General features: G+C 55.4%; 52 protein-coding genes and 2 tRNA genes (2 of these 54 running past the window's edge). 38 read left to right on the top strand and 16 right to left on the bottom strand.

The genetic code is table 11. The features are described 5' to 3' along the window. Window positions 1-798, top strand: partial view of a DUF2339 domain-containing protein gene (locus ARCH_RS08810; protein ID WP_013170922.1) — the 3' end only. The gene continues 1,509 nt to the left of window position 1, outside the view; the window shows 798 of its 2,307 coding nt (coding positions 1,510-2,307); its start codon lies off the left edge, out of view; its stop codon occupies window positions 796-798. Here the strand turns inward: ARCH_RS08810 and ARCH_RS09805 are convergent. After that, window positions 688-1,632, bottom strand: a complete 945-nt coding sequence (locus ARCH_RS09805) for an HAD family hydrolase (protein ID WP_013170921.1) — start codon at window positions 1,630-1,632, stop codon at window positions 688-690. The two genes, ARCH_RS08810 and ARCH_RS09805, sit on opposite strands and share 111 nt — an antisense overlap. Beyond that, window positions 1,629-2,906 (bottom strand): serine--tRNA ligase, encoded by a 1,278-nt coding sequence (gene serS / locus ARCH_RS08800; RefSeq protein WP_013170920.1) that lies wholly within the window; start codon window positions 2,904-2,906, stop codon window positions 1,629-1,631. The genes ARCH_RS09805 and serS overlap by 4 nt, the downstream gene beginning before the upstream one ends. 105 nt (window positions 2,907-3,011) lie before the next feature. On the opposite strand from serS, the gene ARCH_RS08795 reads away from it, so the two are divergent. Together ARCH_RS08795 and ARCH_RS08790 are read left to right on the top strand one after the other, a co-directional pair. Further along, on the top strand, window positions 3,012-4,172 hold the full coding sequence (locus tag ARCH_RS08795; RefSeq protein WP_013170919.1) for a diacylglycerol/lipid kinase family protein: 1,161 nt from the start codon (window positions 3,012-3,014) through the stop codon (window positions 4,170-4,172). 8 nt (window positions 4,173-4,180) lie between these two features. Next, on the top strand, window positions 4,181-6,412 hold the full coding sequence (locus ARCH_RS08790; protein ID WP_148214504.1) for a hypothetical protein: 2,232 nt from the start codon (window positions 4,181-4,183) through the stop codon (window positions 6,410-6,412). A gap of 141 nt (window positions 6,413-6,553) precedes the next feature. Here ARCH_RS08790 and ARCH_RS08785 read toward each other — a convergent pair whose 3' ends face one another. The 5 genes from ARCH_RS08785 to upp form a co-directional block, all read right to left on the bottom strand. Then, a complete protein-coding gene (locus ARCH_RS08785; RefSeq protein ID WP_041640474.1) occupies window positions 6,554-7,516 on the bottom strand; it encodes a helix-turn-helix domain-containing protein in 963 nt (320 codons plus the stop codon). Window positions 7,517-7,620: 104 nt separating this feature from the next. Further along, window positions 7,621-8,394, bottom strand: a complete 774-nt coding sequence (locus ARCH_RS08780; protein WP_013170916.1) for a glycosyltransferase — start codon at window positions 8,392-8,394, stop codon at window positions 7,621-7,623. A 273-nt stretch (window positions 8,395-8,667) separates the two neighbouring features. Further along, a complete protein-coding gene (locus tag ARCH_RS08775; protein ID WP_013170915.1) occupies window positions 8,668-9,525 on the bottom strand; it encodes a DUF5926 family protein in 858 nt (285 codons plus the stop codon). A gap of 85 nt (window positions 9,526-9,610) precedes the next feature. Beyond that, complete coding sequence (locus ARCH_RS08770; protein ID WP_013170914.1) at window positions 9,611-10,609, bottom strand: alpha/beta hydrolase; 999 nt, start codon at window positions 10,607-10,609, stop codon at window positions 9,611-9,613. 2 nt (window positions 10,610-10,611) lie between these two features. Further along, the gene (gene upp / locus ARCH_RS08765) at window positions 10,612-11,250 is read right to left on the bottom strand and encodes a uracil phosphoribosyltransferase (RefSeq protein WP_013170913.1); all 639 of its coding nucleotides are present in this window, start codon (window positions 11,248-11,250) and stop codon (window positions 10,612-10,614) included. A 50-nt stretch (window positions 11,251-11,300) separates the two neighbouring features. Here upp and tadA point away from each other — a divergent pair, with 50 nt between their 5' ends. The 3 genes from tadA to ARCH_RS08750 all read left to right on the top strand — a co-directional run bounded on the left by tadA (window position 11,301) and on the right by ARCH_RS08750 (window position 13,213). Then, the gene (gene tadA, locus ARCH_RS08760; protein ID WP_049765867.1) at window positions 11,301-11,756 is read left to right on the top strand and encodes a tRNA adenosine(34) deaminase TadA; all 456 of its coding nucleotides are present in this window, start codon (window positions 11,301-11,303) and stop codon (window positions 11,754-11,756) included. 221 nt (window positions 11,757-11,977) lie between these two features. Further along, window positions 11,978-12,068: transfer RNA gene (locus ARCH_RS08755), tRNA-Ser, on the top strand. A gap of 494 nt (window positions 12,069-12,562) precedes the next feature. Continuing rightward, complete coding sequence (locus ARCH_RS08750) at window positions 12,563-13,213, top strand: DUF3800 domain-containing protein (RefSeq protein ID WP_041640472.1); 651 nt, start codon at window positions 12,563-12,565, stop codon at window positions 13,211-13,213. A gap of 233 nt (window positions 13,214-13,446) precedes the next feature. Here ARCH_RS08750 and ARCH_RS08745 read toward each other — a convergent pair whose 3' ends face one another. Together ARCH_RS08745 and ARCH_RS08740 are read right to left on the bottom strand one after the other, a co-directional pair. Further along, the gene (locus ARCH_RS08745) at window positions 13,447-14,556 is read right to left on the bottom strand and encodes an acyltransferase family protein (RefSeq protein ID WP_013170910.1); all 1,110 of its coding nucleotides are present in this window, start codon (window positions 14,554-14,556) and stop codon (window positions 13,447-13,449) included. Between the two features lie 114 nt (window positions 14,557-14,670). Continuing rightward, the gene (locus ARCH_RS08740; protein WP_138975366.1) at window positions 14,671-14,940 is read right to left on the bottom strand and encodes a hypothetical protein; all 270 of its coding nucleotides are present in this window, start codon (window positions 14,938-14,940) and stop codon (window positions 14,671-14,673) included. A gap of 47 nt (window positions 14,941-14,987) precedes the next feature. Between ARCH_RS08740 and def the strand changes: the two genes are divergently transcribed. The 12 genes from def (at window position 14,988) to rbsK (ending at window position 30,685) form a co-directional block, all read left to right on the top strand. Next, the gene (gene def / locus ARCH_RS08735) at window positions 14,988-15,662 is read left to right on the top strand and encodes a peptide deformylase (protein WP_013170908.1); all 675 of its coding nucleotides are present in this window, start codon (window positions 14,988-14,990) and stop codon (window positions 15,660-15,662) included. A gap of 224 nt (window positions 15,663-15,886) precedes the next feature. Then, a complete protein-coding gene (locus ARCH_RS08730) occupies window positions 15,887-17,380 on the top strand; it encodes a DUF1846 domain-containing protein (protein ID WP_013170907.1) in 1,494 nt (497 codons plus the stop codon). 25 nt (window positions 17,381-17,405) lie between these two features. Next, complete coding sequence (locus ARCH_RS08725; RefSeq protein ID WP_013170906.1) at window positions 17,406-19,766, top strand: HAD-IC family P-type ATPase; 2,361 nt, start codon at window positions 17,406-17,408, stop codon at window positions 19,764-19,766. 454 nt (window positions 19,767-20,220) lie between these two features. Continuing rightward, window positions 20,221-20,475 (top strand): GlsB/YeaQ/YmgE family stress response membrane protein, encoded by a 255-nt coding sequence (locus tag ARCH_RS08720; protein ID WP_013170905.1) that lies wholly within the window; start codon window positions 20,221-20,223, stop codon window positions 20,473-20,475. 71 nt (window positions 20,476-20,546) lie between these two features. Continuing rightward, the gene (locus ARCH_RS08715; protein WP_013170904.1) at window positions 20,547-21,272 is read left to right on the top strand and encodes an SdrD B-like domain-containing protein; all 726 of its coding nucleotides are present in this window, start codon (window positions 20,547-20,549) and stop codon (window positions 21,270-21,272) included. A gap of 385 nt (window positions 21,273-21,657) precedes the next feature. Continuing rightward, window positions 21,658-23,403 carry an integrin alpha gene (locus ARCH_RS09495; protein ID WP_049765865.1) on the top strand — a complete coding sequence of 582 codons (1,746 nt, stop codon included), beginning with the start codon at window positions 21,658-21,660 and terminating at the stop codon, window positions 23,401-23,403. A gap of 80 nt (window positions 23,404-23,483) precedes the next feature. Next, window positions 23,484-25,241, top strand: coding sequence for a collagen-like triple helix repeat-containing protein (locus ARCH_RS09490; RefSeq protein WP_013170902.1), 1,758 nt, complete (start codon window positions 23,484-23,486; stop codon window positions 25,239-25,241). A gap of 177 nt (window positions 25,242-25,418) precedes the next feature. Beyond that, window positions 25,419-26,360, top strand: a complete 942-nt coding sequence (locus ARCH_RS08705) for a sugar-binding transcriptional regulator (protein ID WP_013170901.1) — start codon at window positions 25,419-25,421, stop codon at window positions 26,358-26,360. A 75-nt stretch (window positions 26,361-26,435) separates the two neighbouring features. Next, entirely contained in the window at window positions 26,436-26,909 is a 474-nt protein-coding gene (locus tag ARCH_RS08700; RefSeq protein WP_170121725.1) for an Abi family protein, read from the top strand. Window positions 26,910-27,374: 465 nt separating this feature from the next. Further along, window positions 27,375-28,751, top strand: a complete 1,377-nt coding sequence (fucP, locus tag ARCH_RS08695; RefSeq protein ID WP_041640468.1) for an L-fucose:H+ symporter permease — start codon at window positions 27,375-27,377, stop codon at window positions 28,749-28,751. A gap of 9 nt (window positions 28,752-28,760) precedes the next feature. Then, window positions 28,761-29,780 (top strand): aldose 1-epimerase family protein, encoded by a 1,020-nt coding sequence (locus tag ARCH_RS08690; RefSeq protein WP_013170898.1) that lies wholly within the window; start codon window positions 28,761-28,763, stop codon window positions 29,778-29,780. Between the two features lie 2 nt (window positions 29,781-29,782). Continuing rightward, window positions 29,783-30,685, top strand: coding sequence for a ribokinase (gene rbsK, locus ARCH_RS08685; RefSeq protein ID WP_013170897.1), 903 nt, complete (start codon window positions 29,783-29,785; stop codon window positions 30,683-30,685). An 810-nt stretch (window positions 30,686-31,495) separates the two neighbouring features. Here rbsK and ARCH_RS08680 read toward each other — a convergent pair. The 3 genes from ARCH_RS08680 to ARCH_RS08670 form a co-directional block, all read right to left on the bottom strand. Then, window positions 31,496-31,569: transfer RNA gene (locus ARCH_RS08680), tRNA-Pro, on the bottom strand. A gap of 201 nt (window positions 31,570-31,770) precedes the next feature. Then, window positions 31,771-33,066 carry a metallophosphoesterase gene (locus ARCH_RS08675; RefSeq protein ID WP_013170896.1) on the bottom strand — a complete coding sequence of 432 codons (1,296 nt, stop codon included), beginning with the start codon at window positions 33,064-33,066 and terminating at the stop codon, window positions 31,771-31,773. Next, window positions 33,063-35,465: a penicillin-binding protein gene (locus ARCH_RS08670; protein ID WP_013170895.1), complete on the bottom strand. Its 2,403-nt coding sequence runs from the start codon at window positions 35,463-35,465 to the stop codon at window positions 33,063-33,065. The genes ARCH_RS08675 and ARCH_RS08670 overlap by 4 nt, the downstream gene beginning before the upstream one ends. A 156-nt stretch (window positions 35,466-35,621) precedes the next feature. Between ARCH_RS08670 and ARCH_RS08665 the strand changes: the two genes are divergently transcribed. The 5 genes from ARCH_RS08665 to ARCH_RS08655 all read left to right on the top strand — a co-directional run bounded on the left by ARCH_RS08665 (window position 35,622) and on the right by ARCH_RS08655 (window position 37,292). Beyond that, the gene (locus ARCH_RS08665; protein WP_013170894.1) at window positions 35,622-35,942 is read left to right on the top strand and encodes a WhiB family transcriptional regulator; all 321 of its coding nucleotides are present in this window, start codon (window positions 35,622-35,624) and stop codon (window positions 35,940-35,942) included. 45 nt (window positions 35,943-35,987) lie between these two features. Next, complete coding sequence (locus ARCH_RS10155) at window positions 35,988-36,146, top strand: hypothetical protein (protein WP_013170893.1); 159 nt, start codon at window positions 35,988-35,990, stop codon at window positions 36,144-36,146. After that, window positions 36,143-36,610, top strand: a complete 468-nt coding sequence (locus tag ARCH_RS08660) for a RidA family protein (protein ID WP_013170892.1) — start codon at window positions 36,143-36,145, stop codon at window positions 36,608-36,610. The genes ARCH_RS10155 and ARCH_RS08660 overlap by 4 nt, the downstream gene beginning before the upstream one ends. 103 nt (window positions 36,611-36,713) lie before the next feature. Next, window positions 36,714-36,902, top strand: coding sequence for a hypothetical protein (locus ARCH_RS10015; protein WP_138975361.1), 189 nt, complete (start codon window positions 36,714-36,716; stop codon window positions 36,900-36,902). An 84-nt stretch (window positions 36,903-36,986) separates the two neighbouring features. Further along, the gene (locus tag ARCH_RS08655) at window positions 36,987-37,292 is read left to right on the top strand and encodes a hypothetical protein (protein ID WP_041640465.1); all 306 of its coding nucleotides are present in this window, start codon (window positions 36,987-36,989) and stop codon (window positions 37,290-37,292) included. 302 nt (window positions 37,293-37,594) lie between these two features. Here ARCH_RS08655 and ARCH_RS08650 read toward each other — a convergent pair whose 3' ends face one another. Then, window positions 37,595-38,272 (bottom strand): Crp/Fnr family transcriptional regulator, encoded by a 678-nt coding sequence (locus ARCH_RS08650; RefSeq protein WP_013170890.1) that lies wholly within the window; start codon window positions 38,270-38,272, stop codon window positions 37,595-37,597. Between the two features lie 214 nt (window positions 38,273-38,486). Between ARCH_RS08650 and nth the strand changes: the two genes are divergently transcribed. After that, on the top strand, window positions 38,487-39,167 hold the full coding sequence (gene nth / locus ARCH_RS08645; RefSeq protein ID WP_013170889.1) for an endonuclease III: 681 nt from the start codon (window positions 38,487-38,489) through the stop codon (window positions 39,165-39,167). 570 nt (window positions 39,168-39,737) lie between these two features. Beyond that, on the top strand, window positions 39,738-40,298 hold the full coding sequence (locus tag ARCH_RS08640; RefSeq protein ID WP_049765862.1) for an endonuclease domain-containing protein: 561 nt from the start codon (window positions 39,738-39,740) through the stop codon (window positions 40,296-40,298). 152 nt (window positions 40,299-40,450) lie between these two features. Here ARCH_RS08640 and ARCH_RS08635 read toward each other — a convergent pair whose 3' ends face one another. Then, window positions 40,451-41,347: an alpha/beta fold hydrolase gene (locus ARCH_RS08635; RefSeq protein WP_013170887.1), complete on the bottom strand. Its 897-nt coding sequence runs from the start codon at window positions 41,345-41,347 to the stop codon at window positions 40,451-40,453. 101 nt (window positions 41,348-41,448) lie between these two features. Beyond that, window positions 41,449-42,486 carry a hypothetical protein gene (locus tag ARCH_RS08630; protein ID WP_013170886.1) on the bottom strand — a complete coding sequence of 346 codons (1,038 nt, stop codon included), beginning with the start codon at window positions 42,484-42,486 and terminating at the stop codon, window positions 41,449-41,451. Between the two features lie 182 nt (window positions 42,487-42,668). On the opposite strand from ARCH_RS08630, the gene ARCH_RS08625 reads away from it, so the two are divergent. The 9 genes from ARCH_RS08625 (at window position 42,669) to ARCH_RS09800 (ending at window position 49,019) form a co-directional block, all read left to right on the top strand. Beyond that, window positions 42,669-43,685: a P-loop NTPase family protein gene (locus tag ARCH_RS08625; RefSeq protein WP_013170885.1), complete on the top strand. Its 1,017-nt coding sequence runs from the start codon at window positions 42,669-42,671 to the stop codon at window positions 43,683-43,685. After that, complete coding sequence (locus ARCH_RS08620) at window positions 43,685-44,845, top strand: TadA family conjugal transfer-associated ATPase (protein WP_013170884.1); 1,161 nt, start codon at window positions 43,685-43,687, stop codon at window positions 44,843-44,845. The genes ARCH_RS08625 and ARCH_RS08620 overlap by 1 nt, the downstream gene beginning before the upstream one ends. A 53-nt stretch (window positions 44,846-44,898) precedes the next feature. Beyond that, window positions 44,899-45,501 carry a type II secretion system F family protein gene (locus ARCH_RS08615; RefSeq protein WP_138975358.1) on the top strand — a complete coding sequence of 201 codons (603 nt, stop codon included), beginning with the start codon at window positions 44,899-44,901 and terminating at the stop codon, window positions 45,499-45,501. A gap of 65 nt (window positions 45,502-45,566) precedes the next feature. Beyond that, the gene (locus tag ARCH_RS08610) at window positions 45,567-46,025 is read left to right on the top strand and encodes a hypothetical protein (RefSeq protein WP_138975357.1); all 459 of its coding nucleotides are present in this window, start codon (window positions 45,567-45,569) and stop codon (window positions 46,023-46,025) included. 931 nt (window positions 46,026-46,956) lie between these two features. Then, window positions 46,957-47,118, top strand: coding sequence for a type IV toxin-antitoxin system AbiEi family antitoxin (locus tag ARCH_RS10565; RefSeq protein WP_389400827.1), 162 nt, complete (start codon window positions 46,957-46,959; stop codon window positions 47,116-47,118). A gap of 258 nt (window positions 47,119-47,376) precedes the next feature. Continuing rightward, on the top strand, window positions 47,377-47,559 hold the full coding sequence (locus ARCH_RS08600; protein WP_013170880.1) for a hypothetical protein: 183 nt from the start codon (window positions 47,377-47,379) through the stop codon (window positions 47,557-47,559). Window positions 47,560-47,835: 276 nt separating this feature from the next. Continuing rightward, window positions 47,836-48,030 carry a DUF4244 domain-containing protein gene (locus ARCH_RS08595; RefSeq protein ID WP_013170879.1) on the top strand — a complete coding sequence of 65 codons (195 nt, stop codon included), beginning with the start codon at window positions 47,836-47,838 and terminating at the stop codon, window positions 48,028-48,030. Window positions 48,031-48,253: 223 nt separating this feature from the next. Continuing rightward, on the top strand, window positions 48,254-48,631 hold the full coding sequence (locus ARCH_RS08590; protein ID WP_138975356.1) for a hypothetical protein: 378 nt from the start codon (window positions 48,254-48,256) through the stop codon (window positions 48,629-48,631). Further along, window positions 48,621-49,019, top strand: a complete 399-nt coding sequence (locus tag ARCH_RS09800; protein WP_013170877.1) for an Rv3654c family TadE-like protein — start codon at window positions 48,621-48,623, stop codon at window positions 49,017-49,019. Before ARCH_RS08590 ends, ARCH_RS09800 begins: the two co-directional genes overlap by 11 nt. On the opposite strand, the gene ARCH_RS08585 is transcribed toward ARCH_RS09800, so the two are convergent. Next, window positions 48,925-51,261, bottom strand: coding sequence for a DEAD/DEAH box helicase (locus tag ARCH_RS08585; RefSeq protein ID WP_013170876.1), 2,337 nt, complete (start codon window positions 51,259-51,261; stop codon window positions 48,925-48,927). The genes ARCH_RS09800 and ARCH_RS08585 overlap by 95 nt on opposite strands. Before the next feature lie 263 nt (window positions 51,262-51,524). Between ARCH_RS08585 and ARCH_RS08580 the strand changes: the two genes are divergently transcribed. The 4 genes from ARCH_RS08580 to topA form a co-directional block, all read left to right on the top strand. Then, window positions 51,525-53,327, top strand: a complete 1,803-nt coding sequence (locus tag ARCH_RS08580; protein ID WP_013170875.1) for a ribonucleoside triphosphate reductase — start codon at window positions 51,525-51,527, stop codon at window positions 53,325-53,327. 26 nt (window positions 53,328-53,353) lie between these two features. Beyond that, window positions 53,354-54,097, top strand: a complete 744-nt coding sequence (locus ARCH_RS08575) for an anaerobic ribonucleoside-triphosphate reductase activating protein (protein ID WP_223804394.1) — start codon at window positions 53,354-53,356, stop codon at window positions 54,095-54,097. Between the two features lie 314 nt (window positions 54,098-54,411). Continuing rightward, window positions 54,412-55,902: a DUF7059 domain-containing protein gene (locus ARCH_RS08570; RefSeq protein WP_013170873.1), complete on the top strand. Its 1,491-nt coding sequence runs from the start codon at window positions 54,412-54,414 to the stop codon at window positions 55,900-55,902. Window positions 55,903-55,972: 70 nt separating this feature from the next. Next, on the top strand, window positions 55,973-57,671 hold the 5' portion of the coding sequence (topA, locus tag ARCH_RS08565; RefSeq protein ID WP_013170872.1) for a type I DNA topoisomerase. It continues 1,061 nt past the right edge of the window; the window shows 1,699 of its 2,760 coding nt (coding positions 1-1,699); it begins with the start codon at window positions 55,973-55,975; its stop codon lies off the right edge, out of view.

Here is a 57,671-nt window from a genome sequence, read left to right as displayed (position 1 = left end):
CTTGTTGCCGGCCTTGTGGTGTGGGCATGGTTGCGTTATCGCAAGAATCGCCGGCTCGACGCCGATGCGCATCGTCCGCTACCGTTGGTTGTTTTCGCGATCTTAGGTGTGGTCGCTCTAGCCGTGGATGCGCTTCCGTTGTGGGGTGCTGATTTCGGTGGCCCGCCGGGATTAATGGCTGGTTTCGGGGTGGCGATTGTGCTGTTGGCTGGCTGGCGACTGCGTTGGTGGCATGGTGCGGTGTGGCTGGCGTTAACAGTTGCAGTGATGTTTGCCGTTGGTTTGGTTGATGCTAAACGTGGCGGAGAGTCGCATATCGGCCGCTTTTGGGCGAAGTTTGGTTCGGCGGAAAGCTGGGCGTTGGTGGCCGGCAAGATCCGCGATGTGACCCGCTCGTTTGTGCAACGTCCGGATTTGTTGGCGTTGATTGCGATCGCGATTGTGGTTGCGGTTGGTGCCGTCTATGCAACGCGTCGGTTGAATGAAAAGTCTGGCGTGCATCTGGATTCGTTGCGTGAGATGACGTGCGAGCCTGGTTTTATTCCGGTTGCGATCGGTATCGCTGTTGGTATTTTGGTGGCGGTTCCGATCAACGATTCGGGCGCGATCATGATTAAAGAAGGCTTATATATTTCGTTGCCGGCGTTGGCGGCGATGGTCGCCGGGCAGGCAGCACGGCGCCCGATCTTAAAGGAGGGCTTCGAGGACGGCGGCACACCCGTCGTCGTCGACGTGGTTCGTCACGCCGTGGGCCGCGTCGCGCACGTAGTCCGGCGCGTTGCCCATCGCGATTCCTAACCCGGCCCAGCCGAGCATATCAACGTCGTTGCCGGAGTCTCCCACGCACACCGTGTGTTGCGCGGCGATGCTGTAACGACGACGGATGTCTTCCAACGCGGAGGCTTTAGAAATCCCTTCGGGGGTAATGTCCATCCATGCGGACCATCCCACGGCGTATTCGACACCGTGTAAGCCCAGGTCGGCGACCGTAACGAGGAGTTCCTGGGCGCTCATGTGCGGGGCGCGCACGGTAAGCCGGGTGGCTTTGTCGGAAGCCAGGTCGCTGATCGGGACGAGCTGGCTGGGGCCGGAAAGTTCTTCTGGTGGGAACGGGCAGGTGACCCGGGTGGGTTCGTCGACAGTTTCCACGGCATACCACACGCTCTCTGGCAATCCGGCATGAAGAATATCGATATGTTGCTGCGGATTAAACGTGTGAACGTTCAAAAGTCGATACGGCGGAGTGTCTAACGCTAAAAAGTTAGGCAAAACTTTGGGCCGGGCCGGGGCCTGGGGTGCTTTTTCGTTTCCGATCGCACACGTGATCGTGCCGTTGCAGGCCACCACGATGCCATGCTCGATGCCGATAGCGTGGAGTGCTTCTTGGGTGCCGGCAATGCCGCGCCCGGTGGCGAAAATAAGGCGAGTTCCAGCTGCGATATGGGCATGTACAGCATCTTTGACGCGCGCCGATAGGCTGGTGTCATGGCGAAGCGTGGTGCCGTCAATATCTAAAGCAACAAGAAGCTCCGGCCCAGCGGCCGGAAGCTGATGCTGGGGGAGGATCTCGGTGAAGAAAGGCGAGGGCCCGGGAGAAGTGCTCCCGGGCCGCGTCGTCGATAATCTGCTCACGCGTTCGCTACCGGAGCGATGATTTCACGCCCACCTAAGTATGAACGCAACGCGGAAGGAATGTAAATCGAACCGTCAGCCTGCTGATACGTTTCCAGCATGGCAACTAACCAGCGCGTGGTAGCCAACGTACCATTCAACGTAGCCACGGCCTGCGTGCCACCATTCACTCGCTCGCGAATACCAAGGCGGCGGGCCTGGAACGTGGTGCAGTTCGAGGTGGAGGTGACTTCCATGTACCGGTTCTGCGTAGGCAACCAGGCTTCACAGTCAAACTTTTGAGCGGCGGAAGAGCCTAGATCGCCAGCCGCCACGTTAATAACGCGGTACGGAAGCTCAACCTTCTGCAACATTTCTTCTTCCCACGCCAAGAAACGCTGGTGTTCGTCCGCCGCGTCCTCTGCCGTGCAGAAGGAGAACATTTCCACCTTGTTGAACTGGTGAACGCGAATAATGCCGCGCGTATCGCGGCCATACGAACCGGCTTCGCGGCGGTAGCAGGTAGACCAGCCAGCATACCGCTTCGGGCCATCGCTCAAATCCAAAATCTCATCCGAATGGTAGCCAGCCAAGGCCACTTCGGAGGTACCGGTGAGGTACAGATCGTCTGCTGGCAAGTAGTAGATTTCATCCGAGTGAGCACCCAAGAAGCCCGTGCCACCCATAACTTCTGGGCGAACAAGGGTAGGCGTGTTCATCAACGTGAAACCGTTGGCTTCGGCCTGATCGGCTGCCATCGTGAGCAGAGCCAACTCCAGGCGGGCGCCAATACCCTTCAAATAGTAGAAACGAGAGCCAGAAACCTTGGTGCCGCGCTCCATATCAACCGCGCCGATCGCTTCGGCAACGTCCAAATGATCCTTAGGCTCAAATCCTTCTGCCGCGAAATCGCGGATCGTGCCCACTTCACGTAAGACTTCGTAATCATCTTCGCCACCAGCAGGAACGGTAGGCAACACAGGGTTGGCCAGCTTCATCATGGCCGCCTGGAATTCTTCCGCCGCCTTGTTGGATTCGGCTTCCAGAGCCTTCACTTGGTCAGACATATCCTTGGCCTGCGCCAAAATAGCTGGGCGTTCTTCTGGAGACGCCTTGCCCACGGTGCGGGAGAGGTTCTTTTGTTGGGCGCGCAGATCTTCGAACGCCTGCTGGGAGGCGCGGCGCTTTTCATCTGCGGCCAAAATAGTATCTACAAGCGCGGGATCATCACCACGGGCCTGCTGGGAGGCACGCACGGCCTCTGGGTTTTCGCGAAGGGTACGAATATCGATCATGTGTGTAAGTTTAGTGCTTTTCCGGCCGGTCTTACTAGCGCAGAGTGTGCGCGGAAGTGAAATGTGCTGTATAAGCTGTGGGAGGTATCGAGTAGGATTGGGCGTATGGATTGGGAATTGGTTCTCTCGGTTGCTACGTTCGTGGCTGCGTTCGTGGCGCTTTTTGGCATGCTTCGTAATCGCCGTGCGATTCGAGGGATGGTTGTTGACCGGCGGAGAACCAGCGCCTCGCGGGAGAGCGAATCGGCGCAGAGCGCGCTGGCGGATATTCCTGGTGCCGCTTACGTTGTGTATAACCCTACGAAGAATACAGATTGGGCTGGGTTGCGTGCGGTTTTGGCGCGTACGGCTCACGATGCGTCGTTGGGGGAGCCCGTGTGGTTGCCTACTACGGCGGAGGATCCGGGGTTGGGGCAGACTCGGGAAGCGATTGCCGCGGGTGCGTCTGTTGTGATTGCGGTTGGCGGGGATGGTACCGTTCGGCGGGTTGCGGAAGGTTTGGCTGGTACGGATATTCCGATGGGGTTGATTCCGATTGGTACCGGGAACCTTTTGGCGCGGAATTTGAATTTTCCTCTCGACGACCTTCGGGAACTTTCCGTTATTGCCTTAACTGGCGCTACTCGCAGGATTGATGTGGGTGTGTTACAGGTGCGAGAATCGATTGTGGCTGCGGGAGGAACGAAGGATCTGGGTAGCGGTGATGTGGCCGCGCCTGGGAAGCACGTGTTTGTAGTGAACGCGGGCATGGGGCTGGATGCTGCGATTATGGCTGAAGCCGATGCGAACCAGAAACTGAAAGAAAAGCTTGGGTGGGCGGCCTATTTTAAGGCTGCCCTGCCTCATATTTTGGCTCCGAAGATGGTTGCCACGATTACTGCGGGGAGTGCTACGGCACCGGTAACTACCGATGCTCGAACCGTCATGTTTTTAAACTGTGGTGAACTGTTGGGCGGGCTTATTTTGGATTCCACAGCTAAATCGGATGATGGGTGGATGGAACTCGCGATTGTTGATACTCGGGCTGGGCTGATCGGCTGGGCTGATTTGCTACGCCGGGCAGGGATGCGTGGGATTGGAATGAAAAAGGTTGATATTCCGGGCGTTCCCGCGCAGGGCGATCTGGATGTTCACCGGATCACTGAAGCCACTCTGGAAACACGCGATCTGCATCCGGTGCAGGTGGATGGGGATGTTTTGGGATACACGAACCGGGTTTATGCGCGCATCATCCCTGGCGCGTTGAATGTGCGGGTGCGAAGCTGATGCCACGAATGAAACAATCAACGCACTGGTGGATCGCGGCGGTTTCGATTACCGTAGCGTTTTTGGGTGTTTTGTTCACCCCTGCGTGGCGCGGGGGGCAGATTGCTCAGGCTGGAGACGCCGGCCAACCTGGTGTAGGCCAACGCACTGTTTTCATTGGGTTTAGTGGTGTTCACTGGGCGGATGTTTCTGAAGAACACACGCCGGCGCTCGCGAGCCTGGTGCCGCGTGGGGCCTCCTCTAATCTGGTGGTGAAAACGCTTGGCGTGAGCACCTGCCCGAACGCTGGCTGGCTCACGATCAGCCAAGGTGTGCGTGCGGCCGATCCGGTAGAAACAGGGTGCGCTAAACCTGTTATCGCGTCTCCTTCGGGGGTGCTTCCCGCCAAAGTGGAACGTGCACGAATCGACGGCGAAAAAACCTCCCCTTTTTCTCCTCCTAGAGCCACTTTTGGGGATGAATTAGCTGAACGCAACATCACCGTTGGCACGGTAGGCTCCGGGGCAGCGTTAGCTGCCCGATCGTCGTCGAACATAAAACTCCCAGGCCGCAGCCATGTTAACGTGACGTACGAACGCGGCGTGGCGCGGGACGTGGCGCAAGCGTACCGGAGCGTGGCTGATGCAGACCTGGTGATTGTGGATCTGGGGCGCGTGAACAACGCCGATCCGCATCGGGCGCAAGCCAAAGATAAAGGCACGCTGCAAGATCTCCGCGCCGCTTTCGCGCCGCCGGGCGCGCGTACCCCGAGCGCCACGCAACAAGTGCGCGAAATCGATGCTGAACTGGGAAAACTTCTGGCAGAAATTGAACCGAATACAACGATCCTTGTGGCGTCTGTGGCCGATTCTGATCCGGGCGCGGCTCACCTGCAACTCATGACTGCCGCGGGGGACGGCATCAAACCCGGCACGCTCGCGTTCACAAACTCAACCCGGCACCACGGGCTGGTGCAACTTACGGATGTGCCGCAGGCGATCATGATGTTCCTGGGGCATAGGCCGATCGCGGACTTTGTGGGATCGCCGGTGGCGATGCGCGACGGGGCGGAGATGACTTCCGAATCCATCATGGCCACGTTGCGGGATGCGGATGCGCGGGCGATCGCCGTGCGGCCAGCTGTGGGCCCGTTCTACCTGCTCATGAGCCTTTCCGCCGGTGTTTTCCTGGCGTGGTTTGTGGTGCGCTGGTGGAAGGCTGGGCGGCGGCCTGAACTTTCTGCTGGGCATCGTTTCTTCGGGCTGGTTGTAGCCATGCTGCCTGCCGGTTCGTTCTTGGCCAACCTGGTGCCGTGGTGGCGGGCGTCCATGCCAACCTTCGCCTTCTTGGGCGGCGTGGTGCTGATTGGTGTTGTGGTGGCTGCTGTGAGCCTGCGGCTTGCTGAGCCGGCTGGGCTGGTGGCGCTGGTGAGCGCGGCGGTGATTGGGCTGGATGTGATTCTTGGGTCGGGGCTGCATGCGTCGTCTGTACTGGGCGATCAGCCGCAGCAGGGCGGGCGTTTCTACGGGCTGTCGAATGCGCCGTTTACCGTGTTTGCGTTGGCGATGATCTATGTGACTTTCGTGGCGGTGCGGGCATTGCGTGGGCGGCATGAGCGCCTGGTTGTGCCTGCGGCCGTGATTGCGCTTGGCATGATCGCCGTGGTGATTGATGGGTCTGGCGCGTTGGGCGCCGATTTTGGTGGCGTGCCGGCACTGGTGGCTGCGTATTTGGTGATTTTCGTGGTGATGGTGGGCCGGGGGCTCACTGCGCGCAGTGTGTCTGTGATCGTGGTGTGTGCCGCGGTGGCAGCCCTGTTTGGTGCGTTTGTGGATTGGTTGCGGCCGGAAAGTTCCTGGACTCACATGGGGCGTTTCTTCCAAAGTTTGATCGACGGCGAAGCCGCCGTGATTATTTACCGCAAGTTTATGTTTATGGTTGGGTCTGCGCCGTGGTTCGTGTGGGTTGCGCTGGCTGTGCTGTTCGCGTGGGGCTGGGTGCGCCGCGCGAAGGTTGCTGCGGTGTTTGGGGTGCGCGGTGGCGAAGCTGTTTCTACTTCTACTGATCCGCTTGTTCTCCGCCCGCCTGTGGCCACAGCAACTGCGCCGCACCGCGACGATCTCCGCTGGGGTGTTCGGGCGATGATCGCCCTTGTGGTGGTTGGTGTTGCTGTGAACGATTCGGGGCTGGTTATTGCGCTGCTGGGTGTGGTGTTCGGGGCGCCGCTGGTGTTGGTGACGCGCCGGGGTTCGGAAGCCTAACAAGTTCGGGCATTAGCACGGCCCTGTGCTGCTGCGAACTTCTAGAACTGCGGGCTAAACGCTAGGCAATGAAATCCTGTTACGTCATCTAATTCTCGTCTTATAACAGCCCCTTTTACGTCGTAAAAGATGCGACGTGCCTTAACTCCCCAAAAACATCTGCTGCGCCTTGATCCCCAACTGGAACCTTGTATTGATGTTCAAGGCGGCCATGAGAGAGCCTACGCGTCGTGCAACGGTACGTGAGCTGACCCCGAGACGGCGGGCAATCGCGTCGTCAGTCAAACCCGCTGACATCAAACTCAAAATCTCCTTCGCATCATCAGGAATCGTGACGTCACCACCCACGCGCCGCTTCCCAAACGGAATACTACGCTCCCACATGTAATCAAAACCGCGAAGCAAAAAATCAATCAAATGAATATCGTCAGAAACCATCGCAATCGGAAGATCCGCATCATTCTTCCACATAATCATGATCTCACGATCATCCGCAATCAACATACGAAACGGAAGCTTATGCGCAACCGACACATGCTCACCAGCCTGAACACACTCCATCACCGCATCCGTAAACGCAGGATCATCAAACGACTCAGACTCATAAACCGACTCAATAAAAACCCCACGCTCACACAACGAAGAAAACAACGGAGTAGTCAACTCCTTGTGAATATGCGGCTCACTATCCCAATAACGAATATGTGACTGAGCACCATCAAGAATCTTGTTGTACCACATATCCATCTCACGCAAACTCACCGTGACATTGTGGTAACTCTTCCGAGTGTGAGACTCCATCGCCTCAAAAGCACTCAACGAATCCTTCAATTTCTTAACTTCAGCAAACTTCGAATCCAAAGCCTCCTGCAAAATCGCAGAAGCAGGCTGCGGAACCAGGCCGTCCTCCCCAAAAGCAACCAAGTTAAGATCAAGAAGTTCATCGATAACATCGTCAGGAATATTCAAATCCTGCTCAAGGAGAAGGCTCAGATAGGCATCCTCCGCCAACTTAGATGCCCCAAGAGGGAGCAGTAAACGGTTGCCGTCTGAATCAAAATCGCGCATAACGCCTCCAAAACGCCGAGCACCTGCGATGATCACACTACCTTAACCTCGGTTACTTTAGTGTAGGTTTTTGGAAATTCGGGAAAAGTGCGCACGATTATTATGACATGGCAAGTTTTTGCCTACTGTAATAACGGACATTAGGCGTTATACGAATTAAACGGCTTTCCGTGATCGGCCGCGGAGGAGCGGCGCGGATTGCGCACCTTGTGATCGCGCAGGATCCGGGCAGTGGCCGCCTTCAGCACACCCTTCAACTGCGACGCGCGGTGCATCTGGCCCGCCCAATCATTCGTGGAGACGCGGTGGCGCAGTTCGCAATTCACCTCTTGAACGGTGAAGCCGGCAACGAGAAGATCGATAGTCATCCCAACTTCAACACCCCAGCCGGAAGCGAGAGGGACGACGGCATCGAAAGCCTTGCGGGTAAGACAACGCTGGCCTGAAAGCGGCTGGCGAGGGAACCAGCCCGTGAGGAAACGGATCGCGTTGCGGCCAGTTTTGGTAACAATGCCCATGCCGCCCGCGCCAGACTGTGGCGGCAAGTATGCGATCGCGCAATCAACGCCACCTGAGAAAACAGTAGAAACAAGCGGGGCACATTCAACAGCGGAATCCGCCAAATCTGCATCCAAGAAAAGGAGTGCGCGCGGATCCCGGCCCTCCACATCACGCATCGCAACAACAGCGGCGCCGGTTTCCATCGCTGCCGCCTTGCCACGGTTCACGGCATGCCGAACAACCGAGGCGCCCGCCGCCCGAGCCACGCCCTGCGTATTGTCCGTAGATCCATCATCAACAACAACAACAAGATCCACATGAGGAATCGAGCGGGCGGCCATAATAGTTGCCGCAATACGTTCCTCTTCATTCTTCGCCGGAATAATCACTGCTACGCGTTGTTCTTTGTTCACAACACGTAACAATACTCCAAAAAGTCAGTAAAGTTCTGGTGAAATACGGCGGTGAGACGTAGGAAACGGGCAGATCAGAGAGAGGGCTGGGGTGGATCTGGGCAAGGGGAAGCAGGTGTTGGGCAACATAGCCACAGCAAAGCTGGACTTTGGGTAAACGAAAGGGGTGGGTTCGGAGCCCTGCTCCAAACCCACCCATCAAGGCCCAACAGCCTCACACAGTCAGTGGCTAGTGCGCACGCCTACAGCATGTGCACCAGAAGACCTCCCGCATTATCGCAGAGTCACCTGACGTGAGATGATGCCCGCGCGCGCACGGCGTTCTTCCGGAGTCAAAGCATCGGTCACAGCCATGGCCTTGCTGAAGCGCTCAACGAAGGCCTCCATTGGCTTGGTCAGTTCGTCGGCTTCGGCCCCTGCTTCCAGCTCAAACACTGGGATGAGCAGGCCGAGCGCGCGGAACGCGCCAACAAAACGGCCACCTTCAAATCCAAGTTCGCGCACCTGATGCATACGAGCCAACGCATCCAACACCTGTGCTTCTGGTTCCGGGCGCACCCAGCGCACGAATTCGCGCTGCATACGGCACCAGAAAGCGCCGTCAACGCCTGGAACTTCGGCGGTTGGCAGAACCTGATCGCGGGTCTGCTCCACGGCAGCCTTCATCTGAGGATCCTCAAGTTCGGCCGGATCCACCCAGAAAGCGTAGTCATCGTGCAGTTCCATCACGGATTCGAACGACAGATCAAGAACGTCCTGCAAGCGCGGCCCTGGGACTGGCTGATCGTTCTGCTGCAAGGTTTCGCCTGGCTTGAGTTCGAGGCCCTTAAGGATACGATCGGCAATATCTAGCGAAACATCGCCCGAGTTCATCACGGTCTGTGCCGCCACCAGCAGCACGCCGTCTTTCCGCCGCGACGCCGCCGCCATCCCCGGCAGCAACGTAACAATCTGCAGTTCTTCAGCGCCGTGTTCGGCAACAGTCTTCACCGGCAGGGTTGCGGCCGGCAGAATCTCACGCATCGCCACGAGTTGTGGTTCGAACGCGAGGCCTTCGAACGGACGGTCCACAAACTGGATACGGACCTTCTTTGGCTTGTTTTCTTTGTTGCGGCGGCTCGCCTTGCCCATCGCGAATCTCCTTCGAGGTTACGTTTCGCCGCGTCGCGGCAGATATACGTATATAAGCGTAAACGTTCCGGCAAAAACGCGCGAATTAGCGGCCGAGTTGCCGCAGCGCCCACCGGATCGAGTCCCGCGTGTACCGGTTTCGCGCCGGCAATTCCGAAAGGGCCAGGTCGTGGCGGCCTCCGATCACTTCCAGGGTTTCCACGTGGTCACCGAGCGTGGGAGCCAAACGTTTAATATCTTTCACATTGACGACGACGTCGGTGCGCGCCAACTCATCTGCGCTTGGATTCGCGCTGTTCCCGGATGCATCCGAATGAGCCACAAGAACAGGTTCATGAATATGTAGACCCTTCGCCACCATCGCATGGGCACGGCGGGCAGCCGCCAGAAAACCGGCAAAAACAGGGCCAGATTCTAGCGGTTTATGAGCCGGGTCAAACGTGAATTCGCCACCAAAATCAGTATGCAAACTACGCGCATAATTACGCCGCAAACGTGCCACCGGGAACGTAGGAGCCACCCGGGCAAGCTGCATAATCGCAGATGTAGCCACTGTTTTCTGCCACATTGGCCCATTGTGTTCCAGCCACGGCGAATTCAAAATAACCGCATCAACCGCACCAGGATGCCGATCCGCAAACAACGCCGCCTGCAAACCACCCGTAGAATGCCCGATCAACACAATCTGCTTCGCACCCACCGAACGTAAATGATTCAGAGCAACAAAAATCTCTTCCTCACGGATCAATAAATCGCGCAGATCATCACGCCGATTCGCCACCCGCAACGCGCGGCCCGAACGTCGAAAATCCAACCCATATAAAGGAATACCCACCGCGCCCCACGCGGCCGCCTGCTCCACATGGAAAAAGGAATCCACAAAACCAGGCAACCACAACGCGGCCGCACCCGAATCGGAAACGCGAGCATCGGCGTCGTACTCACTCACCAACACCGCAACGTCCGGCCGGTGAGGTGGGGTACCGGCGTCGGAATCATTCAAAAACGCGGTGCGCGCAACCCAACGCGGCCCGAGGTAATCAGGAACACCCGGGCCAAACGTTGCGCTGTAAAAATGTGACACGATCAGTCAACAATCCCGTACAGGCGATCGCCGGCGTCACCAAGACCAGGCACAATAAAGCCCTTCTCGTTCAACTTCTCATCAACCGCCGCAACCAAAATACGAACATTGCCGCGATCGCCAATATGCTCCTCCAAAGCCTTCAAACCCTCCGGAGCAGCCAAAATACAAATCGCGGTGACGTCACGTGCGCCCAGCTCAAGCAAGTAATCAATCGACGCAATCAACGTGTGGCCCGTAGCCAGCATCGGATCCAACACGAAACACTGACGATCATGCAAATCATCCGGCAAACGATTCGCATACGTAATCGCCTCCAGCGTTTCCTCATCACGCTTCATGCCCAAGAAACCGACCTCAGCAGCCGGAATAACCCGAACCATACCCTCCAACATGCCCAAACCAGCACGCAGAATCGGCACCACAACCGGGCGCGGGTGAGCCATCGTTGTACCCACCATTTCAGCTACAGGCGTTTCGATAGTCTTAGGCTCGGTCAAAACCTCACGCGTTGCCTCATACGAAAGCAGCATAATGATTTCCTCAACCAACTGGCGGAAAACCGGGGACGGCGTGCGCTTATCACGCAACGTTGTAAGCTTGTGTGCCACAAGTGGGTGGCTAATAACCTGAAGTTCCATACCTCTAATCTACCGTTTTCTTGGCAGGATGCATGCATAAAATAAGAAGCATGTACGAATCTGAGACGGTTACCATGCACGAAGCCATGGAAATAGCCCGGCGGGCCGGGGCAGACGGCGACGTTCCCGTGGGGGCCGTGATTCTTGGCCCTGATGGGGGCGTGATTGGGCGCGGATGGAACACGCGCGAAGCCGATGCCGATCCGTGCGGACATGCCGAGGTGAACGCACTGCGGGAGGCAGCGCGGGCGCTGGGGCGGTGGAATCTAAGCGGGTGCACCCTTGTTGTAACGCTGGAGCCGTGCACCATGTGCGCCGGGGCGATCGTGAACTCGCGGGTGTCGCGGGTGGTTTTCGGGGCGTGGGACGCGAAGGCGGGCGCTGCTGGGTCTGTGCGGGACGTGCTGCGCGACGCCCGGCTCAACCATGTTGTTGAAGTGATCGGCGGCCTGTGCGAAGCCGAAAACGTGGCCATCTTGCAGGATTGGTTTGAAGCGCGGCGGTGATGCGGGTTGTTCGGCTGGTGACCGGGTGGGGCTGCGATAGAGCCAGTGGCTTTTCTGTTTTGGTTGGCTTTCTGGCCTGTATTTGCTTGGCTTCCCCGTAGTTTGCTTTGCCATATTCGTTCCTGAGTGGTGTCCTGCCGGCTTTCCCTGCCTGTGCCGAGTGTGACGTGGCGCGGTCATTTTGCGCCGAACCTAGATTGCACGCTATCATTGGCAAGCGAGGTAGCGTGTCCGAGCGGCCGAAGGTGCAGCACTCGAAATGCTGTGTACGGTAACCCCGTACCGAGGGTTCAAATCCCTCCGCTACCGCCAATGGATTCCCCGGAATTCCAACGAAAAGTTGGGTTCCGGGGAATTTTTGTTGGGCTGGTTTGTTGGTGCCGCGTCTCCCCGCTATCTGGTTGCCGGCCTCCGCCGTCTGGCCTCCGCGGTTCCCAAAAAAGCGCCACATTGCACAGCAATGCTCCATAGAGCATTCCTGTGTTCTCTCCCGCCGATCGGGCGCCGCACCGCCCGCTATCTACCACCACCCACCGCCATCCTGCGCCTGCTCCGGCCCGAAATTTTGTTCTTCCACCGCGGTCATCGGTCCAATTTTTGGACATCCTTTAAAAAAATGTGGCACTGTACTTTACGGATCGACTAATCTTTGTCGCTGTGTGATTAAATGAAGATTGAACATTGCATAGGCGAATAGTTGTTTGGAGGCGAAGCAAACTACGGACGGGATAGGCATAGACGCCGCGCACTCTGGGGCTTTGGCTACGTAGGCCGTAATAGGCCACAAATGGAGAGAAAGCGAGGAGGTGCAGCGGCTCGTGTATGTGTTTATTGATGATTCCGGCGATGCCGGCATGAAATTTAATAGGGGTTCGTCCACGCATTTGGTCATGGCGGCGTGCGTGGTGCCTGATCGCGCGGCTTTGGAGTCGATCGAACGGGTGATGCGTTCGATGCCTGATTATTTACGCACGGCTGGTGAGTTCAAGCATGCCAAGATGAAGGATGTTCATAAGGACGAGTTCTTTGCTCGTTTGGTGGATGAAGTTTTTGATGTTCGTGCGATTATTGTGGATAAGCGCGAGTTGTCGCAGGGTTTCTTACAGTTGCATGGGAATGAGTTGAAGATTTTCTTTATTCACCAGTTGCTGGTTCGGGATTGTGAGCGGATGTCGGATGCGTTGGTGCTGATTGATGGCGCGGACGTTCGTGCTTTCGGTTGTTCTGGTTCTTCTTATGTTTTGAATCAGGCGAATTTGTGTGGGCATGGGAGTGTTCGTCAGGTTGTGTGCCGGGATTCGAAGCGTGAGCTTGGGCTTCAGTTGACTGATATGGTTGCGGGCACGATTATGACTGGCGTGAAGAAGGGCGCTCCCGTGACGTCTACGGATCGGTGGGCTCAGGTGTGGCATCGTGCTCATTCGAGTGGCGGTGTTTGGTGGGAGTTCCGCGGGTAGGCGAAAGGTAGCCTATCCATGTGCTTGTCATGGCACGCCACCATACGGAGACTATTCGGCTACCTTTCGTTTGTGAGTCTACGTGGCTGGGTTTTAGCAGTCAATTTAACGTTTTAGTTATGTTGTGTCTTTTTGTTACGCCGACGACGTTGCAGCACCTTGCGTTTTGTTCTTACTTTTCCTTGGGGAAAGTGTTCACCAAAGTATGTCAGAGGCGGCTTTTATGCTGGTTTTTAGCGAATTAATTGCTGGATTGGTGCGATTGCTTTTTTGGCTAGGAGGGTGAGTGCGATGGTGCTGAGCAGGGTGAGTGTCACGAATAGGGCGCGGTGGTTTTCTGCCAGTCCGATGTGGGTGAAGGCGATCATGGGGAGGCGTTGGAGTACGTAGATCCAGAAGAGGTTTTTCCCGAACCATTCCAGGATTGGGCTGTTGATGTGAATGATTGTTGTGATGAGGAGGGCTAGGAGGCAGTAGGCAAGGGCTGCTAGTTGGAAGATGAGGTAGTGCGTGCCGGAGTAGGCGCGGAGTGTGGCGAATGCTAGTGTGCTGGCTGCGAAGAGGAGTAGCCAGGTTGGCCATGGGTGTGGGCGGCGTAGTGCGTTTTCGATCGGGGTGCGGTAGGCGGACCATGCCATGCCTAGTGGGTAGCAGAGCACGGTGTTGTAGGAGTAGGTTGCGATGCCGCCTTTTGCCCACCACATGGTGAGGCTGAATGCGATTGTGACTAGGAACATCAATGCGATGGGCAGTGCTGTTGTGGCTGTAGCTGATGCTGCAGTCGGTGTTGTGGTTGCAGTGGCTGGTGTGTCTACTGGCGTGCTGGTGATTCGTGCCGTGAGTGTGTATGTGAGGTAGGTGAGTAGGTAGAGTACGAGGATTGCGAAGATGTACCAGGCTGAATTTCCTATACTTGTCCATCCTAGGAACGCGAAGATGACCTGGTAGGGGGTGATTTCGCGGCCAAGTATGAGGTCGAGTGTGAGGAAGAAGAGGAGTGCGAATGCGAAGTTGATCCAGGTGATGCCTATGCGTTTGCGGGGCAGGGTGTGGACGTATCCGGGTTTCCGTCTGATTGATTCGTGGATTCCGTATCCGGAGTAGAAGAGGAAGAGTGCCACCATGAGTTGGCCGAGTCCTGTTGCTACGGTGTACATCCATGCGTCTGTTTCTGGAACGTAGGGCATGTATGTGCGGATGTGTGCGTAGAACACGATGAGGATGAAGAATCCGTTGATGCGTGTTGTGTGCTTGTGGGAGAGGTACGCGTCCACGTCCGGGGTCCGGTTTATGTGGATCTTGTACATGGTTACCGCGATTAGTGCAATCAGGAATATGTTCACAGAACATAGCCTAAAGGAACATGCCGTAAAGGCTAGGGAAGATCATCGGTATCTGTGAAATGGTCTCGGTCTCGTTTGGTTTTCGTTGCCGGAAGAACGCAAAGATTCCGATGGCTAATTCCCCACGGAAGGGATGTGCGCCTGGGGCAGCACGCTCACCTGGAGTGATTGCAGGAAATTCCGAACCCGGGTCTCGCTGCCCGAATAGGCGAGATGTGTGAACCGGCGTAAAATTTTCTGTTTTCTTGCCGGCGCGTTTTCCACGATCGTGTGGGCATCTTCGATCGAAATCAGGCGCTGGTAAAGGGCGGAATCGAGGATGATCAGGTCTGATTCGGGGTGGGTGCAGGTCCGGGCAGGCGCCAGGTGAAGTTGCGCAGGCACAGTCCCAGACACTGGTGCCACACCAGCCTTTCCCGTACGCTATATGTATGCTTTATCCAATTCATGTGTATGGTTCGCCGGTTCTCCATAAAACCAGTGCAAAAGTAACAGTTTTTGATGAAAAGCTTGCCACCTTGGCGCAGGATATGTTTGAAACGTGCGAAGCGGCGCCGGGAGTTGGTTTGGCGGCCCCGCAGATCGGCCTGGATTTGGCGATGTTCGTGTGGATGTACGACGGCCCAGAACATAAAGGCCCGCAGCGCGGCGTTGCCGTGAACCCAACGTTGCTGATCGAACCGGTTGACGTGTTCGAACCAGGCCCAGCAGATGAAGAAGGCTGCCTCTCTTTCCCTGGCTACCAGTATGGTTTGCGTCGTTCGCCGCGGGCGGTGCTCCGCGCGCAGGATGAGAAGGGCGAATGGTATGACCTAGAGGCAACGGGCTGGTTCGCACGTATTTTGCAACACGAGTATGACCACCTGAAGGGCCGTATTTACGTCGATCGTCTCACGGGTAAACCAGCTCATCAGGTTGAAAAGGTGATGAAGCGAGAGAAGTGGAACGTTCCGGGGATCGTGTGGATGCCAGGCGAAGATGAGCTCTATGACGCGTCGGAAGAAGAGTTAGAGAACCTTGCTCAGATGTCGGCTTATTTTGCGGGCGTTGATTTGGCGGCAGGTGTGTCTTCTTCGAAGGACCACGGCGCCAGCTTTGGGCTGTGATCGGCTTTGGTTTGTGACCGGTTCATCACATCGAATGCGGTTGACGAGGAATAGCAATGGCGCGTAAGCTCCGTTGTTGGGCTCCCTGGAGGTCGTTGTGGTTTTCCACTTCGGCTTACGAAGGGAGCTTTTCCTTATTTTGGAGGAACTGCGAGTGGCGGCAAGAGTTGCAGTCAACAGCAAGCAGCGATCGCTGTGAGTAGCAGTGAGTAAGGAGAGTAAGCATGGGCTTCAAGGTTGGTTTTGACCGCGAGAAGTATATTGAGTTGCAGTCCAAGCATATTGTGGAGCGCCGCGCGAAGATTGGCGGCAAGTTATATTTGGAGATGGGCGGCAAGCTTTTTGACGATAATCATGCGTCGCGTGTGTTGCCTGGGTTTACTCCGGATAACAAGATTGTGATGCTGGAGCAGATTGCGGATGAGGTTGAGATCGTTGTCTGCTTGAATGCGAAAGATTTGCAGCGTCAGAAGATGCGTTCGGATGTGGGTATTACGTACGACGAAGACGTGTTGCGTTTGATTGACGTGTTCCGTGAGCGTGGTTTTTTAGTTGAGAACGTGGTGATGACTCAGTTTGAGGAGTCGAATGCGCTCGCGGTGTCGTTTATGCAGCGTCTTGAGCGGATGGGTGTGCGTGTTGCTCGGCATCGTATTATTCCTGGTTATCCTACGAATGTGGACGTGATTGCGTCTGATGAGGGTTTGGGTAAGAACGATTTTGTTGAGACGTCGCGTGATCTTGTTGTGGTGACTGCTCCTGGGCCGGGTTCGGGTAAGTTGGCTACGTGTCTTTCGCAGATTTATCATGAGGCGAAGCGTGGCACGAAGGCGGGGTACGCGAAGTTTGAGACGTTCCCGATTTGGAATATTCCGCTTGAGCATCCGGTGAATTTGGCGTACGAAGCGGCGACTGTTGATCTTGATGACGCGAATCTGATTGATCCGTTCCATTTGGCGGCGTATGGCGAGTCGGTGTCGTCGTATAACCGAGATATTGATGTGTTCCCGTTGTTGCGTACGTTGCTGGAGCGGATTGCTGGGGAGTCGCCGTATCAGAGCCCTACGGATATGGGCGTGAATATGGCTGGGTATTGTATTTCTGATGATGAGGCGGTTCGTGAGGCGTCGCGTCAGGAGATTATTCGCCGTTACTACCAGGCGCGTGTTGAGGAACGTAAGGAGTCGTTGGATTCGACGTTGTCGGATCGCGTGCGTCACGTGATGCGTAAAGCTGGGGTGACGACGGCGGATCGCCGCGTGGTTGCGCCAGCGTTGAAGCGCGCGCAGGAGACGGGCGCTCCGGCGTCTGCGATTGAATTGCCGGATGGGTCGATCGTGACGGGCAAGACGTCTGAGTTGTTGGGCTGTTCTGCGGCGATGTTGTTGAATGCGCTCAAGCGTTTGGCCGGGATTGATGACGATGCACTGTTGTTGTCACCGCAGTCGATTGAGCCGATTCAGAAGTTGAAGACTGAGCATTTGGGTTCGCGTAATCCGCGCTTGCACACGGATGAGGTGTTGATTGCGTTGAGCGTGTCGGCTGGTACTAGCCAGGATGCTCGGAATGCGATGGCTCAGTTGCAGAATTTGAAGAATTGTAATGCTCATGTGACAACGATTTTGGGCACTGTGGATGAGGGTATTTTCCGGAATCTGGGTGTGCATGTGACGAGTGAGCCGGTGTTCCAGCGTAAGTCGTTGTATCAGAAGAAGTAAGCGCCAAGTAGGAGAGGGGATCTGCATGTTGGGTTTGTCTGCGAAGCAGGTTGAGGAGCGCGTTGCGCAGGGCCGGGTGAATACGTTGCCGCCTCGCACGGGTAAGACTGTGTGGGATATTGTGCGGTCGAATGTGTTTACGCGAATTAACGCGATTTTATCGGTGTTGTTCGTGATGGTGATGACTACGGGTTCGATTATTAATGCGGCTTTTGGTTTGCTGATCGTGGTGAATTCTGCGATTGGTATTGTCCAGGAGTTGCGGGCGAAGCGCACGTTGGATTCCCTCTCTTTGATTGGTGAGGAGCGCCCGCGGGTGTGGCGTGATGGCAAGGTTGTTGAGGTGGCTCAGGAAGAGCTGGTTCTTGACGACGTGATCGCGCTTGGTTCTGGCAACCAGATTGTGGTTGACGGTGAGGTTGTTGAGTCTGATGGCTTGAGTGTGGATGAGTCGATGTTGACTGGTGAATCGGATGCGGTTCGGAAGTCTGCGGGTGGCGATATTTTGTCTGGTTCTTTCGTGGTGTTTGGTACGGGTGCGTATCGGGTCACGAAGGTTGGGGCGGATTCGTATGCTGCTCGGTTGACTGCGGAGGCGTCGCGGTTCACGTTGGCTAAGTCTCAGTTGCAGTCGGGGATTAATTCGATTCTTCGCTACATTACGTGGGTGTTGATTCCGGTTGGCGCGTTGATTGTGTATTCGCAGGTGTCGCAGGGGAATTCGGCGTGGGATCAGGTGATTTTGAAGATCACGGGCGCGTTGGTTCCGATGGTTCCTGAGGGTTTGGTTTTGATTACGTCTACGGCGTTTGCGTTGGGTGTTATTCGCTTGGGTAAGCGGCAGTGTCTGGTTCAGGAGTTGCCTGCGATTGAGGGGTTGGCTCGCGTGGACGTGGTGTGTGCGGATAAGACGGGTACGTTGACTGAGAACCGGATGGTTTTTGAGTCGGTTCGTGTTTTTGACGACGCTGGTGATCTGGGTTCTGATGTTGATCTGGTGTTGGCCCAGTTGGGTGCGGCTGATAAGGATCCTAACTCTACGATGCGGGCGATTATTGAGGCGCATGATGCTCCTGCTGAAGTGTGGGAGGTTGTGGGACGTCATGCGTTTACGTCGGCTACGAAGTGGTCTGGTGTGACGTTTGCTGGGCAGGGCTCGTGGCTTCTTGGTGCTGCCGATGTTTTGGCTGGCGGTAGCGAGGCTGCGAAAGCTGCTGAGGATCTGGGATCGAGCGGGTTGCGCGTCGTCATGCTTGCCCATACGCAACAGGAGGTTGGAGACGATACGGAACTGTCCGGCGTCGTCCCGGTGGCTCTGGTGGTTTTTGAACAAAAGGTGCGTCCGGACGCGGCTGATACGTTGGCGTATTTTGCGGAACAGAACGTGACTGTGAAGGTGATTTCGGGGGATAACGCGGCGTCTGTGGGCGCGGTGACCCGGAAGTTGGGCGTGGATTCGGGCGATGCTGTGGACGCGCGGACGCTAGGTGAGGCGGATTTTGACGCGCGTGTGGCCGAAAACTTGGTGTTTGGGCGCGTGACTCCGGATCAGAAGCGGGCGATGGTTGGATCGTTGCAGCGCGGCGGGCACACCGTGGCCATGACTGGTGACGGCGTGAATGACGTGCTGGCCTTGAAGGATGCCGATATTGGTGTGGCGATGGGGTCTGGTTCGCCGGCCACGCGCTCCGTGGCGAAAATCGTGTTGTTGGACGATAAGTTTGCAACCTTGCCGCACGTGGTGGCCGAAGGGCGGCGCGTGATCGGGAACATTGAACGTGTTGCGAACCTGTTCCTAACCAAGACCATTTACTCTGCCGTACTGGCCATGCTGGTGATCGTGAGCGCCGTTCCGTTCCCATTCCAGCCAATTCACGTGACCATCACCGGCTGGTTCACCATTGGTGTGCCGGCGTTCCTGCTCTCGCTGCCGCCGAACAATCAGCGGGCGCGCGATGGATTCGTGGAGCGGGTGTTGTGGTTCGCGGTGCCGTCTGGAATTGTCGTGGGCGCAAGCTCGTTCGTGACCTTCTTGATGACTTCGGGGGGCGATTTTTCTGGGGACTATACTCAGGCGACTACCGCGGCGCTCGCGGCTCTGATTATTCCGTCTACGTGGGTGTTGGCGTGTGTTGCGCGGCCGTGGGCCTGGTGGAAGGTGTGGCTGATCGTGCTGCCAGTGCTCGGGTATGGCGTGATCTTCTCATGGGGCCTGACTCAGCAGATCTTCATGTTGGATTCGTCGAATTTGGCGGTGATGTGGCAGGGCGTGATCGTTGGCCTGGTGGCTGCCGGGATCATTGAGGCGATCTGGTGGATCGTGAAGCGCTGGCAGGGTGAACCTATTGTGCTGTGGCGCAATGATCCGTTGATCTCGCGGCACTGAAGCGTGGGACCGGATGAACACTCTTGCGGTGTTCATCCGGCCTTTCTGCACCTTTTGCAGGAGTTGTAAAAACTCCCAGTGAATTCCCAGCTTCTGCGCATTGGTTTCAGAGATACGGATGGTTATATATAGGCATCGGAAGGATTTCCTAGTGTGTAACTCCTGAAGAATGCGGAAAGTGAATATGTGATAGGTGATCGGCTCGAAGGAGTTGTGCAACCGGCGGGCTGTTCAAGGTCATCTATCTTTTGAGGCAGGCAACTACGTGCGTGGATAGTTGCCTGCCTCTTCTTTATTGGCTGTTTTGCGGTTTTTATACGTTTCCACGGTCAGCTTATTTTCTGTGCTATAACGTGTGCTGGTGATGTGAGGGGAGTAACCTAGGACTTAGTACTCATAGTTCTACTGCCATATAAGGGCGGTGCGAACGTGGGTCCGAAGGAAGGTTTTAATTATGTTTAACGTCATCGGAACTATTATTTTCGGAGCCGTGATTGGCTTCCTCGCAAAGTTCTTCAAGGGTGCCAGCCTGTCCGTGGCAGCAACAGTGATCCTGGGCGTTGTAGGTGTGGTCCTTGGAAACTTGATCCTCTCCGCATTTGGCTACCCGATCGATACGCGCGGAATTGACTGGATCCGCTGGATCGTCTGTACTCTAACCGCAATGGCTGCTATCGGCATTTACGCCGGCAGCCAGGCGAAGAAGTAAATCTCTTCTAACCGACTGTCGATAAGTTGCCACTGGGAAACCAGTGGCAACTTCTTTTTTGGACAAAACGCTTGTTCCGTGATTCTGATGCTGATGTGAAGTCTCATGTTACGTCGGTTATTGATCTGCAAGAGGATCGTAAGGATATTGACGCCGGTGTTGTCGCTGCTGTTCCGGGCAAGGTTTCCTTGGGTGATAAGGTGTGGTTCGATGCGAACCGTAACGGCCTACAGGATGCTGGTGAACCGGGTGTTGCTGGTGTTGTTGTGACGTTGCTTGATGAAAACGGTAAGCCGGTTGAAGGTGTTACTCCTCAGACCACGAATGAGAAGGGTGAGTACCTGTTTACTGGTTTGGAGAAGGGCAAGTACCAGGTCAAGTTTGACTACTCTGGCGCAAAGACCGCAGACGGCAAGACGTTCGAAGGCTTCACCAAGAACGTTCCGTCTGATCCAGCACGCAACGTGTTCAAGGACTCCGATGTTCAAGGCGCAACTGGCCTGACCAAGGTGATCGACGTTAATGAAGATCGCCGCGACATCGACGCAGGTCTTGTTGTTGCCGCTCCTGCCGATCCGGAGAAGCCAGGTACGCCTGGCACTCCAGAAGAGCCTGGTACGCCGGAAGAGCCGAAGAAACCTGAAGCTCCTGTGAAACCAGAAGCACCAAAGGCGATTTCGAAGAAGTCTGATCTTGCTAAGACTGGTGCTGATCTTGGGATCCTCGCGTCTATTATGGGTGGCATGATTGCTGCGGGTGCGGTTTTGGTTCTTGGGCGTAAGCGTTCTCGAAACTGAACTGGTTTGCTCGTTTTGTTTGAGTGATCCTTTAAAGGCTGGTTGTTGTTAACTGGCTGTGGGGTTGGGGTGAATCTGCTGATGCAGGTTCACCCCAACCCCATTTGTTGTGCTTTAGTGCAGAGATGGGGCTTTTGGGGAGGGTATAAGATTCGAACACCTGCAAAATATTGAGAATTCGGCATGATCTGCAATATATGGTGGGAGCGCCGGATTTCCTAAGAAAATGCAGGTAGTGCTGTATGAGTAATGCTCCTAACAATTTGTTCGACGCCTCCTAATTGTTCTATAAGGTTATGCTTACCTAATAAAAATAATTGGAGTGTTTATGAAACGACAAAACCTCAGAGGGAGAGTTCCCTTCGCGTTAGCAATAAGCGCATTAATGGCAACAAATATTGTTTCCCCAGCTCATGCTGATAATGATGTTTGGGATGAAGAAGGCGATGAGATCATTAGCGAAAAGCCTCGTGAAGGGGATCTTAAAGGCCTCAAAGATCTATTCGATGGAGGCGAATCTCCGAAGAATAAGCCGAAGGATTCTCAGCCGAAGCCTGAAGATAAGCCAAAGGGAACCCCTGAGTCTAAAAAAGAGCATAATGATGGCGCAGATGTGTGGGGTGAAGATGATGAAGTACCCCCTGGTAAGAAGCCTAAGAATGACATCATTCCGGACCCGGGTGCTAAAGATCGTGAAGGCGATGTCCTCGATGATCTCGGGCTCGGAGATGAGCCAGATATCAAGCGCCCACAAACCGAGCGCAAAGAAAAGGTTGCCACCACCGCAGATTCTAAAGCGCGCAAATGGTCCGGGATTGACGGCAAGCGCTACCACGATTCGGTTCGCAAAACTGACCGCATCACCTACACCGATGCTGGCACGATCCCGCAGGTCACGTGCGATATTGTAGACCGCCCAGAAAACGATCTGATCTTCCTTTCCAAAGACGGCAAGAACCTCACGATCGTCCCATTCATTCCATACGGCTCCGACGATCACCAGGAAACCAAAAAGCTTTCCGAACAGCGCGGAGCCTACCGTTACACGCTTCCGCAAGGCTCCGGCACAGATTGGAAAATTACCTGCGTCAAGCCCAAGCAAGGTGAGAAGGCCACAGTCGCACTTGCGAACGGCACACAAGTTTTCATTGCTGACTCCACGAAGATGAAGCCAGAAGCTACACCTGCAGAATTGCCACTTCGCGCCACCTACCAGTTCGATGCGCCCGTGCGCGCCATTTCCTCCGACACGCCAGGCGGCGGCCAGGGATTGGCAGTTGCGTCCGGCACCAAAGTTCACTACATTGACCAAGTTGCAACGGCAAAGACTACCGAAGGAAAGCCAAAGATCGCCAAAACATGGGATATCGACGCCGATACCCCAGTTACGCTCGTACCACTCAACGCAACGTATGGTGGAGAAGATGCGAGCGTGATCGGCGTCGGGATACCTGATAAAAACCTTGTGTACGCAATCGAAACCACCGCTCCCACAGGAAAAGCCAGTGAAATTGGCGCAACGGTGACTGCAACTGGCGACGGAGCAAAGTTCGGCACAGCAATCGTAGGAATCGGCGACGTCAATAAAGACGGCAGCGATGACTACGCAATCGGCGCGCCCGAAGCGAACCACAAAACAGGTGCGGTAGCCATCGTCTACGGCCAAAAAGAACAGGCGGCCGGAACTAAAGTTACGGTCAACCTAGGCTCTGATCAAGATAACGCCGTACAAACCAACGGAAAACCAAGCGGAACGCTCATTCGCCAAAGCGCGCGCGGCCGAATCGGAATCTCGCTCGGCTATGTACAGCAATACGATGGGGAGAAGAATCCGGGAGCGATCGTCGTCGGCAGACCAGACAACGATGAACACCCCGGAGCCATAATGATCTCCGCCGAAGCACTCACGAAAAATTGGAACCACGGACTCGGCATTGATTCGATCCCGTGGAACCAGCGTGTCTGGTTCGCGACCGGAGAAGGAAAGGGCGACGGCGGAAGCACAATCGGAATCGTCCAAGCAGCGGATAGCGACAAAGACCTCACGGCAATCCTCGCAGCGGATACGAACGGAAAAGTGGATATCTGGACCGTTGATATGGGGCGGCAAAAAGAAAAACCGAGAAGGTAAAACCGCTCCATCCCGCACCAAAAGCAGAAAAGCGCGAGGCAGCCATCAAGCCAATCAACACCGCAACCAAGAAACGATGGGTGGGAGAATTTAGCAACGGGCTCGGAAGTTCGATCGCGCGCGGCCAATGTGACGTGACAGGCGACGGCAAGCCAGACCTCATCACCTCCAGCCCAATGCGCTCCGAATGGAAATTCGATCCATACTACGAAGACTCCACCGAAACCCACGGCTGGGTGCCAAACGTGACCGGGCAAGTGCAAATCATCCCGAACGGGACAGCAGGCAGCGCGCTGCCGGACACGAATATCATCACCATACTCGGGCCAAAAGAAACTGAAGACCCGGCGGCGGATGCGGCGGTCGGACTGTCGGTGACGTGCCTCGGGGATGTGAATGGAGACAAGATCGCGGATATTGCGTTCGGGTCACATACGATGGGGCGCGTCTGGGTGATTTATGGCGGGCCGGAGCTTGCGAAGACGGATCTGAATGCGTTGGATGCCTCGCGCGGATACGTTATCCAGATGCCACACGAATTCGGCGCCGCCGGATACCACGTAACCAGCGTGGGCGATGTGAACAAGGATGGGCTGAACGACGTCGGGTTTATTGTTGCTAATACGCCACTTTCCCGTGGCGAACGCGGAACCTACGGAACTGCGCTCATCGTTGCGGGGCAGCGCGAAAGCAAGGACGTGGACTTGGTTGCAAGCTACGACGATCCGCGAGTTATCTGGAGCGCTCGCACGCCAGAGGGGAACACACTCTCCGCGTTTACCCCAGTAGGTGACGTGAACGCAGACGGCGTGCAAGACTACGTTCTTGCCGATTTCAACGCGTACACCGCTGGCGGGAGCGTGACCGGCAAGGCCTGGGTTGTTTACGGCGGTTCGGCTGGTGGATACACCCTGGCCATGCCGGAAAATGCTTCGTACCGGTTGGGTGCGGGGACCTCGATTGTGTCAGTTGGTGACATTGACGCGGACGGTGTGGGTGACTTCGCCATCGGCTTCGATGGCGGGCAAATCGAAGGCGTCACCCAAGGTGGCGTGGCGATTGTTCATGGCGTGAAGGAGCCGATGAAGGCTGAGCAAGTACGCAAGATCAACCCAATGGATGCTGCGGCAAACGATCCGCGGATTTCTATTGTGAAGGGTGCCCAGGCTGGTACTGGATTCGGCTGGTCTGTGGATGCAGATCCGAAGCGGAAAACCATTGCTATTGGCGCATGGGGTGAAGATGCCAAGGGCGCCGTTTACGTTGTGGATGCAACGAAGATTCCTGCTGGTGTCAACGATATTTCAGCACTTGGCGATGCTGTGAAGCGCATTGCTACCGAAGCTGAGCAGGCACGATTCGGCCGGTCGGTAGCATTCGTTGGTGACTACCTTGGTAGGCACACACTTGCGATCGGTGCTGATGGCGTTATTGACGATCATGCCCAAGACCGTGAAGGCTACTCGCATGCAGCCCACCTCCTTGTCCTTGATATTGATAAGGAGAAGGTGAATCCGAGGGCCGGCGCGGCGGATTCGGCCGCGCCGGGCGGGCAGCCAGGGAAGCCGGGTGACGCCGGCCAGAAGCCAGGACATCCAGGTGATGCTGGTAAACCCGGTCAGCCTGGTAATCCAGATGAGAATCCAGGCCAGAAGCCTGGGGGATCTGGCGTCGACGGCAAAGGTAAGAGCAGTTCTTCCCAGGTGAAGTCGCTAGAAAAGGGACGTTCGGGCGGACTGGCTCGTACAGGTCTGGAAATTTCCATGCTGGTGGCTGGACTTGTTGGCCTGTTGGCCTTGGGTGTAGGCCTTATCGCGGCAAATCGGAAGAATGGCTGACGATAGGCAGTAGGTAAAACAAGAACACCTGCAAAAAGATAGGGGATCCGGCACGGCCTGTAATATGCGGCGAGGCCGTGTCGGATTCTCAATGTTTTTGTAGGTGCGGCGGGGGAGCAGTGCAGGTGCCACGGGGGAAGGCCAGCTCCGCCGCCCCTTCCACGATAGAATCCGATTATGGAGTCCTTGAGTGTCCGCGATATTCAATCGCTTGATGCTGCGAAACTGTATTATTCTGGCCTGAACCAGGAGCAGGTGGCGCAGCGTTTGCATGTTGCCCGGCCTACGGTGTCGAAGTTGTTGGCGCACGCCCAGGCCAGGGGTTTTATTCAAGTGAGGGTGATTGATCCGCGTGAGCAGGATGAGCTCCTGGTGGAAACGCTTCAACACCGTTACCGCCTCCTGGACGTCATCCTGGTTAGTCCGGCCAGCCCCGGCGATATTGCGATGCGGGAGGCGTTGGGCAAGGCGGGTGCGCAGTTGGTGACGTCCCTTGTTCGCGATGGCGATCATATCGGCGTTATCCCATCCCGCACCATGAGTGCGGTGGCCGATTTTCTTGAGTCGCACCCGCGGAAGAATGTTGAGATTATCCAGTTGAGCCACGGCCTGTCGGATCCGGTTCCGGAGCACGGCCGCCCGGGTACGCTGGAACGGTTCGCGGCCGCGTTTTCGGCCACTTGCCACCAGTTGGCGGCGCCCACGTTTGTTGCCACGGTCCCGATTCGCACGCGCCTGACGAAAATGCCGCACGTCCGCCGCACGCTCGACCTCGGCGCCAAAGCCCGCATCGCCATCTACACAGTCGGCGATACCGCCACGAACCGCGAACTCATCGAGCGCAGCCCGCTCACGCTCGCCGAACGTGAGATTATTTTGCAACGTTCCGTTGGGGATATTTGCGCTAGGTTTATCGACGACGGAGGGCGTGTCTGTATTCCTGACGTCAACAATCGCACTGTTGGGATTAGCCTTCCGCAGTTGCGGCATAAGGAGCAAAAGATTCTTGTTGCTGGTGGCCAGCATAAGGTAGCGGCAGTGCGGGCAGCGCTTGAGTGTGGGTATGTGAATCGGCTGGTGACGGATGTTGAAACCGCACGTCAGATCGTACTTGGGTAGCTGGTAAATCCTCGCGGTGAGCGCGATTTTCTAAATTGGCTGTAAATAATTAGGCCAATATGGATACTTATGATAGTGAATGGTGTAGGACAGAGCGCATCGTGCCCAGGCTATGGCTTAGCTATCCTAAAATGCGGTGGGCCAATTTTTAGGAAGTTCGCGTGGAACGGCAAAAATATTTCAAAAGTTTCATACGTAGATGTGGATCCGCATAAAGTGCAAAGAATAATTGAGAAAATGGAAAATGATCTTCTAGGGTCACGTTTGCCTAGTGTGAAACGGTATCGGAATGAAGAGGAACTAAGTAATATCCCCATTTGGGTTGCGATTGAAACAATGACTTTTGGAACTCTTGCAAAAATGTCGACGTTCTTTAAGGATAAGGATGTTATTTCTGCAGCGGCGCAGCCACTTCACGTTCCTACTTCTGGTTTTCTGATGCGCTACATGCTTTTTCAACCCTGCGGAATAGGTGTGCTCATCATGGGCAATTGTGGAACAGGTCGTTTTCTATTGCACTTAAAATTCCTTCTAAGGAAAAGAGGGTAGCTCCAAAATTTTCCCATCCGGGGAGTTACGGGGGAATTATTCTTATAAAAGTATGGCTGAAAAAGATGGGATATGGAACGGAGCGGTATGAGTCGGTGCAAGAATTATTGTCTTGTAATGAGACATATGAGAAAGGCATATTGCACCCGAAGATGAAGTAGGGGCCAGAATTTCATTCTCAACCAATCCCAATACCCGCGGCACAAATGTTCCATCTAAGCACGTATGCTCTAATTTTCCAGTGCTAATTCCCTTAAACTCGCGATAAAGAGCCACATAGAGCCATTTTCGCTAGAACAAAAGTTACACACCCCCTCTTTCGGAGTGCCCCAGCACACAGTTAGCATGAGAGCAATCGTGAAGGGAATACTAGATAGTCCGCCGTCGAACTATCACCCACAACGCCACGTTCAACGCAGAACCCGGCGCCCCAATTCCCGCTGAACCGACCGCGAAAGGTGCGCAATGAGCACGAAACGAATGATGAAAGAAGCCGAAGGAGTGAAGAACACGTCCTTTGGCCTCATCAAGGATCCAACCACCCAGCTTTCAAACGGCTACCTCAACAAAACCCCGCTCCTCCAATACATCCTGCTCTCGATCTGCTTCCCGATGTGGGGCGCAGCGGCGTCGCTGAATGACGTGCTGATTACGCAGTTCAAATCGATTTTTGAGCTGTCCGATTTTGCGTCGGCGTTTGTGCAATCGGCATTCTACGGCGGCTACTTCCTGCTGGCGATCCCGGCATCGCGCGTGATCCGCAAGTGGAGCTACAAATCCGGCCTATTGGTGGGCCTGAGCTTCTACATCATCGGCTGCATGCTCTTCTTCCCAGCCTCCCACATGGCAACCTACACGGTGTTCCTGGCGGCCCTATTCGCGATCGCAACCGGCCTTTCCTTCCTGGAAACGTCGGCCAACACCTACTCGTCCATGATCGGCCCACGCAAATTCGCAACCCTGCGCCTAAACATATCCCAAACCTTCTACCCAATCGGCTCGATCTTCGGCATCCTGCTGGGCAAATACCTGATCTTCACTGAAGGCGAATCGCTGAACAAGCAACTCGAAGCGCTCACCGGCGCGGAACGCCAACAGTTCGCAGAAGAAATGCTCCAGCGTACGCTCGGCCCATACCGCTGGATCATCGTGGTACTGGCAGTGCTCCTCCTGATCATCGCACTCACCCAGTTCCCACACTGCAAGCCACTCCACCACAACAAGGAAGCTAAGGCAACGATCGGCGAAACGCTCCGCTACCTGGCATCGAACCGTAAGTTCGCGGGCGGCATCGTGACCCAGTTCCTTTACGTCGGTATGCAGACCGCGGTGTGGTCGTTCACGATCCGCCTGGCCCTGAACCTGGACGATTCCATCAACGAACGCACCGCTTCCAACTACATGATCTGGGCATTCGTGGCCTTCTTCGTGGGCAAGTTCGTGGCAAACATCCTCATGACCAAGTTCAACGAAAACCTGGTGCTGATCGGCTACTCGATCGCAGGCGTGGCAGCGCTGGCCTGGGTTATCGCGGTGCCAAATATGACCGCCGTATACGCCGCAATCCTCACCTCCGGCCTGTTCGGCCCATGCTGGGCCACAATCTACGCCCGCACATTGGATTCGATCGAGGACAAGCGCCACACCGAAACCGGCGGTGCCGTGATCGTCATGTCGATCATCGGCGGCGCAGTGATCCCAGTGATCCAGGGCCTGGCGTCGGATACGTTCGGTTCGATGCAGCTCGCGTTCTCGGTTTCGCTGGTCTGCTTCGCGGCTGTCCTGATCTACTTCCTATACCAGTACAAGGCAGAAAAATCTGCCCCCGCAATCAACGAGTGAGGCTAGAAAATGTACACAATTCCTTTACATCGCAGCCAGTTCACGGAAACTGAGCGCACGATCCTAGACGGGCGCGGAATCCGCGTTGTGGCCTCTCGCTACGATACCGGCATCGAATCGCTCCGGGTTGAAAACGAACGCGGGTACGTTGAAGTGCTTCCGTTCATGGGCCAGATCATTTGGGACGCCGAATTCGACGGCACCTCCCTCCGCATGACCAACATGTTTTCCCGCCCGCAGCCGTGCCGCGAAATCGTGGACACGTACGGCTGCTTCGCGTTCCATTCGGGCCTGCTCGCGGCCGGCTGCCCGTCGCCCCAAGATTCGCACCCGCTGCACGGCGAGTTCCCGTGCGCAACCATGGATTCGGCGTGGATAGAGATTGACGACGACGGGGCCGTACGTGCAGTTTCATCCTACGAGTATGTCCAAGGATTCGGGCATCACTACCTCGCGGTTCCACACATTGAGCTGCGGCCAGGATCGTCGATGTTCGATATTGGGCTCAAAGTAACGAACCTGTCCAAGTACGCTCCAATGCCACTGCAATACATGTGCCACATGAACTATGCGTTCGTAGAAAACGGAATCATGAGCGAAAACCTGCCAAAAGGCGCGTTCGGTTTGCGACGCACGGTTCCCGCCCACGTCACCCCAACCGAACGCTGGACCGAAATAAACGAACAGATTTTGGCTGGAACGATCAATCCGGCGTCGTTGGAACAGGCAAAAGAATTCGATCCAGAAATCGTCTACTTTGCCGATAACCTGCCGCAATACGGCGAAAAACTGGAATTTGAGCTGGCCGGCGAAAACGGCGTGACCTTCCGGACGGAATTCAGTTCGGTAGAATTCCCGGTTGCAACCCGGTGGGTGCTCTACAACGCGGACCAGCAGGTGGCGGCGTTCGTGCTCCCAGGAACCTCCCGGCCGGAAGGCTACCTGGCCGCGAAGGAAGCCGGAACCCTCATCGAACTGGCTGCGGGTGAGACGCGCAGCTTCACAGTCACCACAGGAATCAAGGAGTAAACATGGACATCGCAGTAATCGGATCAAACATGGTAGATCTGATCTCCTACATCGATCGGATGCCAGCAGAAGGCGAAACCCTGGAAGCTCCCGATTTCAAAATGGGATGCGGCGGCAAGGGTGCCAACCAGGCCGTGGCGGCCGCGCGTTTGGGCGCGAACGTGCTGATGGTAACCCGCGTGGGGAACGACATTTTCGCAGACAACACCGTGGCGAACTTTGCCAAGAACGGGATTGATACGCGGTACGTTCTGCGGACTGAGATGAGCTCCGGTGTGGCGCCGATCTTCGTGGATGCCGAATCGCACAACTCGATCCTGATTATTAAGGGGGCAAACTCGATGCTGAGCACGGCCGATATCGATGCGGCTGCCGCCGATATCGCCCAGTGCAAGCTGATCGTGCTGCAGCTGGAAGTGCCACTGGAAACCGTGTATGCCGCGATTCGATTCGGCAAGGAACACGATATTCCAGTGCTGCTCAACCCGGCTCCAGCCCAGCCTGACCTGGTGCTTTCCGAAGTGAAAGACTGCTCCTACTTCATGCCAAACGAATCCGAACTCTCGCTGCTCACCGGCATGCCAGTGGACACGATTGATGACGTGCGCAATGCGGCTTCCGCGCTGCTGGATGCGGGCATGAAGAACGTGATCGTGACGTTGGGCTCACGTGGGGTTTTGTGGATGGCGGAAGGTGTAGACGAACTCCTGCCAGCGTGCGAAGTGAGCGCACGCGACACCACCGGAGCTGGCGATGCCTTCATCGGGTGCTTCAGCCACTACTTGGTTCAAACCGGGGATGTGCGCGAGGCCCTGACCAAGGCCAACCGGTATGCTGCGGATTCTGTGACCAAGCTCGGTACACAGACGTCGTATGCGACTGCGGAGGAATTTGCGCAGCTGTGATAGGGGCGGTTGGCGGCCTGATCCGAAGGAGATGGGCCGCCAACTCCTTTTCTGACCTGGCTCTTTAGAGCCAGGTTGGGTGGTGCGAGGCCCGATATTTCGGGCCTTCTTTTCTTTCCATCCCGGATTTCCAGCGTCCTTCTGGCAGGGCTTAGGCAACGCCTGCTCCGAGTGGTCTGGGCTTCAGGTGGTCTGTGTTTAGCTACAAGCAACCTCTGCCTCCAGGTGCTCTTTGCCCGGGGCTAAAAAGCGGGAGGCTGAACAGCAGTGCGGTATAGGGCACTGCTGTTTAGTGGGGCGCCGATTGGGCGCTCTGTTCCGGCCTAGTTTGTCCATCTCTCCTTTTGGCTGAGCCGCATTACGCCGGGATCGCCCGGCGGTTTCCTCTATTCCCTGCACATTTTTCGGTTGCCGATCATGGGTTTTTGCGAAAAATTCACTTATTTCCGGTGATAGGGCCATATATGTGGCTATCTCCGGCTGTGGGTGAGTTTTGTGTATGTTTGGAGTTTTATTCGCTGGTTGAGGAGGGTTGGGGAGGGGGCTAAAGAGGGTCGGGCTTGCTCCGAGATAGTCCTAAATAGGCGGCAGGGAGGGCAGCAGTGCCGTATATGACACTGCTGTGCAGCTGGGTGCTGATCGAGCGCAGTTCCAGTTCTTATAGGGTTCCGGTATGTCTGTTTTGGGGTGCATTCTGGCTCTTAGGGAAACGTAAACGGAGGGACAAACATGGGATTGGAGGGATTTTTGCGTTCTGCGGGGCTGCAGGTATGAAAAATCCGGCGATATATCTATATCGCCGGATTTGAGTCGGGATAGCGGGATTTGAACCCACGGCCTCTTCGTCCCGAACGAAGCGCGCTACCAAACTGCGCCATATCCCGAAAGCCGTGCCGGCAACATTCGTTAACCAACTGAATAATCATAACGCCGTTCCCACCGTTTTGTGAAATCCTCGCGGAGGTGGGATGTAGCATAGCTCCAGGGTGTTGTGCCATAGTGCCAATTCGGATCGATCTTGGTGGATTGGATCGCTAGGTGCCGGTGTCCGTGGCAGTGCGAACTAGATATGTAGGTTTTGCCGATTAATTGCCCGCCGCCCCAGGCGCTGCAACAACATCCAAGATGATTGCTTCCGGTGCGCAGAAAGTCCGAACCGGTGTGAATGGCGATGTGCCGATCCCTGCCGAAATCTGTGCCAGCATCCGGCTACCCAGAACGATCGAGCCGTCCTTTTTAATTACGTGGGCAGAGGATGGCTTACGATCCCGAGATTGTGCAGAAGAATCGCCCGGAGCGGTTGGGGTGGTTGGGGTGTTGGGCGCGGTTGGGGTGTTGGGCGCGGTTGGAGCTTCCTGGTCGGAAACAGAATCGCTGCCGGTCCCAGACCATTCGAACAGGCCCTTGGCGTAAGCGCAGTCCAGATCGCAGTTAGTCACAAGCGCATGCGAACCCGGAAGGTTCACCTGCCCGCCGTGCGTGTGGCCCGAGAAGCAGATGTTGGCGCCGTCTTCCTGCATCATGTCCAGCACCCAGGTGTAAGGGGCGTGGGCAAGGGCAAGTTTCAGGTGCGCGGTGGAGGGTGCAGTAGTGGTGGAGCGTGTGTTGGTGCCCGGGGATCGATCCTGGACAGTGGGCTCGGCCTGCCCGGCAGAGCCATCCTGCCCTCGAATTTCCGGCATCTGACGAGCTTCCGGCATCCGATCCAGCCCGATGTGCGGATCGTCTATGCCTACCAAGTCCAGTTCCCAGCCGTTCACGGTCACCTGCGCGCGCGCATTGTTCAGATCGATCCAGCCGCCGCTCGCAAGCCCGGCTCGCAGTTCGTCGGTTGGGAGGGGCTGCCCAGGAAGGTGTTGGCTGTTGGCAGGATGAGGATCGGGAACGTGATTGGCCGCGTCAGCAGGAGCGGCAAGAACTGAAGTAGCGCCAGATTCTGCCGTGGTATCTGCAGTTTTCCCTGTGTGCCCGCCGATGTACACGAATGGGTTTTTGAGGCGTGGCCCGTGGTAATCGTTGGATCCGAACACGAAGGCGCCTGGCACGTTGAGGAGTGGCCCGAAATCGGTGAGGATTGCGGCTACGGCGGCGGGTTCGGCGATCAGATCGCCGGTAAGCACCACAAAATCGGGTTCAAGCCCGGCCAGCGATCGGATGAACGCCCGCCGTTTGTGTTGCCGTGTGAGCAGGTGTGTATCGGAGATGTGGAGGATTCGGAGAGGCCCAGTTGCCGATTCGCCAGAAGTTGCGCCGTCAGAGGGGACGACGACGGTGCGCCGCCTTACCCGATACGCGTGCGCGTGGGTAATTGAGCCAAGGAGGGTGCCAGCGCCGGCGGCTAGGAGGCTGCCGGCGATGGTGATGAGGGGGCGTTTGATCATGGGCGCGGTCCGATGGAGAGCCAGAGGTTGATTTGGGTGCCTGGTGCGGCGTTGCCGGTTGGTTCTTGGCGGCCGACTGTCCCTACAGGGTGGTTGGAGTAGTCGCGGCCAACGGCCACGGCGTATCCGGCTCCTTGAAGGGTGGAGATGGCGTCGGATTCGCTCATGCCAATCACGGATGGGACGGTTTGTGTCGCTTTTTCAGTTTCTTCGTCTTGGCGCTTTTCGTCGTCGGTCTTTTCGCGCACGTAGGTGGGGGTTGGGCGGGCGAAGGAGGCGAATGGTTGGTTGGCTAGGGCTGCGTTCATGAATGAACGGAAGGCGGGTGCGGCTAGGGTGCCGCCATAGATGGTGCCGTGGTGGACGCCGTTGACTGTAACGTTGAACATTTCAATGTTTCCTGTCATGTGTCCGGTCCAGACTGCCGATGCGAGCTGCGGGGTGTAGCCAACGTACCAGGCATGGAAGGCGCTGTCGGTGGTACCCGTCTTGCCGCCGGCGGGCCGCCCACCTGCAAGTTGGGCGGCGGCGCCGGTGGCCCCCGGCTTAGGCACTTGTTGGAGCACCATGTTCACGCTGCGGGCAACATCTTTTTCGATTACTTGGCGGCATGATGGCTGTTGTTCTGCGATGATGGCGCCGGTGGAGTCGGTGATCTTGGTGAAGGAGTGTGGGGTGCAGGCGTTGCCGTCGGCTGCAAGTGTGGCAACGGCGGATGCCATGGAGAGTGGGGTGGTTGGATTGGCGCCGAGCACCTGGGTTGGCCGTGGGACGATTGGCGCGATGTCGCCTTCTTTCACGCCTTGCATGCCGGCGTTCTTGAGTTCTTTCAGCATGTCGGCGTTCACGAAGGAACCTTGCCGTGCCCCCATGGCTTCTGCGGTTTTGGTGATTTCGCACAGATCGAGTTTGGAGGACATGGTGGCGTATGCGGTGTTCACGGAGTACCTGGTGGCGTTCACAATGTTGATGCGCCCGAAGTTTTCATTATCGTTGTTTGTTACAGGGAACACGTCAGCTAAACCAGGTGCGCATGGGATCTTCCATGCGTTAGCAGGGATGGTGACTGCACGTTGGCCCGTCACGGTTTCGTATGGGCTGTGGCCTTTGGCGATCCAGTCTACAAGGGTGAAGATTTTGAAGGTGGAGCCTGGCTGGAAGCCGCTGCCGCCGCCCATGTCTTCGCCCACATTGTTGTTGACTTTGGTAGCGGTTGGGGCTTGTTCGGACGGGTTACCGAACGGCCGGTTTTGTACCATGGCGCGGATCTTGCCGGTGCCTGGTTCTACGGAGGAGAGTGCAATATCGATTCCGGATGGATCACCAACGGGTACTTGGGACACAATGGAATCGTAGGCGGCCTGTTGATCTGCCGGGTTGAGCGTTGTGTGGATAACTAGGCCACCACGGTAGAGTTTTTGTATACGTTCGTCACGGGTTTTGCCAAGCAGTTCAGAGTTGAGTACGTCGCGTACCGTGTATTCGCAGAAGTGTGCGGAGATTCCGGCTTCGCCACAGCCGTTGTAGGCTGGGGATACGTTGAGCATCGCTTCGATCGGCACAGCCACGGCCGCATCGTATTGCTCTTTGGTGATGTATTTTTGTTCCAGCATGGTGCCCAGTACGATATTGCGGCGCTTCAACGCGCCTTCTGGGTTGCTGACTGGATCCCATCGGCCAGGCGCCTGCGTGATGCCTGCTAGCATGGCGGCCTGTTCAACGGTAACATCCTTGGCTGACTTGGAGTAATAGTAGCGCGACGCCGCTTCTACACCGTATTGGGACGGCCCAAATTGCGCAATATTCAAGTATGCCGTGAGGATCTCATCTTTGCTCATCTTGTTTTCCACGGCCACGGCGTAGCGCGCTTCGTTCAACTTTCGGGCGATTGTTTGTTCGGTGGCGGCGGCGATCTGTTCGTCGTCGTCCGCAATTCGCCCTTTCTCCAACAGGGCGTTTTTCACGTACTGTTGGGTGATCGTGGAACCACCTGCGAGCTTGCCGCCGGTGAGATTCGCGAACGCGGCGCCCAAGATGCCTTGCGCGTCAATGCCGTTGTGCTGGTAGAAACGCTGATCTTCTATGGATACGGCGGCGTCTTTGATGAATTGGGAGATTCCTTCGGGGCCAACAACGATACGGTTTTCCGAATAGAAGCTTGCCAGCTTGCTGCCGTCTGCCGCCAGGATCACGGAAGCTTGGGATGGCGTGGTGAAGTCGATTTCGGTTGGGAGATCGTCGAAGATTTTGGTGACCGCGTTGATTGCGGTTCCCGACGTAGCTGCAACTGGGATCGCCATCGCGGCCAGGAGCCCTCCGCCGAGCCCGCAGAGCATGAAGAAAGAGAGCAGCGCCGAGAGTGCCTGCTTTTTGGTCAAGTTCCGTGTTTGTGTTGGCATATCTTCAGAATACTGCTTATTTCGTTTGTGCGCGCGTGACGTGAGTTATCATCTGCGTTTTTTCGATGTGACGTTTTGCCAGGAAGCCGGTAGCATACTAGTGATAGAGGTCACGAGTATGTGGGGTAATGGTGCCCTGCTCGGAGGGTTTTCGTTATGAGCTTGGCTTATCAAGAGCAGACGTGGGCTGTTCGCGCGGCATGCGCAGGAGCGGATCCTGATTCACTTTTTGTCCGTGGGGCGGCGCAGCGTCAGGCGCGGAATGTGTGTTTTTCCTGCCCGGTTCGCTTGGAGTGTTTGGCGGATGCGTTGGATTCGAATGCTGCGTTTGGTGTGTGGGGTGGTTTGACTGAGCGTGAGCGGCGGGCTTTGTTGCGCAGGTTCCCTGATGAAGAGAACTGGTTTGATCGCTTGGTGAATTCTGAGGAGCAGCTCGCGGTTGAGTTGCGGGCGGGGCGTGTTCCGCGTTTGAGTTAGGTGCGCGTATTCCCTTGGGCGGTTTTTCCCAGTAGTCTTGAGGGTATGAAGAAATTTGAGTATGTTACGTTACCGTTGTTGATTCATAATACGAAAGCGATTTTGGATCAGTGGGGTGATGATGGTTGGGAGCTGGTTACAGTTGTGCCAGGTCCGAATGGTAGTCAGAATCCGATTGCGTACATGAAGCGTGAGAAGCAGTGAGCGTTTCTGTTTCTGAGCGTTTGGCTCAGTTGGGGATTGTGTTGCCAGCGGTTGCTGATCCGGTTGCGTCGTATATTCCTGCGAAGTGTGGTGGTGGCGTTGTTCGTACGTCTGGCCAGCTTCCGTTTGTGGATGGCGTGTTGCCGGTTACGGGCAAGGTTGGTGCTGAGGTTTCGCCTGAGGTGGCTTATGAGCAGGCGCGCGTGTGTGCGTTGAATGCGTTGGCTGCGGTTGCGTGGGTTGTGGATGGTGATCTTGATCGGGTTGCGTCTGTTTCTCACGTGACTGGTTTTGTTGCGTCTGATCCTGAGTTTTTTGGGCAGCCGGGCGTGGTGAATGGCGCTTCGGATGTGTTGGGTGAGATTTTTGGCGACGACGGTGCACATACCCGTTCCGCCGTTGGCGTGGCTGTTTTGCCTCTGAATGCTCCTGTTGAAGTGGAGCTGACTGTTACTCTTCGGTAATTATTGGGAACTTTTCGTATGCGATAAAGTACGGAACGATTTCTGGGTTGGCCTGCATCTTTTCACGGTTTTCTGTGGAGTAGATGTAGGCCTTTTCCCATATGTGGTTGAATTCTTTGAAGATTTCTTGGGCTTGTTCTGTGGTGAGGAATGCTTCGGAGAGTATGGCGTGGTGGTGAGCGGTTCATTCTTAGTGACGCTGGTATGCGTTGGGTGTGCGGCGCTTCCGTTACCTGTAGCAAACTCCGCCTCCAATGTCTGGTGTATGAACGAAATCCCTGACGATTATTGAGTAAAATTCAATTTGTCCCAGTTTTTCAAAAGTTGTGAAAACGCTTCAGGGCAGTTCTGCGGATATCGCTTCTGTAAAGTCTTCTTGTGGAGATTTATTCGGAGGATCCGAGTAGCAACTACTGATTTTGAAATAAAGGCAGAGGTTGACAGGCTTGCGAAAAAGTTTGAACAAGAAATTGAAGGAATCGATGAGAAGGCGTTTGCTAAGCTCTCCAAGGAGTTGAAGGATTCTATCGAGAAGGTTAAGACAGGGAAGGCTGATAAGTTTAATTCGAAGCTTACGAACCCTGATGTGAAACCAGAACTCATCTACGTAACCCCAATCGTTGGCGGCGTAGTGCCTAACGCATCTGATCCAGCTGCTTTGCGACATCAAGCCAGTCGTTGAGATCACACCAAGGCGTACGCTACGTCGTCGCCGTTAACGGCGTTGCACTCAAGCCAGTTGCGGGCAACCCAAAGCGAAAAGGAAGAATCCGGTAACGGACTTGCAAAGACCGGTCTTGCACTTGCTGGACTCTCTGCACTCTCTATCTTCAGAGGGGCAGTAATCCGCCGTCGTAAAGACTGAAACCCGGATAGGTAAAACCACAAAGTGAGCCCCGAGACGCGAACGCGCCTCAGGGCTCACCAAACACACAAACAAAAAGAGGCGGGCTACCGTGTGATAGCCCGCCTCTTATACAAAAATCAATGAGCGCGACGCTGCAAACGCTGAACCTGAATCAACAACACAGCCCGACCCTCAAGACGAATCCAACCACGCGACGTAAAATCAGCCAACGACTTATTCACAGTCTCACGCGACGCACCCACCAAATGAGCCAACTCTTCCTGAGTCAAATCATGCGCAACATAAATACCTTCCTGAGTACGCTCACCAAAACGCTCCGCCAAATCAAGCAAAGCCTTCGCAACACGACCAGGAACATCAGAAAACACCAAATCAGCCATCTGCTGATTCGTAGTACGCAACCGGCGCGCAAGCTCACGCAACATCGACTTAGCCATCGCAGGATGCGAATCAATATACGACATCATATCCTTATGCGACAACGAAAGAAGCGAAGTAGACGCAATCGCCGTAACCGTAGACGAACGCGCGCCCAAATCAAACAACGTAAGCTCACCAATAATCTCACCAGGACCAAGAACCGCAATCAAATTCTCACGGCCATCATCAGCAGTATGCGAGAGCTTCACCTTACCATCAGTGACTACGTAGAGACGATCACCTGAATCGCCCTCATGGAAAAGCGACTCACCACGCTTCAAAGTGGTCTCGGACATGAGTGAAAGCAGATCGGCGCGCTCGGCGTCATCCAACTCCCGGAAAAGCTCCACATGAGCCAAAACGGTGGAATCCATCCGAATTCCTTTCAATAGTGACAGCAAGGACAAGACCCGCGTGTGTGCGAGGTCATACGTAACTAAGTTTGCCACGTTTTTCCTCAATAGGCACGCTTTATCGGGATATTGCGTGAAGGTGATTCCAAATTCCAGAAACTAAATAGGGAAAATTGCCTAAACTGGAGGGGCAGTTTGGCTTGGCTGGTTGGGATGGAATAGTGAGGTGGCCCAGATGGTAGAAACAAAGAAAGCGCGGAAACCAACGCGACCACGATCGCTAAAGGCGCGTCGTGAACAAGCCCAAAAAATCATAAACCGGCTCGCAGAACTCTACCCAAACTCCCACTGCGCGCTGGAACACCGAAACGCGTTCGAACTACTCGTAGCCACCGTGCTATCAGCACAAACAACCGATGCACGCGTCAACTCCGTAACCCCAAACCTCTTCGCCACCTTCCCAAACCCCGAAACCATGGCCAAAGCGCCCCTGGAAGTGCTCGAAGACATACTGCACCCACTCGGGTTCTACCGGGCCAAAGCACGATCACTCAACGGACTAGCCAACGGGCTCATGGAACGATTCGGCGGAGAAGTACCAGGGACACTCGAAGAACTCATCACGCTACCAGGCGTAGGGCGGAAAACCGCCAACGTGGTACTCGGGAACGCTTTCGGAGTGCCAGGAATTACTGTAGACACACACGTTGGGCGACTATCGCGGCGATGGGCATGGACCCGCGAAACCGACCCCGTCAAAGCCGAAATGGATTTGGCGAAAATCCTGCCACACAGCGAATGGACCATCATCTGCCATCGGGTGATAGATCACGGGAGGCGGGTTTGCCATTCGCGCAAACCCGCCTGCGAGGCCTGCCCAATGACGGATCTGTGCCCATCGTTTGGGCTGGTTTAGGGCTGGTTTAGGGCTGGGGTTGGCTGCTGGGGCGGATGGGCCAGCTGGTTACTAGCAAAGCTGGATCTGACGCAAAACTCACTTATTTCCGGCGATAGGGCCATATATGGGGCTATCACTGGCTGTGGGTGAATTTTACGTAAATCAGAGGGGTTGACGTGGGGTATAAGTAGGTTTTTGAGGTATGGATAAGGAAGAAATAGACGCCTTTGTGGAAAACTGAAGGGAAGTTCTCCACAGGGCGGTGGAAAAATAAAATCGTCCGTGGCGCTACTTTGCTTAGCTAGAGGCATGGCGAATATTTTCAGGCGGTATGATTGGCATGGAACTCCGCAGGCATTTTGCAAAGCTCTAAGACAAAAACGAATAAAATCGCTCGGGCATAGATGGTACTCCCTTGAATATCCGAGCGAACCATACAGAACAGCGTGCAAACACGGGTTTTTGATTGGGTGCCTTACGGCACTGCGCCACCATAATATATGGGTGCCTGAACACAGGGAAATACATTTTATTGCGCGCCGAAGTACTCCAAAAGTAGATCTGCCAGGGGCGTGTGTACATCGAGCAATGCTGCGGTCAGACTATGCGTGGCATACGCCGCCCGCACAAGCAGATAAATTGATAGTTCCGTTGGCTGATGCGTTAGAGCAAGCCCTTCATTACCACGATGCTGAAACTGGGTTAATCCTTGTGGAATCAATGCTCAACCTCAAGAAGATTGATTGCGAGGCCGCCGATTATTTTATCTCGCGAGTACAAACTGAGAAGCAGACAGTCTTGAAACGTTACATCACCAACTCTCAATCAGGGAGTGAAACTCGGATGCGGAATTTTCTTATATCCAAAAGATACAAAGTTCAGGCGCAAGTATATATAGAAGGAGTAGGGAGAGTGGATCTGCTTGTTGGTAATTCACTCATCATCGAGTGTGACAGTACAGCCTTTCACAGCCAACCCCTGCAAGTCGCACAAGACCGGATGCGAGTGATAGAAGCGAAGAAGCGAGGATATGAAACTCTGCGGTTCAGCTATCAACAAATCTGGCATTCATGGGAAGAAACACAGCAATTTTTATGTTCGTACCTGAAACAAGGTCATCATTTGAAGCAGCCTAAGCGGCTAGGCTGACGCAAAACTCACTTATTTCCGGCGATAGGGCCATATATGGGGCTATCGCCGGCTGTGGGTGAATTTTGTGTAAAAACCCGTAGGAGGCAGTGGCTGGAGTGTGGTTGAGGGGAGTGGGTGGGGTGCGGCTGAGGGGTGTGGCTGGGCTTGGCTCAGCGCAAGAAGTCCAGAATAATTTGCGTGGCCGCTTCGGGAGCTTCTTCCGGGATGAAGTGGCCGGTGGGAAGGGTGATTAAACGGTAATCGCCGATCGCGAATTCGGCATCCTTGTTCCAGGCGCGGGCGGGGAGTAGCGGATCGGATTCGCCGCGCACAGCCACAACTGGCAGGCGTACAGAATGGGCAGATTCGCGTAGGTAGGCGCGGCCTGATGGGCGCTGTTGAGCAAGGTACATCCAGCGCAGTTGATCGATCGCCGTATCTGCACCCGGGAGCGCAAGGGCTTCCGCGTATCGCTTGGCTTCGCTGGAGGCGCCCACATTTCCTGGCGCAGACCATTCGGTGAGGAGCTTGTGGAGTTTGCGTTCGTTTGTAAAGAAACGGGCGGAAAGGGAGCGGGCCACTGTGGCCAACGCATACTTCCATGTGCGCAGTGTGAGGTGTGTGCCTATGCGCTGGAGTGTGCGCGGATGAGGAGAGGAGAATGTGATCAGCCCACTGAACAAATTCGGTTCCATCGATACCGCAGACCATGCCAATGCTCCGCCGCGCCCTTGGCCAACGATCACAGTTTTGCGGGCGCCAAGTGTTTGCACGATCTTTGCTAAATCCTGAGCAAGCGTGAAGCCATCTTCCGATTTAGGAGTTTTATCCGACCCTCCGATCCCGCGTTGATCGATCGCCACAACCTGATAGCCAGCCTGTGCGATGGCATCGATCTGATTCCGCCACGCCCACCAATACTGTGGGAAGCCGTGAACTAAAAGAACAAGCGGCTTGGTTTCTGAATATTCTCCGGCAACAACGATGTGGAACTGTGCCCCATTTGCCTGTATCAGCCGGTGTTCCCAAGGGCCGGGGATTGTGATGCACGTGGTATCGGCAGGCATGGTCTACCTCGAATCGTTGGAGAAAGTTGTTAGCGGAATAATGGCAAGAATAGCGGGATACAGGTGACGCGGGCCGCGAGGCCCGCGTCAGACTGCATTGCTTATTTTTCGTCAGTTGTTTCTGGTGCCGTGGCCGGCAACAGAAGTTCGCGGCGGGTGATGGCTGTTGCGTAGACTTGCCCGCGGCGGCGCGCCGAATGGGCGGCAACGCCAGTCATAAACAAGATGAAACCAAGGATCGCGATGCGTCCGGTTCCGAAGTCGAGTTCTAGGTGGTGGATCACGTTTCCGGTGAACGCGTTGTAGCTTCCGATCTGGGCATCAAGCCAGGCGATCCCGCGCTGCGCGAACGCCGGCACGATTAGCGCGATCAGCCCGCCCACAGTAACGAAGGCACCCCAGAACTGTGCGCCTAGGGACGATGCGCGCGCCAGTAGCCAAATCAACGCGATAGTCACAAGCCCGCCCAAGAGTTCAATGAAGGGGAAGAGCGCGAAGGATTTTGCGGCCCACGGGTTGTTTTCTACTAGGTAGAAGCGGGCGCCGGCGTCGGAAATCAGGTACCACGCGAGTGGGAGCAGAAGGAGTGTGGCGAAAAAACTTCCGGTGTGAGTCCAGCCGCGGCTTGCGGGTTTGTCTGGGATGTCGGTGATGTTGCCTGGATCTTGGTTCCATTCGTCGCGGTGTTCGCCGAGCGGGAGTTCGTCTGCTGCTTCCATTACAGAGGTGCGGGTTGGTGCGGCGTTGTCTGCCGCCGCGGCAACAGCGATGGCTGCGGGCGCAACGGTTTCGGTTTCCCCGAAGAAGGTTCCGAGCGTTGGGTTTGTGTTTTCTGCGGGTGCGGCAGGTGCCGGGAGGTCTGGATCTGGCATGGTTGAATTCGGTTCGACGTTGGCGAATTGGTTTGCGCTGTAGTGTGGTTCGGCTGGTTGATCCCACCAGGCTTTTTCTTCTTGTGGGAGTGGTGGGACGTCACCGAAGTCAGGCGCGTTATCGGTTTCTACCGTGTCGTTGGCGATCTCTTCGGCCGGAGTTTCGGGTAGTGTGCGTTCAGTTTTTTCGACGATTGGTTCGAGAATGTGGTCGTCGTCAAACGGCCGCGGGTTGGCCGAGTTGTACGGATCGTTTGGTGTGGTCACGATTCCTCCTGTTGCTTGTTATGTCCACGCTATCGTTTCTTGCCGGTTTTTGTGGGGAAGTTGGCGGTGTTTTGGCCGAAAAGTAAGGCAGGCCATGACTGATTTTTGTGGATAATTTGAGTTTTCCACAGATTTTTGGCGTGCGGTGCAGGGCGACCTTGCGGTGCGAGATGGTGGGGTTTATGAGAACGACGACGCGGCGGGCCACGCCAGAACTAGAACTTGTATCAGTGTTGTATCGGGGAAATGATGCGCGCATCGAAAAAGAATTGCGGCGATTATCTGATCTGGTGGGATTAGATTTTCAGGCTGTGAGCAGGGATGATCGCTCTGTTGATGGGGTGTTACGGTTCCATTCAGATGGGCTTGATCCCTATGAAGTAGAGGCGAGCTTCCATGCGATGTTTGCGCCTTTCTTCGCTGCGGGTGTGGCGCGGTTTCATGTGCGGGATGAAGCGGCGGACGTGATGGCGTTGATGAGCGCCGTGGGTGTGACTGTTCGCGGAAATATTGTGGGCGTGTTCGGGGCACATGGCGGTGCTGGAGCAACCATGGTGGCGGCGTGGCTGGCGCGGCTGGTGGATAGTGGACCGGTGGCTTTGGTGGATTTGAATGTGTGTTCGGAATCGTGGGAAGCGCGGTTCGGGTTGAGTGAAGATGCCACTACGCGGGCAGACGTTGGCAGCAGGCGCGGGGCGTTGTTGCCAGGGAAGCTGGCTGATTCGTTGGAGGAATGGCATGGGGTGCGAATGTTGCCGGCTGGGCGCGATGGCGGAATGGGCGTGGGCGATTGGGGCCAGCGGGTGGTGACTGCCCTAGCTCAGGTTCATGCGTGGACTTTCGTTGATATGGGCGTTTTGGGTGCGAACGTGGAATGCCAGCGGGAGTGGGCTACGTGGTGTGATGTGGTTGTGGTGGTGACTCACGGGAGCACTGCTGATCTGCATGAATGCCGTGGAAAGTTGGCTCATCTGCAAGGGATCTGTGAACCGATCGTGGTGGCTAATGAGGTGGGGTCTACGTTGGAAGCGGATCACGCTGCCACCGTGCTGGATTGGAGAGCGGTGTTTCCGGTGCGATTCTTGCGCAGTTCGCAATCGGATTCTGAACACGGCGTGATGCCAGGGGATCGCACGCGGTGCCGAACGGCGAAAGACATGACTCGGCTTTGGCATGTTATTCGTGAAACGGTGGAGTGATGGCACGGCTAGGAACTGACCAGATTGATGTTATTCGGCGCCGGCTGGCGTCTGGCACCACCCAAGTTCAAGCGATTAAGGCTCAACCGGGTTTGCTCACGAGTAACGACGTCGCTCTGGCTGACGCTCAGATTCGCCACGAAGTAATCGGTGCTGGCGCCACGATCGGGCCACTACTTGAAGATCCGCAGGTCACCGACGTGATCGTGAACGGCCCTGGCGCTGTGTGGATCGATCGTGGAGCAGGAATGGAACAGATAGAGATCGCATCGGGCGATGAGGGGCTGTACTCGGCGGCGGGTGTGCGGGCGCTCGCGGTTCGGCTAGCTGCACTCTGCGGCCAACGTTTGGACGATTCCAGCCCGATCGTGGATGGAACATTTTCTTCCGGCGTGCGGCTCCACGCTGTTATCCCTCCGCTATCCGCCACGGGAACACTCATCTCGCTGCGTACCCACCGGGCGCGAGTTCTTCCGCTGGAAGAACTCGCCGCTTCCGGCTCTATCCATCCGGCTCTTGTTCCCATGTTGAGCGCTATGGTTAGCCGAAAAGCGAATGTCATCATTTCTGGTTCCACAGGTTCAGGGAAAACCACCCTACTCAATGCCATGCTCAGCCGTGTGCCACATAACGAACGCATTCTCGTTATCGAAGAATCGGCCGAACTCGCCCCCGAACACCCACATGTAGTTCACATGCAAGTCCGGCGCGCCAACGTACAAGGTGCTGGCGAAGTCACCATGAGCGATCTTGTGCGAGCCGCGATGCGTATGCGGCCCGATCGGATCATTCTTGGCGAATGCCGCGGCGCCGAAGTCCGGGATGTATTGGGCGCCCTTAACACCGGCCACGAAGGCGGTTGGGCCACCATCCACGCCAATTCGGCCCACGATGTTCCCGCCCGCCTGGTTGCCCTTGGAGCCCTCGCACACATGAACGAAAGTACTGTTGCCGCCCAAGCATCCAGCGCTTTAGACGCCATCATTCATGTGGAACGCCACGGGAGCTGGCGCGGAATAGCTCAGATTGGTACTTTACGCAGGCACGACGGCGAACTCATCTCAGACGTTGCCGCACACATCACCCCAACTCGAATAATATCTGGGCCTGCCTTGGCTTCCCTCTGCGAGCGATTGGACGTCCCATGCTTGCCGTCATAATCATCTGCCTTGTAGCCTTCGTTAGCCTTCCCGCACAGTCGAAGAAAAGAACGATGAAAGGAAAGTCGCGGCCCCGTCGTCGCCCCTCACCCCGCAAAGTGAGCCTAGATATCGGGATGCTGATGGCGGAAGTGGCCACTCGGCTACGCTCAGGGGCAAGCGTGGAGAGCGCGTGGGAGCGGAGCCTCGCGCCGCTCGGCGGAATCGGTGGGCGAATAGGGGCCGACGGGATCCCGCAAACCCTGCGAACCATCTGGGAACTTGGCTGGTGGGAGCGCAAAAAGCGGCGAATATCCAAAGGCGCCCACGCGGCTATCCCATCCGCGTTCGTCGTGTGCCGAATGTCCGCCGGAACAGGCGCGCCGGTGGCCGACGTACTCGATACCTGTGCAAGCGGCATCACCGACGCCGGCGAGGCCGCCTCCGCCCGTGACATCGCCCTGGCCGGGCCGCAAACCTCCGCATTTATGCTGGCTGCGCTACCCGGCGTGGGAATCGGATTCGGCACGATGTTAGGCGCAAACCCACTCGGATTCTTCTTCTCATCCATCATTGGAGCCGGCGTTCTGATCCTTGGTCTCAGCGCCGAATTCGCCGGAATCTGGTGGGTGTGGAGGCTTGTTGCGAAAGCTCGAAAAGAAAGTGAAGAAATGTGATTCTGCTAGGTGTTCTCCTATTTTCTACCCTCTTGGTGGTGCCGCCGCGGCGAATGTGCCTGAACATGAAACCGGTGGAAGGGAGTGTGGATATGGCGGTCGTGCTGGATGTTGCGGCCGCTGCTTTGATGTCTGGGGCCTCTCTGCCCGTAGTACTACGGCATTTGGCCGGTGCTCTTGACGGATTAACCGTGGGGGTTTCCTCAAGCCCCAGCGCCAAACTCTCCGAAGTGGCAAACATGCTGGTTATGGGCGCAACATGGGATGAAGCCTGGGTCGGCGTGGACGGCTACGATCTGCTGGCGCGGGCGCTGAAGCCAGCATGGGTAGATGGGGTGGCACCCGTGCCACTACTGCAGCGGGCAGCTCAAACCCATCGGCTGACCCAGGTGCGTCGGGCGAAGGAAGCCGCCGCCCGGCTCGGGGCTGCGCTCGTGATGCCGTTAGGGCTCTGCTTCCTCCCAGCCTTCGTCATCCTTGGTGTGGTGCCGGTGGTTGCTGGGGCGGCGTCGTCGATCTGGTGAACTGTTGGTGATCGTTCGCGCATGGTGTTCATGTGTTCATGCGACATGAAAATATGAATTTTGTGAACGCCTCGAATCTGCCACGTCATGTTAAACCAATATTGGAAGAGTACGGTCTTCACGTGAGACGAAAGCTGAGTATGACGATGTCTATAGTGCGGAAACTGGGCTCCATGAAACGATACTGCTTGGGAAGAAAGGTTCTGCTGAACCCTTTGACATTTATGTAAAACGTGGATTACGTGCGCAAACGGCAGTTTTATACTTCGGTACAGTGCTTCGCCATGCGGAAAAAAGAGAACGTCAAACCTTTGTGCATTTCAGATCGAATCGTTGGATCGGTTGCTGATTTGGCGCGTCGTATGAAAGTTCCCTATGCTGATTTGTCGGGAAATGCTTGGATTCCAGGTGAAAATTTTTAGTTTTTGTTGAAGGGAAGGCTAAAAAGAAACTCGGTCGGCAATGGTGAGCGGATTTACCAAAACCGATTTACGAAATGTTGCATGGTTGCTAAGCGGCCCTTCACTGGTTCAGGGAACGATGCGAGAAGTGAGCGATCGTGCTGGAACTTCCATCGGGTCTGTGCATAACACGTGCGAAAAAATACGTACGAACGGATTCCTTTCTTGTGGAAGTGTAAGGAACCGAGATCGGCTTGCGAAAGAATGGGTGGAATCCTATCTTAGCCGTGGCGGAATTCATCGGTATGAACGAACCTTTTATGTTCCCGATAGGAGCAAGCTTTATGAACAAATCGCGGGAAGTGATATGCGCCTAGGTGGCGAACTGGCAGCTGAAGTAATGGGCTGGCCGATTATCTCCATCCATGGGATAGTTTACGTGTCTCACATACCTGAATTTCTTGCACGAGTAGCCACAGTGAGTCCCCGAGAAGGGGCTCCTCAAGCTGCTTGCCTAAAACCATCAACCGTTGCAACCACCCCTAGAATCCGCCAAGTTCCCATGCCTCCTGGGGGAAAGGGTAGACAACGTTACTCAAACTATGGTGGTGCTCGCTGATATGTTGGCAAGCAGGGATCCACGGCAAATTGAGGTAGCGCAGGAGGTTTTTGATGGAGGATTACAGCATTGACATCATAAGCTCCCAAGAGATGTGATTGAAGCACTTCAAGTTTTAACTGAAAATTTTGAACTGCATGATGCTTGATATGTTGTTATTGGAGCGCTTGCACGAGATATGGTGACTACGCATTTTCTTGAGATAGAGCAAAAGCGTGCAACAAAAGATATTGATGTTGGCCTATACGTGGATATTGTGCCGTTTTGCTCGTGTAAAGATGGGGAAGCACAAAATCAGTTTCTTCCGTGACAGCGTGTTAGATACGACGGAATGCGTGAAGCCTATAAAACGTCTGTCAAAGTCAAAATCGCTGATGGGCTGATAGTGAATTCTGCTTCGATCTATGCCTTAATTGACTACGATCCATTGTTATTCGGTCCTGCATGGTTAGGGGTTGGTGCAGCACGTATTGCGGAGGAAGAAAACCCGATCGGTAGTGCTAGCCGTACTTGATGAAAATAGTGCACCTCTTGCGCAAGATATGTCTACACAGCTTGCCTTTGAACAGATTGGCGCATGCGGGGTTTTAAATATGCATGCGGCGATAAAAGTTTGTGAGATGCCTGCACTGGACTTGGGCGCATTGTAAAAAGTTATCCACATTTTCTTCTAAATTGAAAATAATCCACGGAAAAAATAATCCGGTGCACGGGCCCTTCATTTTTGGCACACTAAATACATCACCAAACGTGATTAAAAAACATCAAACAACAATAAATGGAGGATATTATGAAAACTCTCATCGCACGCATGAAGAAGAACGGTAAGGCTGCTGAAAAGGGCATGGTCTCTGCGGAATACGCTGTGGGTACTGTGGCAACTACCAGTATTGCAGGAGTCCTTATTTGGCTGGCTCAGCAGGATTGGTTCAAAGAAATCTTCGCTGCTTTGTTCAAAATGCTTTTTCGAGCATTTATCGGTTAGCGGGCGTCCGTTTATGTATCTCCTCAGCGGAATCATGTGAGTTTTCTGTGGCAGCCCAAGTGGCTGCCACAGAAAAAGAGTGCACCAGGTGTCTACATGATCTCTGTGCGCAAAGGCTTTAATAAATAAAGCCAGTCATGATTCGCTCTCGGTGAAGAAAAGTTGGTGAATTGAGAAAGGGAGAGAAGTGGTAAATCGCAAGGTGAATCATAAGGTAAAACGCGTGGTTAATCGTCAGACTAAACCTGCATCGAACCGATATCTATCCTCGCGTGAAGTAGGTATGGTGAGCGTTGAAACGGCGCTCAGCATTGGCCCGCTTATCGCTGTGGTCGGTCTGCTTCTCATGCCGTTATTCGGCTGGATCTATGCTGCTGACGCAGGAAATTCTGCCCGTGAAATTGCGCGAGAATACGCGATACATCATGATGCGGCTGCGCGGATTTCCCGTGCAGAAAGCGAAGGGAAAGTTGTACGGATACGTCAAGATGGGAATTACATTGACGTCACTGTTACCCGCAAACTCCCCGCAGCAATGTCGTGGCTGGGCGTGAACCTTTCTGGCAGTCATCGAATGATGGTGGAGCCTAATGGGTATTAATTGGCAGTCACTTACTAATCGGCAACCGCCTGTTCGGGTTGAACGTGGATCCGGAACTGTGCTTGCCCTGGCAGGCATGGCTGTGCTCCTAGCAGTGGGTGGGCTCCTGCTCATCCTAGGCTGGGGGCTGAACGAAAAACAGGAACTCCAAGATTCTGCGGACCTGGCTGCTCTCTCCGGTGCTCACGCCTATCGGGCAGTGGGAACTGAGCGGGCAGCGTGTGACGCTGCCCGCCACGCGGCCAAGGACCGGGAGATGACGTGCTTCGTTGATCGATCCCGGGTGAGCGTGGTTATTCGGAGTCCAGTTGATGCGTTCGGTTTTCACCTTCAGGCACGGGCTCGTGCAGGCCCACGGAATCCCATTGATCCAGCGCTGCTGCCATAAGGAGGAGTGCTCCATCTTTCGAGAGTGGATTGTTGTTGTTTCCGCACTTGGGAGATTGGATGCATGATGGGCAACCGGATTCGCATGGGCATGTGGCCAAGGTTTCGAATGTTGTGCGTAGCCACGCTGGGCCAGCGTAGAATCCGCGAAGCGACGCGCCCGATCCGCCCGCAAAAGCATCATGAACAATGATCGTTGGGCGGCCAGTATCTGGATGAACCATTGTGGATAGGCCACCCAAATCCCATCGGTCACACGTGGCCAGCAATGGGAGAAGTGCGATCATCGTGTGCTCTGCTGCGTGCAGTGCGCCTGGAAGATCGGCGGTGTCGATTCCGGCTTCTCGGGTAGTGGATTCTTTCAACGTGAGCCATGTGCCAGCCGTGATAAATTCACGCAACGGCATAGTCAGCGGCACGTTGCCAAGATATACGCCATCCGAAACGCGCCGAACATCGTAACCAACCACCTGCGAACGTACGTTTACCATGCCCGTACACCACTGGCCATCGGGCAAGTTAATCGTATGAGCAGTGGAGACGACATCCACGGATGTTTCAGTGCGTGCAAACGTCCGGATATCTGTATCTGGAGCGGGGTGAGCCAGTGCCACATCTGTACCCAGCTCTTCAATCTCAAACGGTTGGCCTTGGTGTAGATAGATCGCTCCAGGAAACACAGTGCTATCAGCGCGAGCATAATCCACGGTTCCTATCACCGAACCATCAAGAGAATTGATGATGGAGATCGTATGCCCAGCATCTCGTAAATCAAGCAGCCCATGTGGTTCGATCCGCGTGGTGGTGTTCCAAAACCATCCGTCTGGGCGCTTGCGCAACAAATCAGATTCCACCATCTGATCAAACATGTCTGTAGAAGTTAACGAAAAGATCGGAAGATCTGCACGGGTGAGTGGCAGTTCATGGGCTGCCGCAGCTAAATGAGAAGGGAGAATCCATGGATTCGACGGATCGAATGTTGGCGATTCCGGAGGGGGAGACGCCAACAATGAGGGGTGATTAATGATGTAGTTATCAAGCGGATTATCGCGGGCCACAAATACTGCCAACCCCGTTGTGCCAGCACGCCCAGCCCTACCAATTTGCTGTTGGAAAGAAGCATACGTGCCAGGCCACCCCGTAACCACGGCAGCATCAAGCTCGTCAATATCAATGCCCAGCTCTAACGCTGACGTTGTAGCCAACGCGCGCAACCTACCGGATCGCACATCGGCCTCTAACTCGCGCCGATCTTCCGGTAAATAACCGCCACGATAAGCGGCCACTGCCGATACTAAATCGGGGTGAGTATCGCGCAAGCGCTCGCGAACCAGTTCGGCCACACGTTCAGTTCCAGGCCGGGAACGCACAAAGGTTAGCAACCGTTTGCCCTCTGTTATCAACGCAGCAGTTACATCGGCTGCCTGGAGATTAGCGGAATCACCAGAGGAGAGCGTGTAGATGTCACGGGCGCCTGCCGGCGAACCGTCGTCGTCAATCGCCACCACCTGGCCAAACGCCTCCCCAAGAAAACGTTGGGCTGCACTACGTGGATCACCAGACGTTGCCGAAAGGAAAATGACCTGCGGATGTGCTCCGTAATGTGCGGCCAAACGAAGCGTGCGGCGCAAAATAATCGCCACGTGAGCCCCGAAATTACCCCGGTAATGATGGAACTCATCAATCACGATGAAGCGCAAACCCCGCCACAAGCGCGCCCAATTCTCATGCCTACTCAACATAGAAAAATGGAGGAAATCAGGGTTTGATAACACAATATCAGCGTGATCGCGGGCAAAATCCCGTGCCACTTTATCGCTATCGCCATCCGCCGTAGTGATTGCTATGGCGGGATCTACATCGTAGGCCAACGATCGCAGGCTCGTGAATTGATCCGCCGCCAACGCCTTTGTTGGAGAAAGATAGATGGTAGTTGGGCGCCGCTGGCGCGTTGCCAACGAACGTGACTGGCTGAAATTGCCTAGCGTAGAAAGCGCAGGCACCCAAGCCGCCATCGACTTACCTGAACCTGTACCTGTGGCCACCACAATATGGTTGCCCCTATCCAGTTCTTCGATAGCGCGTTGCTGGTGAATCCACGGATGTTTCATGCCACGAGCAGATAAAACCTGGCGCAGACCAAGGGGAATAGACCGCGGCCACGTTCCATAACGCTCCGGCCGCGGAGGAATCGTGAGGTGACCGGTGATGGAATCAGAGAAAGATTCGGGGAAGGAAAGCATAGGTGTAGTGTCTCATTTTTTGATCTTTGAAGTGCGTTTCGTGAGACGGTAAAAAATAGAGGAAGTGAGCTATGTCATTAGGGGATTTTCTCAAAGGTGTGTCGTCCGCGAGATTTAGCCATACTTTTACGTCGAGAGAAATTAAAGGTGAAATCACTATATGTGGGGTATGCGTGTTGGGGTAGATCTACATGTAGGGAACGGAGTACGGTGTGTCCTACTGAAAGACACCATCAATGAAGAAATGAAGAGAGGTAGCGATCGTGAGTCACCAGATCGATCCCGTGCAATCAATCCAGGAGTACATTACTCGTGCAGATTGGCGAGTGAACGCGAATGCGAACCAGGATTACTCCCTCGGCGGCCTCATCCTCAACAATGCAGGCAAGATGGTGGCGAACTACTGGCTCGATGAAATCTTCAGCGAAGATGCCGGACAAGCACACCGCGAAGGCGATATTCATATTCACGATCTCGATATGCTTTCCGGCTACTGCGCAGGCTGGTCGTTGCGGCGGCTCCTTGAAGAAGGCTTCAACGGCGTATCCGGTGCTATCGCATCCAACCCGCCAAAACACTTCTCCTCTGCCTGCGGCCAGATAGTCAACTTCCTCGGCACACTCCAAAACGAATGGGCCGGCGCTCAAGCCTTCTCTTCATTCGATACCTATATGGCGCCATACGTGCGGCTTGATGGGCTGGGGTATGAGGACGTTAAACAGCACATCCAAGAACTGATCTACAACCTCAACGTGCCATCACGCTGGGGAAGCCAATGCCCATTCACCAACCTCACCTTCGATTGGACCTGCCCTGCAGATCTAGCAGAACAAAACCCGCTGATTGACGATGAACTCTGCGATTTCACATACGGGGAGTTGGCAGAAGAAATGGCCATGATTAACAAGGCCTACATGGAAGTCATGATCAGTGGCGATGCCAACGGGCGCGTATTCACCTTCCCAATCCCTACCTACAACATCACCAAAGATTTTGATTGGGAATCCGAAAACGCCACCCTCCTATTTGAAATGACAGCCAAATACGGGCTGCCCTACTTCCAAAACTTCATCAACTCAGAACTCGATCCAGGCATGATCCGCTCCATGTGCTGCCGGCTCCAGCTGGATATGCGCGAACTACTCAAACGCGGAAACGGCCTGTTCGGATCAGCAGAACTCACCGGCTCCATCGGTGTGGTCACCCTCAACATGGCCCGCCTCGGATATCTATATGCAGGCGATCGCACCCGCCTCTATGAACGGTTGGATGCACTACTAGAGATGTCGCGCGATACGCTGGAACGTCGTCGTCGTGCCGTCCAAAACTTCATGGACGCAGGCCTCTACCCATACTCGCAACGCTACCTGGGAACACTCAACAACCACTTCTCAACCATCGGCGTGAACGGTATGAACGAAATGGTGCGCAATTTTACGCTCGACGACTATGACATCACCGACCCGCGCGGCCACAAAATGGTGGCAGAAATGCTCGACCATATCAACGAACGCCTAGTGAACTTCCAAGAACGCACCGGAAACCTTTACAACCTCGAAGCTACCCCGGCAGAAGGAACCACCTACCGGCTCGCGAAGGAAGATGGCAAACGCTTCCCGCACATCATCCAAGCCGGAACCCCAGATCATCCGTACTACACCAACTCGTCCCAACTCCCCGTTGGCTACACAGACGATGCGTTCGAAGCGCTCGAACTGCAAGACGAACTCCAATGCAAATACACCGGCGGAACCGTACTCCACCTCTACATGAACGAAGCAATCTCCTCCGCCACCGCCTGCAAAGAAATCGTGCGCCGCGCGCTCACCCGATTCTCACTTCCCTACATTACGATCACCCCAACCTTCTCAATCTGCCCGGTCCACGGCTACCTCTCCGGCGAACACGAAACGTGCCCAACCTGCGCGTCCACCCGCCCAGCCGAACCACAAGAATGCGAAGTCTGGACCCGAGTGATGGGATACTTCCGCCCAGTCAAGTCCTTCAACATCGGAAAGAAGGGCGAATACGCTGAGCGAAAGATGTTCGTGGAGAAAGCCCTATAACCTCCATGACCGTGCAAAAAACGAGTGTGTCTGACCTTTCGATCGCTGGTTTCGTGCCCCTTTCCACGATCGATTGGCCAGACACACTATGCGCAACAGTCTTTCTTCAAGGTTGCCCGTGGCAGTGCGTCTACTGCCAAAATCGCGAATTGATAGATCCGCGCGCGTGCGGACAAGTGGAATGGGCAGACGTGCGCCAATTTTTAACCAGGCGCCGCGGCCTTCTTGACGCCGTTGTGTTTAGTGGCGGCGAAGCCACCCGGCAGCCCGCCCTGAAAGCGGCCATTGCAAATGTTCGAGAACTCGGCTTCAAAGTTGGCCTCCACACTGCAGGCGCCTATCCCGCACGTTTCGCAGAAATTGTGCGGGACGTGGACTGGGTAGGGCTCGATATTAAGGCCCTCCCATCAAAGTATTCTTCGATTATCGGAGCCGATGCTGGGGTGAAAGCCTGGCAATGTTTAGATATTTTGTTGGCTGAAGTGGAGCGCCGGCGCGAATTCACCGATTCGCAGCTCCGCTACGAAGTGCGAACCACTGTATTTCCTGAATCGGATGTGGCCGCTGATCTGCCCGCAATCCTAGCGATGTTACGTAAACGCGGGGTAGAGACGTTTGCCTTGCAAGAGGCGCGCACCCGCGGAACCTCGCCTGCCTTCCAAGAATCGGCCCGCACCTGGGATATCGCCCAGTGGCGCGAAACATGGAACGGGCTTGTGAAGGCAGTGGAGTCTGCGCAATTCCACACCTCGCTGATCCGGCCTGCCTAGGGAAAATTATCCCGGAGTTCTTACGGAAAAATCACTTATTTCCGTAAAATAGACTCATATAGAGGCCTATCGCCGGCTGTGGGTGAGTTTTGCGTAAAAAGGAGGTCAAAGATTGGGGGCACATGGGCAGCAAGAATCGCGATATCTCAGCAGAGAACGAAGCCGATAATTCTTCTTGCACGTCAGTTGGCAATAGCTGGCTATTTTGGGATTAGGGATCTTGGGTTGATGGCGTATATCCAGCATTGGATTAGCTAGTTCCCTCATCAAAATCGGGATTTAGCCCGCGCCGGTTCGCCCGGCATAATAGGGGCATGAAGAATTTTCGCTTTTTTGATCAGTTGCGCGCCGATTTGCGCGATTTCACCCCGGAACGCATCACGGCAGAGTTGGGTGCGGGGGCGCTCGCGGCCTTGGCGCGCGATGAGGCCGTGCCTGCGGAACTCGCTGCGCGCCGCGCCGGGAGCCAGGTTGGTGCGCTGGTTCGGTTGTGGTGGGTTGGCGATACGTTGAGTGACCACGACCTTGCACTCGCCCTTCCCAAAACCGTTGCCGCAGGTGGTTACGATATTCCGGAGCTGTTCGAAGAAGTAAAGAACGGAAAGCGCGCCAAGTTCCAGATCGTTCCAGTAGAAAGCCGCCACGGCGTTATTTGGCTGGCTTCTGATCGCGGCTCGCTCCAAGGCGCCCGCCACACCACCGATCATGTGATGGGGGTTGGGGGAGCAACACGAACGCTCGCATCGTTGGCTACCTATCAGGCGGGCGATTCGGTTCTTGATCTGGGAACGGGCTGCGGAATCCATGCGATCATTGCGGCGAAAGCCGGCGCCCATGCAACCGCCACCGATATTTCGCAGCGGGCGTTGGATTACGCGCAGTTCAACGCACGCCTAAACGGGGTCACGATCAACACTCGGATCGGTTCACTGTTTGAGCCGGTGGCAGGGGAGACGTTCAGCGTTGTCGTCTCAAATCCGCCGTTCGTTATCACGCCATCGGACGTGCGGGACAGCGTGGGCACGCTCGAATATCGCGACGGTGGCGCGCCAGGCGATACGCTGGCTGCCACGGTGGTGGCCGGGCTCGATGCTCACGTGGCCCCTGACGGAAACGCATACATGCTGGCCAACTGGGAAATCGAAGCAGGCCACGAATGGAATGAACACCCGCAAGCCTGGTTCGCACAAACCAACGCGGATGCCATCGTGATCCAACGTGAAGTCATCCCAGCCGATGCCTACGTAGAAATGTGGCTCCACGATGGCGGCCTGCGCGCCGGACACCCGGACTACGCGCCCGCCTACCGCGCCTGGATCAACGATTTTGCCAAACGAAACGTCACCCATGTGGGATTCGGGTACGTGCTTGTTCGCGCGTCGGAAACGTCACAGCCATGGCACGTGTTCCACGATCTACGTGGCCAGATGCCGCCCAATGTCCACGACGCCCTGGAACGTATGTGGTCTGCCAAGAACGTCACACCCGAAACGCTGCCAGCCCTCCACCTAAGCGCGAACGACCTAGCCGAACACCGCCGCTACCACCCAGGCGAAACAGAACCATGGCTCATCACGTTCTCCTCCAACTCCGCCTTTTCGGACGAAATGCAGGCAGACACGGCCCTAGCCGGATTCCTCTCCGTCTGTGACGGCGAATTGAGCGCCGGCGCGATCATGGACGCGCTCGCGAATCTGCTCGAAATCGCCCCGGCAGTCCTCCGCGAAAGCCTCACCCCACACGTTATCCACATGGTCCAAACTGGGTTCCTGAGCGTGGTGGATAACTGTGAACCTGTGGATTGATTTGGGTGTCCCTTACGAATATGAGGTATGTTTACAAACGGTACCCCATTCCTATATATAAGGATGTAACGTGACAAAGCTCGTGATTGTAGAGTCTCCTGCCAAGGCGCGCACTATCGCAAACTACCTTGGTGATGATTACGATGTGACCGCAAGTATCGGCCATATTCGTGATCTTCCGAAGCCTTCGGATTTGCCTTCAGATATGAAGAAGGGCCCGTTTGGCAAGTTTGCTGTGGATGTGGAGCATAATTTCGAGCCCTACTACGTGGTGAATCCGGATAAAAAGAAGAAAGTTTCGGAACTTCGTGCGGCGATGAAGAAGGCTGATGAGCTGTGGCTCGCAACCGATGAGGACCGCGAGGGGGAGGCCATCGCCTGGCATCTGCTCGAAGTGTTGAAGCCGAAGATTCCGGTGAAGCGCATGGTTTTCCACGAAATTACGAAGGAAGCGATTCAGCGCGCGTTAGAGGCTACTCGTGACGTGGATACGAAGCTTGTGGACGCCCAGGAGACGCGCCGTATCCTGGATCGCCTTGTGGGGTACGAGGTTTCTCCGTTGTTGTGGCGTAAGGTTGCACCAAGCCTGTCGGCTGGTCGCGTTCAGTCTGTGACCACGCGTTTGATCGTGGAGCGTGAGCGCGAACGTATGGCGTTTGTGCCGGCTGGGTACTGGGATGTCTTAGTTGATCTGCGGAAAGACGGGGACGATTTTTCCGCGAAGTTGCTTGAGTTGGACGGCTCGCGTATCGCGGTTGGTAAGGATTTTGACGACGACGGTGCTCTTACCCCCAAGGCTGCGAAGGAAGGCGTGCGGGTCCTGGGTGCTGATGATGCACAGGCGATTTCTGAAACGCTCCGTGATGGAAACTCAACGGTGGTGCGGGTTGAAACGAAACCATACCGGCGTCGTCCAGCTGCTCCGTTCACAACGTCTACGTTGCAGCAGGAAGCGTCCCGTAAACTGCATATGAATTCGCGCGATACGATGCGGGTGGCGCAGGCGCTGTATGAAAACGGTTTCATTACCTATATGCGAACTGATTCGGTGAATCTTTCGGCGCAGGCGGTTGCGGCGGCTCGTTCGCAGATTGAGGACATGTATGGGGCGCGTTCGTTGCCGGATAAGCCGCGGGTGTATTCCACGAAGTCGAAGGGCGCGCAGGAGGCTCACGAAGCTATCCGCCCTGCAGGTGATTCGTTCCGCACGCCAGCGCAGGTTTCTGGCCTTCTTCGTGGGCGCGAATTCGATCTGTATGAACTGATTTGGAAGCGTACTGTGGCTTCTCAGATGGCTGACGCTATTGGTTCCACGGCGTCTGTGCGTTTGTCTGCTCCGGTTGCTGGATTTGGCGATGCTCTGCTGGGCGCGTCCGGAACGATCATCACGTTCCCTGGCTTCATGGCAGCCTATGAAGAAGGCAAGGATAAGAAGCGTTACGAAGATCAGGCCGAATCGCGTTTGCCAGATTTGGTTGAAGGCGAAAAGGTGGAGAACACCGGTTCCAAGGCTGCCGGGCACGAAACGGCGCCACCGCCGCGTTACACTGAAGCATCGCTGGTGAAGACTCTGGAAGAAAAGGGGATCGGCCGCCCGTCCACATATGCTGCCACGATTTCCACGATCACCGATCGCGGGTATGTGGATCGCAAGGGGCAGGCGCTGGTTCCTACCTGGTTGGCGTTTGCGGTTATCCGATTGTTGGAAGAAAACCTGCCTGACCTGGTTGATTATGATTTCACAGCCGATATGGAAGAGGATCTGGATA

This window comes from Arcanobacterium haemolyticum DSM 20595 (assembly GCF_000092365.1).
In the GTDB taxonomy this organism is placed as follows: domain Bacteria; phylum Actinomycetota; class Actinomycetes; order Actinomycetales; family Actinomycetaceae; genus Arcanobacterium; species Arcanobacterium haemolyticum.
The sequence above is the reverse complement of the archived record's forward strand: the minus strand, read 5'-3'. Positions and strand labels throughout refer to the sequence as shown.

What these genes read in the sequence shown, in the direction of transcription:
- serS (WP_013170920.1), bottom strand. Translation starts at nt 2,906, where the DNA reads ATGATCGATATTCGTACCCTTCGCGAAAACCCAGAGGCCGTGCGTGCC.
- ARCH_RS08795 (WP_013170919.1), top strand. Translation starts at nt 3,012, where the DNA reads ATGGATTGGGAATTGGTTCTCTCGGTTGCTACGTTCGTGGCTGCGTTC.
- ARCH_RS08790 (WP_148214504.1), top strand. Translation starts at nt 4,181, where the DNA reads ATGAAACAATCAACGCACTGGTGGATCGCGGCGGTTTCGATTACCGTA.
- ARCH_RS08775 (WP_013170915.1), bottom strand. Translation starts at nt 9,525, where the DNA reads ATGGGCAAGGCGAGCCGCCGCAACAAAGAAAACAAGCCAAAGAAGGTC.
- upp (WP_013170913.1), bottom strand. Translation starts at nt 11,250, where the DNA reads ATGGAACTTCAGGTTATTAGCCACCCACTTGTGGCACACAAGCTTACA.
- tadA (WP_049765867.1), top strand. Translation starts at nt 11,301, where the DNA reads ATGTACGAATCTGAGACGGTTACCATGCACGAAGCCATGGAAATAGCC.
- def (WP_013170908.1), top strand. Translation starts at nt 14,988, where the DNA reads ATGCTTTATCCAATTCATGTGTATGGTTCGCCGGTTCTCCATAAAACC.
- ARCH_RS08730 (WP_013170907.1), top strand. Translation starts at nt 15,887, where the DNA reads ATGGGCTTCAAGGTTGGTTTTGACCGCGAGAAGTATATTGAGTTGCAG.
- ARCH_RS08725 (WP_013170906.1), top strand. Translation starts at nt 17,406, where the DNA reads ATGTTGGGTTTGTCTGCGAAGCAGGTTGAGGAGCGCGTTGCGCAGGGC.
- ARCH_RS08720 (WP_013170905.1), top strand. Translation starts at nt 20,221, where the DNA reads ATGTTTAACGTCATCGGAACTATTATTTTCGGAGCCGTGATTGGCTTC.
- ARCH_RS09495 (WP_049765865.1), top strand. Translation starts at nt 21,658, where the DNA reads ATGGCAACAAATATTGTTTCCCCAGCTCATGCTGATAATGATGTTTGG.
- ARCH_RS08705 (WP_013170901.1), top strand. Translation starts at nt 25,419, where the DNA reads ATGGAGTCCTTGAGTGTCCGCGATATTCAATCGCTTGATGCTGCGAAA.
- fucP (WP_041640468.1), top strand. Translation starts at nt 27,375, where the DNA reads ATGAGCACGAAACGAATGATGAAAGAAGCCGAAGGAGTGAAGAACACG.
- ARCH_RS08690 (WP_013170898.1), top strand. Translation starts at nt 28,761, where the DNA reads ATGTACACAATTCCTTTACATCGCAGCCAGTTCACGGAAACTGAGCGC.
- rbsK (WP_013170897.1), top strand. Translation starts at nt 29,783, where the DNA reads ATGGACATCGCAGTAATCGGATCAAACATGGTAGATCTGATCTCCTAC.
- ARCH_RS08675 (WP_013170896.1), bottom strand. Translation starts at nt 33,066, where the DNA reads ATGATCAAACGCCCCCTCATCACCATCGCCGGCAGCCTCCTAGCCGCC.
- ARCH_RS08670 (WP_013170895.1), bottom strand. Translation starts at nt 35,465, where the DNA reads ATGCCAACACAAACACGGAACTTGACCAAAAAGCAGGCACTCTCGGCG.
- ARCH_RS08665 (WP_013170894.1), top strand. Translation starts at nt 35,622, where the DNA reads ATGAGCTTGGCTTATCAAGAGCAGACGTGGGCTGTTCGCGCGGCATGC.
- ARCH_RS10155 (WP_013170893.1), top strand. Translation starts at nt 35,988, where the DNA reads ATGAAGAAATTTGAGTATGTTACGTTACCGTTGTTGATTCATAATACG.
- ARCH_RS08650 (WP_013170890.1), bottom strand. Translation starts at nt 38,272, where the DNA reads ATGGATTCCACCGTTTTGGCTCATGTGGAGCTTTTCCGGGAGTTGGAT.
- nth (WP_013170889.1), top strand. Translation starts at nt 38,487, where the DNA reads ATGGTAGAAACAAAGAAAGCGCGGAAACCAACGCGACCACGATCGCTA.
- ARCH_RS08640 (WP_049765862.1), top strand. Translation starts at nt 39,738, where the DNA reads ATGCTGCGGTCAGACTATGCGTGGCATACGCCGCCCGCACAAGCAGAT.
- ARCH_RS08635 (WP_013170887.1), bottom strand. Translation starts at nt 41,347, where the DNA reads ATGCCTGCCGATACCACGTGCATCACAATCCCCGGCCCTTGGGAACAC.
- ARCH_RS08625 (WP_013170885.1), top strand. Translation starts at nt 42,669, where the DNA reads ATGAGAACGACGACGCGGCGGGCCACGCCAGAACTAGAACTTGTATCA.
- ARCH_RS08620 (WP_013170884.1), top strand. Translation starts at nt 43,685, where the DNA reads ATGGCACGGCTAGGAACTGACCAGATTGATGTTATTCGGCGCCGGCTG.
- ARCH_RS08615 (WP_138975358.1), top strand. Translation starts at nt 44,899, where the DNA reads ATGAAAGGAAAGTCGCGGCCCCGTCGTCGCCCCTCACCCCGCAAAGTG.
- ARCH_RS08610 (WP_138975357.1), top strand. Translation starts at nt 45,567, where the DNA reads ATGAAACCGGTGGAAGGGAGTGTGGATATGGCGGTCGTGCTGGATGTT.
- ARCH_RS08600 (WP_013170880.1), top strand. Translation starts at nt 47,377, where the DNA reads ATGCGTGAAGCCTATAAAACGTCTGTCAAAGTCAAAATCGCTGATGGG.
- ARCH_RS08595 (WP_013170879.1), top strand. Translation starts at nt 47,836, where the DNA reads ATGAAAACTCTCATCGCACGCATGAAGAAGAACGGTAAGGCTGCTGAA.
- ARCH_RS09800 (WP_013170877.1), top strand. Translation starts at nt 48,621, where the DNA reads ATGGGTATTAATTGGCAGTCACTTACTAATCGGCAACCGCCTGTTCGG.
- ARCH_RS08585 (WP_013170876.1), bottom strand. Translation starts at nt 51,261, where the DNA reads ATGCTTTCCTTCCCCGAATCTTTCTCTGATTCCATCACCGGTCACCTC.
- ARCH_RS08570 (WP_013170873.1), top strand. Translation starts at nt 54,412, where the DNA reads ATGAAGAATTTTCGCTTTTTTGATCAGTTGCGCGCCGATTTGCGCGAT.